This window comes from Treponema bryantii NK4A124 (genome assembly GCF_000421345.1).
GTDB classification, from domain to species: domain Bacteria; phylum Spirochaetota; class Spirochaetia; order Treponematales; family Treponemataceae; genus Treponema_D; species Treponema_D bryantii_B.
In genome coordinates this window covers 1-57,671 of sequence record NZ_ATWV01000001.1, presented here as the reverse complement: position 1 = coordinate 57,671, position 57,671 = coordinate 1, and the positions used below count along the sequence as shown (strand labels likewise).

The 57,671-nt window shown below is 39.3% G+C and carries 53 protein-coding genes and 2 tRNA genes (1 of these 55 running past the window's edge); 44 read left to right on the top strand and 11 right to left on the bottom strand.

Annotated elements, in window-relative coordinates:
• A protein-coding gene (locus tag G626_RS17065; protein ID WP_022930785.1) for a tetratricopeptide repeat protein crosses the window boundary here: on the top strand, positions 1-266 show its final stretch. 1,762 nt of this gene lie to the left of the window's left edge; the window shows 266 of its 2,028 coding nt (coding positions 1,763-2,028); its start codon lies beyond the left edge, outside the window; the stop codon is at positions 264-266.
• Positions 267-298: 32 nt separating this feature from the next.
• Here G626_RS17065 and mutL read toward each other — a convergent pair whose 3' ends face one another.
• From mutL to xseA, 3 genes are all read right to left on the bottom strand, one after another.
• A complete protein-coding gene (mutL, locus tag G626_RS0100270; protein WP_022930784.1) occupies positions 299-2,140 on the bottom strand; it encodes a DNA mismatch repair endonuclease MutL in 1,842 nt (613 codons plus the stop codon).
• On the bottom strand, positions 2,137-2,394 hold the full coding sequence (xseB, locus tag G626_RS0100265) for an exodeoxyribonuclease VII small subunit (RefSeq protein WP_022930783.1): 258 nt from the start codon (positions 2,392-2,394) through the stop codon (positions 2,137-2,139). The genes mutL and xseB overlap by 4 nt, the downstream gene beginning before the upstream one ends.
• Positions 2,395-2,527: 133 nt before the next feature.
• On the bottom strand, positions 2,528-3,739 hold the full coding sequence (gene xseA, locus G626_RS0100260; RefSeq protein WP_022930782.1) for an exodeoxyribonuclease VII large subunit: 1,212 nt from the start codon (positions 3,737-3,739) through the stop codon (positions 2,528-2,530).
• Positions 3,740-3,884: 145 nt separating this feature from the next.
• On the opposite strand from xseA, the gene G626_RS0100255 reads away from it, so the two are divergent.
• From G626_RS0100255 to G626_RS0100205, 11 genes are all read left to right on the top strand, one after another.
• Positions 3,885-5,411, top strand: a complete 1,527-nt coding sequence (locus G626_RS0100255) for a spiro-SPASM protein (protein WP_022930781.1) — start codon at positions 3,885-3,887, stop codon at positions 5,409-5,411.
• Positions 5,386-6,351 carry a hypothetical protein gene (locus G626_RS0100250; protein ID WP_022930780.1) on the top strand — a complete coding sequence of 322 codons (966 nt, stop codon included), beginning with the start codon at positions 5,386-5,388 and terminating at the stop codon, positions 6,349-6,351. The genes G626_RS0100255 and G626_RS0100250 overlap by 26 nt, the downstream gene beginning before the upstream one ends.
• Positions 6,335-8,803 carry a cytidylyltransferase domain-containing protein gene (locus G626_RS0100245; protein WP_231365036.1) on the top strand — a complete coding sequence of 823 codons (2,469 nt, stop codon included), beginning with the start codon at positions 6,335-6,337 and terminating at the stop codon, positions 8,801-8,803. Before G626_RS0100250 ends, G626_RS0100245 begins: the two co-directional genes overlap by 17 nt.
• Positions 8,804-8,849: 46 nt before the next feature.
• Positions 8,850-10,535 carry an ATP-grasp domain-containing protein gene (locus tag G626_RS0100240; protein WP_022930778.1) on the top strand — a complete coding sequence of 562 codons (1,686 nt, stop codon included), beginning with the start codon at positions 8,850-8,852 and terminating at the stop codon, positions 10,533-10,535.
• A 1-nt stretch (position 10,536) separates the two neighbouring features.
• Positions 10,537-11,568: an N-acetylmuramoyl-L-alanine amidase gene (locus tag G626_RS0100235; RefSeq protein WP_022930777.1), complete on the top strand. Its 1,032-nt coding sequence runs from the start codon at positions 10,537-10,539 to the stop codon at positions 11,566-11,568.
• Between the two features lie 20 nt (positions 11,569-11,588).
• Positions 11,589-12,044, top strand: a complete 456-nt coding sequence (locus tag G626_RS0100230) for a GerMN domain-containing protein (protein WP_196800443.1) — start codon at positions 11,589-11,591, stop codon at positions 12,042-12,044.
• An 83-nt stretch (positions 12,045-12,127) separates the two neighbouring features.
• Positions 12,128-13,216 carry a flagellar filament outer layer protein FlaA gene (locus G626_RS0100225; RefSeq protein WP_022930775.1) on the top strand — a complete coding sequence of 363 codons (1,089 nt, stop codon included), beginning with the start codon at positions 12,128-12,130 and terminating at the stop codon, positions 13,214-13,216.
• A 94-nt stretch (positions 13,217-13,310) separates the two neighbouring features.
• The gene (locus G626_RS0100220; protein WP_022930774.1) at positions 13,311-14,558 is read left to right on the top strand and encodes a tetratricopeptide repeat protein; all 1,248 of its coding nucleotides are present in this window, start codon (positions 13,311-13,313) and stop codon (positions 14,556-14,558) included.
• Positions 14,559-14,639: 81 nt separating this feature from the next.
• A tRNA-Glu gene (locus G626_RS0100215) sits at positions 14,640-14,711 on the top strand.
• 152 nt (positions 14,712-14,863) lie between these two features.
• Positions 14,864-16,996 (top strand): ATP-dependent DNA helicase, encoded by a 2,133-nt coding sequence (locus tag G626_RS14850; RefSeq protein ID WP_022930773.1) that lies wholly within the window; start codon positions 14,864-14,866, stop codon positions 16,994-16,996.
• A 50-nt stretch (positions 16,997-17,046) separates the two neighbouring features.
• Positions 17,047-17,808, top strand: a complete 762-nt coding sequence (locus tag G626_RS0100205; RefSeq protein ID WP_022930772.1) for a lysophospholipid acyltransferase family protein — start codon at positions 17,047-17,049, stop codon at positions 17,806-17,808.
• A gap of 124 nt (positions 17,809-17,932) precedes the next feature.
• On the opposite strand, the gene G626_RS18000 is transcribed toward G626_RS0100205, so the two are convergent.
• Entirely contained in the window at positions 17,933-18,106 is a 174-nt protein-coding gene (locus tag G626_RS18000) for a hypothetical protein (RefSeq protein WP_022930771.1), read from the bottom strand.
• A gap of 156 nt (positions 18,107-18,262) precedes the next feature.
• Between G626_RS18000 and rpsT the strand changes: the two genes are divergently transcribed.
• The 6 genes from rpsT to rpmE all read left to right on the top strand — a co-directional run bounded on the left by rpsT (position 18,263) and on the right by rpmE (position 23,419).
• Positions 18,263-18,538, top strand: coding sequence for a 30S ribosomal protein S20 (gene rpsT / locus G626_RS0100195; RefSeq protein ID WP_022930770.1), 276 nt, complete (start codon positions 18,263-18,265; stop codon positions 18,536-18,538).
• Between the two features lie 102 nt (positions 18,539-18,640).
• A complete protein-coding gene (locus tag G626_RS0100190; protein ID WP_022930769.1) occupies positions 18,641-18,946 on the top strand; it encodes an HU family DNA-binding protein in 306 nt (101 codons plus the stop codon).
• Positions 18,943-20,631, top strand: a complete 1,689-nt coding sequence (gene lnt, locus G626_RS14845; protein WP_022930768.1) for an apolipoprotein N-acyltransferase — start codon at positions 18,943-18,945, stop codon at positions 20,629-20,631. Before G626_RS0100190 ends, lnt begins: the two co-directional genes overlap by 4 nt.
• A gap of 14 nt (positions 20,632-20,645) precedes the next feature.
• Positions 20,646-21,077, top strand: coding sequence for a bactofilin family protein (locus tag G626_RS0100180; RefSeq protein ID WP_022930767.1), 432 nt, complete (start codon positions 20,646-20,648; stop codon positions 21,075-21,077).
• 179 nt (positions 21,078-21,256) lie between these two features.
• On the top strand, positions 21,257-23,032 hold the full coding sequence (rho, locus tag G626_RS0100175; protein ID WP_022930766.1) for a transcription termination factor Rho: 1,776 nt from the start codon (positions 21,257-21,259) through the stop codon (positions 23,030-23,032).
• A gap of 177 nt (positions 23,033-23,209) precedes the next feature.
• Entirely contained in the window at positions 23,210-23,419 is a 210-nt protein-coding gene (gene rpmE, locus G626_RS0100170; RefSeq protein WP_022930765.1) for a 50S ribosomal protein L31, read from the top strand.
• Positions 23,420-23,574: 155 nt separating this feature from the next.
• Here the strand turns inward: rpmE and G626_RS0100165 are convergent, their stop codons facing one another.
• Complete coding sequence (locus G626_RS0100165) at positions 23,575-24,735, bottom strand: class I SAM-dependent methyltransferase (RefSeq protein WP_022930764.1); 1,161 nt, start codon at positions 24,733-24,735, stop codon at positions 23,575-23,577.
• Between the two features lie 36 nt (positions 24,736-24,771).
• On the opposite strand from G626_RS0100165, the gene G626_RS0100160 reads away from it, so the two are divergent.
• The 11 genes from G626_RS0100160 (at position 24,772) to flgE (ending at position 37,760) form a co-directional block, all read left to right on the top strand.
• Complete coding sequence (locus G626_RS0100160; RefSeq protein ID WP_022930763.1) at positions 24,772-24,969, top strand: hypothetical protein; 198 nt, start codon at positions 24,772-24,774, stop codon at positions 24,967-24,969.
• Positions 24,966-25,961, top strand: a complete 996-nt coding sequence (locus G626_RS0100155) for a hypothetical protein (RefSeq protein WP_022930762.1) — start codon at positions 24,966-24,968, stop codon at positions 25,959-25,961. The genes G626_RS0100160 and G626_RS0100155 overlap by 4 nt, the downstream gene beginning before the upstream one ends.
• A gap of 197 nt (positions 25,962-26,158) precedes the next feature.
• Positions 26,159-27,826: a DEAD/DEAH box helicase gene (locus G626_RS0100150; protein WP_022930761.1), complete on the top strand. Its 1,668-nt coding sequence runs from the start codon at positions 26,159-26,161 to the stop codon at positions 27,824-27,826.
• Positions 27,827-27,838: 12 nt separating this feature from the next.
• Positions 27,839-29,491 carry an ABC-F family ATP-binding cassette domain-containing protein gene (locus tag G626_RS0100145; RefSeq protein ID WP_022930760.1) on the top strand — a complete coding sequence of 551 codons (1,653 nt, stop codon included), beginning with the start codon at positions 27,839-27,841 and terminating at the stop codon, positions 29,489-29,491.
• 119 nt (positions 29,492-29,610) lie between these two features.
• Positions 29,611-29,946 (top strand): GIY-YIG nuclease family protein, encoded by a 336-nt coding sequence (locus G626_RS0100140; RefSeq protein ID WP_022930759.1) that lies wholly within the window; start codon positions 29,611-29,613, stop codon positions 29,944-29,946.
• Positions 29,947-30,156: 210 nt separating this feature from the next.
• The gene (locus tag G626_RS0100135) at positions 30,157-32,187 is read left to right on the top strand and encodes an ATP-dependent helicase (RefSeq protein WP_414503149.1); all 2,031 of its coding nucleotides are present in this window, start codon (positions 30,157-30,159) and stop codon (positions 32,185-32,187) included.
• 206 nt (positions 32,188-32,393) lie between these two features.
• Positions 32,394-33,683 carry a hexokinase family protein gene (locus tag G626_RS0100130; RefSeq protein ID WP_022930757.1) on the top strand — a complete coding sequence of 430 codons (1,290 nt, stop codon included), beginning with the start codon at positions 32,394-32,396 and terminating at the stop codon, positions 33,681-33,683.
• A gap of 22 nt (positions 33,684-33,705) precedes the next feature.
• Positions 33,706-34,335, top strand: coding sequence for a periplasmic-type flagellar collar protein FlbB (locus G626_RS0100125; protein WP_022930756.1), 630 nt, complete (start codon positions 33,706-33,708; stop codon positions 34,333-34,335).
• A 45-nt stretch (positions 34,336-34,380) separates the two neighbouring features.
• Positions 34,381-35,778: a flagellar hook-length control protein FliK gene (locus G626_RS0100120; RefSeq protein WP_022930755.1), complete on the top strand. Its 1,398-nt coding sequence runs from the start codon at positions 34,381-34,383 to the stop codon at positions 35,776-35,778.
• 99 nt (positions 35,779-35,877) lie between these two features.
• Positions 35,878-36,342: a flagellar hook assembly protein FlgD gene (gene flgD / locus G626_RS0100115; protein ID WP_331270664.1), complete on the top strand. Its 465-nt coding sequence runs from the start codon at positions 35,878-35,880 to the stop codon at positions 36,340-36,342.
• 26 nt (positions 36,343-36,368) lie between these two features.
• Positions 36,369-37,760: a flagellar hook protein FlgE gene (gene flgE, locus G626_RS0100110; RefSeq protein WP_022930753.1), complete on the top strand. Its 1,392-nt coding sequence runs from the start codon at positions 36,369-36,371 to the stop codon at positions 37,758-37,760.
• A 71-nt stretch (positions 37,761-37,831) separates the two neighbouring features.
• On the opposite strand, the gene G626_RS17060 is transcribed toward flgE, so the two are convergent.
• Positions 37,832-38,737: an ankyrin repeat domain-containing protein gene (locus G626_RS17060; RefSeq protein WP_022930752.1), complete on the bottom strand. Its 906-nt coding sequence runs from the start codon at positions 38,735-38,737 to the stop codon at positions 37,832-37,834.
• A 111-nt stretch (positions 38,738-38,848) separates the two neighbouring features.
• Between G626_RS17060 and G626_RS14835 the strand changes: the two genes are divergently transcribed.
• Together G626_RS14835 and G626_RS0100095 are read left to right on the top strand one after the other, a co-directional pair.
• Positions 38,849-39,508, top strand: coding sequence for a hypothetical protein (locus tag G626_RS14835; protein ID WP_022930751.1), 660 nt, complete (start codon positions 38,849-38,851; stop codon positions 39,506-39,508).
• A 3-nt stretch (positions 39,509-39,511) separates the two neighbouring features.
• Entirely contained in the window at positions 39,512-40,210 is a 699-nt protein-coding gene (locus G626_RS0100095) for a hypothetical protein (RefSeq protein WP_022930750.1), read from the top strand.
• A 32-nt stretch (positions 40,211-40,242) separates the two neighbouring features.
• On the opposite strand, the gene G626_RS0100090 is transcribed toward G626_RS0100095, so the two are convergent.
• A tRNA-Phe gene (locus tag G626_RS0100090) sits at positions 40,243-40,315 on the bottom strand.
• Positions 40,316-40,460: 145 nt separating this feature from the next.
• On the opposite strand from G626_RS0100090, the gene G626_RS0100085 reads away from it, so the two are divergent.
• Genes G626_RS0100085 through G626_RS0100065 form a run of 5 tightly spaced genes read left to right on the top strand, consistent with a single transcriptional unit; the run spans position 40,461 to position 45,880 of the window.
• Positions 40,461-41,627 (top strand): UDP-N-acetylglucosamine--N-acetylmuramyl-(pentapeptide) pyrophosphoryl-undecaprenol N-acetylglucosamine transferase, encoded by a 1,167-nt coding sequence (locus G626_RS0100085; RefSeq protein WP_022930749.1) that lies wholly within the window; start codon positions 40,461-40,463, stop codon positions 41,625-41,627.
• Positions 41,624-42,106, top strand: coding sequence for a CvpA family protein (locus G626_RS0100080; RefSeq protein ID WP_022930748.1), 483 nt, complete (start codon positions 41,624-41,626; stop codon positions 42,104-42,106). Before G626_RS0100085 ends, G626_RS0100080 begins: the two co-directional genes overlap by 4 nt.
• Positions 42,099-43,325 (top strand): DNA polymerase III subunit gamma/tau, encoded by a 1,227-nt coding sequence (locus G626_RS0100075; RefSeq protein WP_022930747.1) that lies wholly within the window; start codon positions 42,099-42,101, stop codon positions 43,323-43,325. The genes G626_RS0100080 and G626_RS0100075 overlap by 8 nt, the downstream gene beginning before the upstream one ends.
• Entirely contained in the window at positions 43,310-44,539 is a 1,230-nt protein-coding gene (locus G626_RS0100070) for a two-component system sensor histidine kinase NtrB (RefSeq protein WP_022930746.1), read from the top strand. The genes G626_RS0100075 and G626_RS0100070 overlap by 16 nt, the downstream gene beginning before the upstream one ends.
• Complete coding sequence (locus tag G626_RS0100065) at positions 44,540-45,880, top strand: sigma-54-dependent transcriptional regulator (RefSeq protein WP_022930745.1); 1,341 nt, start codon at positions 44,540-44,542, stop codon at positions 45,878-45,880.
• 179 nt (positions 45,881-46,059) lie between these two features.
• Here the strand turns inward: G626_RS0100065 and G626_RS14830 are convergent, their stop codons facing one another.
• The 3 genes from G626_RS14830 to G626_RS0100050 all read right to left on the bottom strand — a co-directional run bounded on the left by G626_RS14830 (position 46,060) and on the right by G626_RS0100050 (position 50,094).
• A complete protein-coding gene (locus G626_RS14830; protein WP_022930744.1) occupies positions 46,060-46,539 on the bottom strand; it encodes a J domain-containing protein in 480 nt (159 codons plus the stop codon).
• 61 nt (positions 46,540-46,600) lie between these two features.
• Complete coding sequence (locus tag G626_RS0100055) at positions 46,601-47,893, bottom strand: glucose-1-phosphate adenylyltransferase (RefSeq protein ID WP_022930743.1); 1,293 nt, start codon at positions 47,891-47,893, stop codon at positions 46,601-46,603.
• Positions 47,894-48,027: 134 nt separating this feature from the next.
• Entirely contained in the window at positions 48,028-50,094 is a 2,067-nt protein-coding gene (locus tag G626_RS0100050; RefSeq protein ID WP_022930742.1) for a PP2C family protein-serine/threonine phosphatase, read from the bottom strand.
• Between the two features lie 167 nt (positions 50,095-50,261).
• On the opposite strand from G626_RS0100050, the gene flgF reads away from it, so the two are divergent.
• The 3 genes from flgF to G626_RS0100035 all read left to right on the top strand — a co-directional run bounded on the left by flgF (position 50,262) and on the right by G626_RS0100035 (position 52,466).
• Entirely contained in the window at positions 50,262-51,059 is a 798-nt protein-coding gene (gene flgF, locus G626_RS0100045; protein WP_022930741.1) for a flagellar basal-body rod protein FlgF, read from the top strand.
• 13 nt (positions 51,060-51,072) lie between these two features.
• Complete coding sequence (flgG, locus tag G626_RS0100040) at positions 51,073-51,867, top strand: flagellar basal-body rod protein FlgG (protein ID WP_022930740.1); 795 nt, start codon at positions 51,073-51,075, stop codon at positions 51,865-51,867.
• An 86-nt stretch (positions 51,868-51,953) separates the two neighbouring features.
• Complete coding sequence (locus G626_RS0100035; protein ID WP_022930739.1) at positions 51,954-52,466, top strand: rod-binding protein; 513 nt, start codon at positions 51,954-51,956, stop codon at positions 52,464-52,466.
• An 80-nt stretch (positions 52,467-52,546) separates the two neighbouring features.
• Here the strand turns inward: G626_RS0100035 and G626_RS0100030 are convergent, their stop codons facing one another.
• Positions 52,547-53,473, bottom strand: coding sequence for a hypothetical protein (locus G626_RS0100030; protein WP_022930738.1), 927 nt, complete (start codon positions 53,471-53,473; stop codon positions 52,547-52,549).
• Between the two features lie 137 nt (positions 53,474-53,610).
• On the opposite strand from G626_RS0100030, the gene G626_RS0100025 reads away from it, so the two are divergent.
• From G626_RS0100025 to G626_RS0100005, 5 genes are all read left to right on the top strand, one after another.
• Positions 53,611-54,192: a hypothetical protein gene (locus tag G626_RS0100025; RefSeq protein WP_022930737.1), complete on the top strand. Its 582-nt coding sequence runs from the start codon at positions 53,611-53,613 to the stop codon at positions 54,190-54,192.
• Positions 54,189-54,917: a hypothetical protein gene (locus G626_RS0100020; RefSeq protein ID WP_022930736.1), complete on the top strand. Its 729-nt coding sequence runs from the start codon at positions 54,189-54,191 to the stop codon at positions 54,915-54,917. Before G626_RS0100025 ends, G626_RS0100020 begins: the two co-directional genes overlap by 4 nt.
• A gap of 28 nt (positions 54,918-54,945) precedes the next feature.
• On the top strand, positions 54,946-56,631 hold the full coding sequence (locus G626_RS0100015) for a S1C family serine protease (protein ID WP_022930735.1): 1,686 nt from the start codon (positions 54,946-54,948) through the stop codon (positions 56,629-56,631).
• A gap of 40 nt (positions 56,632-56,671) precedes the next feature.
• Entirely contained in the window at positions 56,672-57,364 is a 693-nt protein-coding gene (locus G626_RS0100010; RefSeq protein WP_022930734.1) for an ECF transporter S component, read from the top strand.
• Positions 57,365-57,383: 19 nt separating this feature from the next.
• On the top strand, positions 57,384-57,671 hold a 288-nt coding region (locus G626_RS0100005), incomplete at its 3' end, for a transposase (RefSeq protein ID WP_022930733.1).

Sequence of the window (57,671 nt, the reverse complement as noted above, 5' to 3'; positions counted from 1 at the left end):
ATATAATACCGGATGATGAAGATGCTCTGCTGAACCTTGCAAATGCCCAGGTAAAGGGAGGAAAGCCTTCGGATGCAATTCAGAATTTCAGTAAAATTACATCTAAAAGTCCGTCTAATCTTGAAGCATTTGTCGGACTTGCAAAGGCTCAGTTCCAGACCGGTGATACACAGGGAGCCTATAAAAATCTTTTGTATGTCCGTAAGAAAAATCCTTCTTTCAGAAAAGCAGAAGTAGACAGTCTGATTGCCGTACTTGAAAATTAAATAAAAGACCTGGCTGTTTGTGGTTGAACGTGTCAGGTTCTTTTAACAAGCTCGAATAATTTTTCCCGGCTGATGACTGTATAAATAGGCCGGCCATGAGGGCAGTGAGGATCTTCCAGTGTAAAGGCTTCTTCTACAAGGCGGGCGGCTGTAATATCATCCAGAACATAACCGTCTTTTACTGCGGCTTTGCAGGCTGTCATGGCGGCAATTGAGCGGATGATTTCTTTAGGTTCAACCTGTTTTACAAAAAGTAAAGTCCTCAGTTCGTATTCTGTGCCGGTCCAGCGGTCTGGAATTGTTTTGATTTCCCAAAGTCCATCTGAAGTGTGTTCTGTTTCAAAACCGATTCTGCTTAATTCGTCTTTCAGTTTTTCAAGCTGTTTATCCTGAGTCTTTGATTCTGTTTTTATTTTATATGGGATAAGCAGAGTCTGTCTGGCAGAGTCGGCTTGTGAAGACATAAGTTTATCAAATAAAATTCGTTCGTGCGCTGCATGCTGGTCTATAATATAAAGACAGTTATTTTTTTCTGCAAGCAGGAAAGTCCCCAGACAGGGGCCTATGTAGCGTACTTTTGCTGGAGCTGCAGAAGTTGGAGATGCGGCGGAAAGTGCTGCTTCTGCCAGTGCCTTTGTGCTGCCTGTGCTTGTTGAGGAGGCTCTGGAATTCCAGCTTGCGCCTGAACTTGTGCCAGAGCCTGAGTAACTGCTGCCACCGCTTTTTATTCCAAGGTATTTAGAGCGGAAGTCAGAGAGGGCTTCTGCTTTTGTTTCTGATGTTTTGTAAGAAATATGTTTTTCGTAAACCGGTGCTGTAAAATCAAATTCCTGAGGCCGCTCTTCGTCAGCAGGCTTGTCTTCTGTAAAATTAGAATAAGTATACTGATGAAAAAAGTTTCTTATTGTTGAACTTAGACCATGGTGAAGGGCAGAAATATCAGAAAAACGGGCTTCTCTTTTTGCAGGGTGAATATTAAAATCAATAAGGTCCGGGCGAACCTGGGCAAAAACTGCAGCAACAGGATAAGTTCCATTAGGAAAAAATCCCTGGGCTCCATATTCAACAGCCTGAACAAGTGAATATTCCTGAATGCGGCGGCCGTTTGCGTAAATGAAAATTTCCTTTTTGTTAGTGCGGCTAACAGCAGGTTCTCCAATCACAACTGTAAAAGACCATTCCGGATTTTCTCCTCCGGATGAATTGCCAAACTCATAAAAAAGTTCCGGCCCTTCGCTGTAAGAGTTTGCCATTACAAAGCGGTCCTTCTGTGACTGTCCTGCAGGAAGGTCCAGTTTTGTTTCTCCATCTGCAACAAAACGAAAGGCGAGGTCGGGGCGGGCAAGTGCCTTTTCTATAAAGGTGTTGCGGCACATAATGCCTTCTGTAGCCGGTCGTTTTAAAAACTGACGGCGGGCAGGGAAGTTTTCAAAAAGCCCTTCTGCCTGCACGATTGTTCCTTTGAGGGCAGGAGCCGCTTCTATGATGTGATCTTCAGTTATGCTGGCCCTCATTTTATAGCCGCCACTCTGGATGGAAAGGCGGGAAACTGCTGCAATTGAAGCAAGAGCTTCACCGCGGAAACCAAGAGTTGAAAGATTCATAAGGTCAACTTCTGATTCAATTTTGCTTGTGGCGTGAGGGCGGGCACAATTGGTCAGGTCATCCTTTGTCATGCCTGTTCCGTCATCAATTATTCTGATTTTGTCTATGCCGCCGCCAGAGATTTCTACAGTAATACTTGTAGCTCCGGCGTCTATGGAATTATCCATAAGCTCCCGGATTATTGCGTTGGGGCGGTCAATTACTTCTCCGGCTGCAATTTTTCTTGCAACTTCGGGATTCAGAGTGCGGACAGGTCTTTCTTGGCTCATTTGCGGGTTCCGTTTACTTCGCCGTCATCGCTGAAAAGATCCATCTGAGGCGGATTGTCTTTTGTCATAGGATTCGGCTCGTTCATGAGAATCTGGATTTTTCCTTCAATTTCATCCAGCTGCTTTTCCATGCCGGATGCAAGCTTGATGCCTTCTTCGAAATCCTTAAGAGCATCTTCGAGCGAAATGTCGCTGCGTTTGATATCTGACGTAAGCTGTTCAAGCTTTGCTAAATTCTGTTCAAATGTATTCATATTCGTTTCCTCTTTATTCTACGAAATCTCAATATCTGGCGCCTGCGAGAACCCCGATACTAAAAAACGGGATGATGTTTTTTAGTATCGGAACCTCTCCGTCGCCATCCGTTTAATTTATAAAAATCAAATATCATTCAATTTGAACAACATTTGCAGTAATCTTTCCATGGGCCGGTGTTATGAAGAGTTTATCATCAACTGTCACCGTAGTGGCATCCCGTACGACTTTTCCATTTGCGTCGGTAACCATCGAATATCCGCGGTCGAAAATTGTCTGGGGGCTGGCGTTTTCCAGAACGGTGCGGCTCTGTGCTATGCGTACGCGAAGGTCCCGGATTTTGTCCTGAAGATTTTGAGGCAGAGCCTCGCGGGCAGCAGCGAATCGGTTTAGTAGCGGCTGCTGAATATTTCGGAAGCGTACCTCAAGACTTTCCGGATTAAACGATCTTACAAGAAGTCTTGTTTTCTCAGTTCTCTGTTTTATACTCTCGTAAAGGCTGCTTTTGTAATCAGCCAGGTCCTGTTTTATGTCGACCAGGAGAGGTACTGCCATTTCTGCGGCAGCAGATGGAGTTGGTGCCCGGCGGTCTGCAGAATAATCACACAAAGCCCAGTCAATTTCGTGTCCTACTGCACTAATGGTTGGAATGCGGGATGCAGCTACTGCTCGAACAACGCTTTCTTCACTGAATGGAAGCAGGTCTTCAAGGGAACCGCCGCCTCGTCCTACAATCAGGACATCACAAAGCTGGTAAAAGTTTGCAATTTCTATCATCTTGCAGATTGTCTGGGCGGCTCCTTCTCCCTGAACTATGGCAGGAAGAACTATGATATTCATACCGGGATTTCTTCGCTTTGTAACGTTCAGAATATCGCGGATTGCGGCACCCGTAGGACTTGTAACAACTCCGATTGTTCGCGGGAAGGGTGGAAGAGGCTTTTTTCGATTTTCATCAAAAAGTCCTTCAGCGGCAAGCTTTCTTTTTCGCTCTTCCAGCATTTGAAGTATGTTGCCGGCTCCTGCAATTTCCATTGTATTTACTATTATCTGGTAATTTCCCTGTGGGGCGTAAACAGAAAGACTTCCTGTACAGCGAACCTTGTCTCCGTCTTTTGGGCGGAAGTTCAGTCTCATAGCGGCACCACGGAAAATAACGGCCTTTATCTGTGCATTATTATCTTTAAGGGTAAAATAAATATGACCTGCAGCACTAGGTCTCCAGTTAGAAATTTCGCCTTCGATAGTAATTGTGCGGAAGGAGGTCTCTAAAATTTCTTTAATTAAGTCTGTAATCTGCGAAACGCTGAAAACTATATTTTGTGGCAAATCTGCTGCGTTCATTTTCCCCACCCCAAAGTGTCATTCCGAACTTGTTTCGGAATCTTTAATAAGAGATGCTGAAACAAGTTCAGCATGACAGTATTTCTATATTTTCAACTTACCTTATTTTATTAACTTATTCAATGAAATGCCGATAAAGAATTTGATGAAAACCATAGTAATTTTTTATGACGAAGACTCAAATTATTCAAAAGAAAAGGCTTTTAATGGAAAATCAGCCATAGAACTGACTGCAGAATGGGCTTCTTCCCTTAATTTGACCTCATATACAGTAAAATCTCAAACTTTATCAGACCTTTTAACAGATATGAAAAAGCTTTGCGACGAAAATCAGGCAGAGACTGTACTTTTTTCTTATAACGATCTTCCATATCTTAATAAAAATCTTGCTCAGAAGATTCTTGATTCTCAAATCGAATATAAATCAGAATATACCTTTGCAGACGGCTATCCTTATGGTTTTGCGCCGGAAGCCCTGAATGCCGGAACAATTGGAATTCTTGCAGAACTTTCTAAAACGACTCAGAAAGCCCTCGGAGATGCCCCTGTTTCCCGTGATGCAATCTATAATCTTATTAAAACTGATATTAATTCCTTTGATGTAGAAACAATTATTGCAGATTCAGACTGGCGCCTTTTGCGTTTAGCCTTCCATTGCGGTAAAAAAGACAATTATATGCAGTGTAAGGCTTTATTTGAAGCCGCTGTCGGCGCTGGAGCTGATGTCTCGACTTTAGCTGATGTAGAAAAGCTTTCAGAGCTTGCTTCTAAAAATCCGGCCTGCCTAAAAACTGTTCCAGGCTTCTATAATATTCAGATTTCGGATAGAGTAAACTTTAAATCAATTTATCTGCCAAAGCATGACTATTCTCAAAATACAATGCCTTACGAAAGGTGTGCAGCCCTTATAGAGCAGATTGCGGCTTTCAGTGAAAAGGCTGTAATCAGTCTTTCGGCCTTTGGTGAGCCTCTTTATCACCCTGATTTCTTAAAAATTGTTGAAAAAATCCTTTCCTACGAGGGACTTTCTGTATTTTTTGAAACAGATGGCCTTGCAGTTACACAGGATTTTGCTGAAAAACTTGCCCAGCTCGAAAAATCAGCTGCACCACGCACAAACGGCTGGCAAAAAATCATGGTTGCAGTCATTCTTGATGCCGCAAGTGAGCCAACTTATCAGAAGCTCCATAAAAACAGCCCGGTTTCAAGCTTCCAGACAGCAGTAAACGCTGTAGCACTTTTGCAGTCGGCTCTTCCCGGCAATGTTTATCCTCAGTTTGTCCGCATGAACGAAAATGAAGCAGAGCTCGAAGCCTTTTACCGCTACTGGAATGAAAAAAGTAATCCTTCGGGTGGAAATCTCATAATTCAGAAATATGATGATTTTGCGGGCCAGCTGCCTCCTTGCAAGCCGGCAGATTTGTCTCCTTTAGAACGAGACCCATGCTGGCACCTTCGCCGCGACTTTACAATTCTTGTAAACGGAGATGTGCCAGCCTGCCGTACCTGCTGGAATCAAAATATTACAGGAAATGTATTTAATCAGTCTCTGGAAGAAATCTGGCATAAAACAGACGACCTTCTTGAAAATCATATAAATAAAAACTATTGCTGCGCCGGAAAATGCGCTAATTGTGAGAAATGCGATGAATGGTATACCTTTAACTTTTAGTGAACATCAAATTAACAGAACAATTATCGGAGGACCAAAAACAATAGATCCAAAGGCCCTCAATATTTCTGTAATTCTCCTCAATAGCAGTGGCAGCCATTTTAAGCTTCATGTTTTTGAAAATCTTTTACAGTGTAATTTTCAGACAATTGTTTCTGTTGAACATGATTCAAGTAATTTTACAGATGATGTTTCAAAAAGATATCCGATGATAAAGTTTCTGGTTCCGCTTGAAAAAACTAACGATGGAGACCTTATTAATCTTGCAATGAGCGAAGTTGAGTCAGATTATGTGCTGGTCTTGCGTGACAGTCTAAATCTTCCGGCAAATTTTATTCCTCCTCATCTTGCAGAGCGTCTTACAGCAGATTCTCCATATTGTATAGTACCCCGTCTTTTCGATAATCAAAAAAATGCACTACCTTGTGCCTTCAGTCCTAGTGCAGAGCGCACACATTTTGTTATTGATTCTTCTTCTGAAATAGCAAACGGAAAGAAAACTCTCTTTCCATTTGATTATGTTGCTTTATATAATAGAAAAAAGTTTATTCAACTGGGTGGTTTTGACTGGACTATCAATTCGCCTTACTGGCAGAACCTTGATTTAGCCCTTCGTTCCTGGCTTTGGGGCGAGCAGACAGTACTTACTTCTCTTATGCAGTTTTCATATATCGATGAGCCACCTGTAAGCGATACAACCTATAATCTCGATTATCTACGCTACTATCTGAAAAATGAGCTTCCAAAAATCAAAATGGAACAGGGCTATATGAAGCGTTCTTCTTTCTTTGTGTTTTTAGGTCATTCTTCCTGTGGAATTATGGAAGCCCGCAGACAATATAATGCAGCAAAAATCTGGGTAGCGAAAAATAAATTCCGTTTCAAAATGGATTTAACCTCACTTGTACAGAACTGGAGCCGCAATGATGAAGACAAATAGAGCAGTTATAGTTCAATGCAGATTATCCTCTACAAGACTTCCCGGTAAAGCCTTGAAAGATCTTGGTGGAAAGCCCGTGCTTGCATGGGTTTTATCTTCTATGAAAAAGGTAAAGGCAGATTATTATTATGTAGCAACTGATGAAGAGTCTTATGAGCAGCTGCTTCCTGTATGCAGCCAGTATGGCTTTGAATGCTTTGCAGGTCCTCTGGATGATGTTCTTACCCGCTTTACCATGCTTCTTGAGACAATAAAGGCTAAAACTGTAATTCGTGCAACTGCTGATAATCCATTTTTGTTTTATGAGGCCGCAGAAGAATCTGCCGCTCTTTTTGAAGAAAAAAATACCGGCAAGGGAAGCTGCGATTATCTGACTTATTCCGGTCTGCCTCATGGCAGCGGGGTAGAAGTTTTTTCAGCTGATTCTTTGAAAAAGGCAGCAGGTGAAACAAATGACCCTTACGACCACGAGCATGTAGGTCCGGCCCTTTATAATCATAAAGATAAATATGTCTGCGACTTTGTGCCTTCCCCACGCCGTTACGCCTTTCCGGAACTCCGTACAACTATAGATACATATTCAGATTATCTTCGTGCACTTTCAATTATTAATTATATGAAGACAAAGGGCTACGAAGGTCCTTATTCAACAGAGCAGATTATTGAGGCTTGTAAATCAAATAACGTAAAGTATCCTGTTGTTCTTGTACCTTCAGTTGTAAAGGGACACGGAACAGGTCATTTACACCGCTGCCTTAATGCAGCAAAAGAATGCGGAGCTTTTGTATATATTCCGGAAGATAAAAGTCTTGCAGAAACAGATTCTATCGTTAAAGAATATATTGCTTCTGGCCTTGCAGAAAATCAGATTATCAGCTCTATTCCGGATGAAAGTTATTTGCCGGCAATCATTACAGATACCTTTGAACTGACAGAAAATCAGCTTAAGGAACTTTCTAAAAACAGAAGCCTTATTTCTATAGATGAAGGTTCAAAATATACTGACTACTGCGACTATCTTTTAGACATTATTCCTTCATATAAATCTGACCGCCCTGCAAATAAAAGTGATTCGGGTTTTATAACAAAGCCACAGAAGGTACGACCACAGCCAGATGCAGATCAGGAAAAGAAAATAGAAAAGATTTTGATTTGTCTTGGAGGGGAAGATCCTGCAAACCTGACAATTCCGGCTGCCAAAGCATTTATGAAAAAGTTTCCTGAGGCTAAGATTACAGCCATTATTTCAAATGAAGCAAGTCCATATATTGAGGAAGCAGGTGGGCCAAATATTGAATTTGTAAAGCCTATAGCAGGACTTAGAGAAAAGCTTTTTGAATATGATATTGTTGCCACCCATTATGGTCTCACAGCCTTTGAAGCAGTTTATGCCGGCTGCGGTGTAATTCTTCTGCCTACAACAAAACTTCATAAAAAACTTGCAGAAAAATATAACTTTGCCTTTGTCGGAGATAAGGTGATTTCTGATTCTGCACTTCAATCTGCACTCGATTCTGAAAATCTTTATGCCGGTAAGCTGATAAGTGATGATAAAAAATCACTTGGTGAATTTTTACGTCATCTTTCTGCAGGAAAGAAAATGTGTTGCCCTGTATGCGGAAGCTTTCCTTCAAAGCCGGATGAAGTTATTTCCCGTAATGAGACAAGAACATACCGCCGCTGTTCAAAATGCGGAATGGTCTATATGGCCTATACAACTATTGAAGATAAAAAATATCAGAAGGCTTATTTTTTTGAAGATTATAAAAAGCAGTATGGAAAAACTTACGAAGAAGATTTTGAATCCATAAAAGCCCAGGGAATGCGCCGTGTTAGTGTAATAAAATCTCTTGCCGGTGCCCGTGGTGAGACTCTTCTTGATATTGGTTGTGCTTATGGTCCATTTTTGTCTGCCGCTACTGACAATGGAATTAATGCTTTTGGAACTGATATTGCAGATGATGCAGTTGCTTATGTTCAGAATAAACTGAAACTGCCGGCTGTATGTTCTGCCTTCCCGGAAATTGATACTGCAGAAGAATTTGGAATTGCCCAGTTTGATATAGTTACAATGTGGTATGTTATAGAACACTTTAAGGATTTGGGCAGTGTACTTCGCAAGGTTTCTTCACTGGTAAAAAAAGGCGGTGTATTTGCTTTTTCAACACCAAGCGGAGAAGGTATTTCTGCAGTAAGCGATAAAGATCATTTTTATCAGATAAGTCCTACAGACCATTATACCATCTGGGAACCGGGCAGGGCAGATTCAATTCTTCGCCAGTTTGGATTTAAGGTTGAAAGAATTGTTTCTACAGGTCATCACCCCGAGCGTTTCCCTTCAATAAAAAAGAGTGGAGCAAAACCGGGTTCTCTAAAATGGATGCTGGTTGAAGCACAAAGCCATGCAAAAAGACTTGGCGATACAGTAGAAATTTACTGCAAGAAAATATAATCTAAATGTCATTATGCGGCTGGACCGGATAATATCAGGTGGGAAAATGAATATATTGATTTTAGGTGCAGGCCTTATGCAAAAGCCTGCAATCCTTAGTGCAAAAGAAGCAGGCTTTACCGTTCATGTAATTGATGCGGACGATAAAGCTGTTGCAATTCCTTATGCAGATACATTCCGTAAAATTGATTTAAAAGATAAAGAAGGCATTCTCGCATATGCAAAAGAATTAAAGGCCAGTCAGGGGGGGCTTGCAGCTGTATTTACAGCCGGTACAGATTTTTCTGCAAGTGTAAGTTATGTCTGCGAGGCTTTAGGCTTACCGGCTCACAGCCACCAGGCTGCCATCAACGCAAGCGTAAAAACTGTCATGCGACGATGCTTTGCAGACAAGGGAGTTCCTTCACCGGCTTTTATTCAGGTTAGTAAAGAAGATTTATGTAATGACGAGCCGCAGTCTAACAACTGTCATTGCGAGCCGCAGGCGAAGCAATCCATATTAAACAAAGTTTTATCACTTATGAACTTCCCGCTGGTAGTAAAACCCGTAGACAATATGGGTGCCCGCGGCTGCCGTATGGTTCGCAGCGAAGAAGAGTTTCTGCCGGCAGTTGAAATTGCAGTAAAGTGCAGCCGCACAGGCTATGCAATTGTCGAAGAATATATGGAAGGTCCGGAGTTTTCTATTGATGCCCTGGTTTATAACGGTACATTTACGGTTACAGGCTTTGCAATCCGCCATATAAAATATCCGCCATATTTTATTGAAATAGGCCACACAATGCCGGCTGAAATCGACAAAAAAATGCACGACGAACTCATTTCAGTTTTTGCCCTTGGAGCAAAGGCTCTTGGACTTACCTGTGGTGCAGCCAAGGCAGACATAAAATACACAAGTAAAGGCCCTATGATTGGTGAAATTGCAGGTCGTCTTTCGGGCGGCTATATGTCCGGCTGGACCTATCCTTATGCTTCAGATTTGAATCTTACAAAACAGGGAATTCTGATTGCTGCAGGCTGGGAACCGGAAGAACTCATAAAACGCCGCCAGAGAGTAGACTACACTCCAAGTCAGATATGCCGTGATGCAGAAAAACCATACGAGCTTTATGAAGTTCCATGTTTACGTACTTCTGCAGAACGTGCCTGGATGAGTATTCCAGGCAAAGTAAAATATATAGAAAATATTAAGGATTATTCAGACAGAGCTGTTTTTGATGTATTGCCGCGAGCTACCGTAAAGCTTGGAAGCGAAGTTGATTTTCCCCGCAATAATGTAGAAAAATGCGGAAATGTAATTGCCGTAAGTCACGACCGCGAGGCAGCCATTGCTGTTGCCCAGGATGCTGTAGCTGATGTTTTTATCACTCTTGAAGCAGATAACAAACGTACAGAAGATTTCCTTGCCGGTGCAGAACAAAAGGACGAAAAGGACTTTCCACCATCGGCCTTCGGAAAACTTCCGCCGTCACTTCTGGCAGAGATAAATGGAACAATTCCTCAAAATCAAAAAGCCTCAGATTTTATTCCAAAAGTTTTCCAGACTGCCGACTATATAAATATAAGAGACTGGAACTTTAATACAATTGCAGAAACTGCAGAAAAATTTGATATTTTGCGGCCAAAGCATCCTGAACTTGATGCAAAACGTTTCTGGTCTGCTCTTATGCGGGGCGGAATTCAGGCAGCAGTTTATGTTTCAGATACTGTAGAAAAACTGGGTGGAAAATAATATGAAGCTAAAGAAAATCATCAGCCTTATAAATATCCTTCTTTTTGCGGCAGGGCTTTTTGCCGCAAATGATATTGCCCTTCTTGAAAAAAGCAAAAATTCCGGGATGACAATTTACTGGGATTCACTTTCAGAAAGCGGAATTATCGAAAAGAACGGACATCAGCTTTCCTTCCGTAATGGAGAGCGCATGGTGCTGCTGGACAGCATAAGAATGATGATAACTGATGCGCCCGAGCTTCGTGATAATCAGCTTTATGTTTCTAAAAAATTCCTTGATGACAGTGAAGAATTTTTCAATCAGAAATCGGAACTTCCATTTAAAGTAGGGGCAATCCTCATTGATGCCGGTCACGGTGGAAAAGATCCCGGTGCCCTTAAAACTTATAAAATCAACGGTAAAAACGTAACAATTCAGGAAAAAGATATTACCCTCAAGGTTTCAAAAATGCTGGCAGAACGTCTTAAGGCGGCTTATCCTGGAAAGCAGATTATCCTTACCCGCAATACAGACAAGTTCCTTACTCTTGGAGAAAGAACTGATATTGCTAACGGCGTAAAGGTTGGCGAAAACGAAGCCGTACTATTTATTTCGGTTCACGTAAATTCTTCTCTTAATAAAACTTCTTCTGGTTATGAAGTATGGTATCTTTCTCCGGGCTATAGACGTAATGTTCTGGATAAATCTGCAGTTGATGGTGATGAAAATCTTTATACAGCCCTTAATGCCATGCTGGAAGAAGAGTATACAACCGAAAGCATTATGATTGCCAAGTTTATTATGGATGGCTTGCAGGCACAGATAGGTAAGGAATCAACAGCCCGCGGTATTAAAGCCGAAGAATGGTTTGTTGTGCGTAATTCAAACATGCCTAGTGTCCTTATAGAGCTTGGTTTTGTTTCCAATGAAAAAGAGGCTCTGCTTTTAAATGATGAAAGATACTTGAAAAAAGCTACCCTTGGAATATATAATGGAATTGCAGCGTTTATTACTCACTTTGAACGTTCTCAAGGATTTACTTCGATAAAATGACAGCTAAAGCTACAATTAATATGTTAAAAAATAAAAGCTTTCCTATCTTTATTATTTCTCTTTTAATTGCAGGTCTGCTTGTTTTTTCAATGTTCTGCTATATCGTAACAAAAGATACACACAGACGGACCTTCATTTTTCCTTCTGCAGAAGATGGAAAATATATCATCGAATACAGAAATCTTACAAATCATCCCCACCAGGGTGATATAAACTTATATATAGATGAAATACTGCTTGGTTCAACGGTAGAGCGAACAAAATGGCTTTTTACACCCGGAACAAGAGTTATTTCATGTTTTGAACGAGATCATGTGCTTTATGTAAATCTTTCAGCTGATTTATTACAGATGGGAGATGGAGTTATTGAAATCAGAGAGGGGATTGAGCTCCTCAAAAAAAATATAATTAAAAATTTTTCAAAAATTGATTCCGTTGAGATTTTTATCGAAGGAAAAACTGCTTTTGAAAAATAAAAAACATTGACAAAACGGTGTACTTATTAGATAATTAATTTAATACAAGGCTACATCGAATTAGTATAAAAAAGGAGCTTCAAATGAAGAAGACTTTTGGTTTAATTGCAGCTGCTATGCTGCTTGTTGGTGGCGTTGCTTTCGCTGATGAAGCTATGCTCATCGATTTTACTCTTCTGGATGCTGACTGTGTTGCTGACGACAATGGAAATCAGACACAGAACAGTCATACAGTTATGGACTACTCTGTAAGCGCTGGTGCAACTTTCACAGAAGATCAGAAAGATCTTATGAAAACTTCATTGGCACTTCCAGAATGGGAAGTTAAGTTGAACTCATCTGCAAAGACAGTTTCAAGCTTGGCTGACTCAACAGTTGTTGCCGCTCCTGTAAAAGGTGAAGCAGATGTCCCATTTGCTGGCAAAAACGTAATGGGTGTTCGCATCGTATTCCCTACATGGAACTCAAATGCAAATGCTCGCATTGAGCCACCGTTTGATATTCCTGCTTACGAACCATTGGCAACTGCTGATGAAAACGGTGAGCGTCAGGAACCAACAGACGAAGAAAAAGCAAGTGGAAAAACACTTTTCGAAGATGGTTATGGTGTTGTAAAGAACGTAGGAACTGTTAAGTCAATTTCTGTTACAACAATGGGTATGAACTATCCACACGGACTTTATGTTCTTATGGCAGATAATGACGGTGTTGAACGCCGCTACTTTATGGGATACCTTGGTTTCGACGGATGGAAAGAACTCCGCTGGAACAATCCACAGTATATTTCTGAAATTCGTAACCGCGAAATTCGTGTATATCCAATCTATCCACGCGGACTTCCATTTGTTAAGTTCACTGGATTCCAGATTACACGTGATGCTGCTCACATCGGTGGCGACTTCATCGGTTACTTCAAAGACGTAAAGGTTATTTACGACAAGGCACTTCTTACAAGCGACCGCGACATTGCTGATGAAGACCTCTGGGGAATCATTGGTAAGAAAGAAAAGGCTCGCCAGAATGCAGAAATGCAGAGATTCGGTAACAAACAGGTTAACCGCTATCTCGAGAAGGCTAAGCTCGCAACAGAAGATGAATTCACATCTAGCTTGAACTCTGAAGGTGGCTCTAACGCACAGAGCAACGGTGGTCAGGCAGCTGATGCAAAATAATCAACCTGAATAGTTGATTCCAACGCCCTGGAAGTTATTGGTAAATGGTAATTCCCAGGGCGTATTTTTTTTTAACTTCGATGGAAAATAATCTATGGAAACTGCGAATTTAATTTCAAAAAAACAGATACGCGAAATATACGAATCATATACAGATTATTTCAATGAAATAATGGGGAAGGTTATAGAACGTCTTCAGCAGAATATTAGACTTTCTGCTCAGCCTACCTATAAGAGCCGTGTTAAAAGCTTTGATTCTTATTTTAAGAAAATACTTCGCTTAAAACCTGAACAGATGGAAGAAACAAAATCTCTGATTTATCTGACAGATATGATGGGTATCAGGATGATTTGTGCCTTCCTGGAAGATATTAATCTTGGTGTTGAACAGATTAAAAAACTTTTTGAAATTAAAGAAGTTGAAGTAAAGGGTGCAGAAAAGAAATTTTCAGAATTCGGTTATGAATCTGTGCATGTTCTTGTAAAAATCCCGGATGAATTTAAGCCTGCTCTTACAGGCAAATACGAGGGGCTTGCTCCCATATCAGATGAAATTGTCTGCGAAATTCAGATTCGTACAATTTTACAGGATGCCTGGGCAGAGGTAGAACACGAGCTGATTTACAAAACTGAATTTAATCCTTTTGATATTCCGCTTCGCCGTAAGCTTGCTTCAATCAATGCATCGCTTACTCTTGCAGATATCACCTTCCAGGAAATCCGGGATTATCAGAATAAGCTTCAGAGAGAGCTCGATGAAAGAAGACGTTCTTTTTATAGTCTTGCAGATGGTTTCTTGAATGAAAAAACAGAAAAGAAAGAAGAGGATATTAACCGTGTAAGTCCTTTTGTTCAGGGAACTATAGACGATCTTCTTCTTAAGGCAATTGAAGCCCATAACGACGGACATCTTTCCGAGGCTGTTGATATTTACACACGAATTCTTGAGGCAGTGCCTGACTCGGACGGAAATGTCCTTGCTGTAATCCATAAGCATCGTGGTATGGCCTTTTTTGCAATGAACAAGCTGGAAGATGCTCTGGAAGACTTTCAGAAGAGTATAGATGCAGATCCAAAGGCTTTCCGTTCATATTATTATAAGGGAATTGTTTATTCTATTCTCAAAAAATATAAGGAAGCAGCAGAGTGTTATACTAAATCTCTGGCAATAAATGAATTTCAGGCTCATACAAACTTCCGTCGCGCTATGGCTTATTATGAACTTGGTGAATACGAGCAGTCTATGAACGACCTTGATGTTGCCCTCAAGCTTGGAATGAATCCGGATGAATGCAAGCCTTTACAGGAAAAACTTGTTAAAAAATTCGGTATGAATATGTAAAAAAATTTTAAAAATAAAGGTTTAAGCTATTGACGAAAAATGGCTGATCTGATATATTACTTAAAGTCAGAAATGACTTATGTCTCCTTCGTCTAGTGGTTAGGACATCGGGTTTTCATCCCGACAACAGCAGTTCAATTCTGCTAGGAGATGGTCGTACAAAATAAAAGAGCTCACCTTAGGTGAGCTTTTTTATTTTGTACTTACCGAGTTTTAACTTGCCCGCCAAAGGGCGTGCATTTTTTGCTTCGCAAAAAAACGTTAAAACTCGAGAAAATTAAAATATCATAATAAAATGGTGGGATGTGGAAGATTCTGAAGAAAAAGTTGAATATAAAAGTGTAGATGAACTCGAAGCTGGAAATTATATTTCTAACGGTGGTGCTTTATCTAAAATCTCAGATTCTTTCGAAGAGCGTCCTGTTCAGGTTGAACTTCTTCAAAATATTGTTCATGCCTTTAACGAAAATAAGATAGCGGTTTTTGAAGCAGGAACTGGTGTCGGTAAATCATATTCATATTTAATTCCTTCTGTTTTATGGGCCTTGATTAATCATGAACGTGTAATCATTTCTACAGGTACAATTAATCTCCAGCAGCAGTTGTGCGAAAAAGATATTCCTGCAGTAGAAAAAATTGTCGGTAAGAAATTCAAGTATGTTCTAATGAAGGGGCGTCAGAATTATATCTGCTTACGACGTCTAAATGATGCAGTTTCAATTCTTGATTTATTTGAAGGTGAATCTGATGAGCTAAAAAAAATAGCAGAATGGGCTCAGTCTTCACCAACTGGCAGCCGCAGTGATATGACATTTATGCCTTCTGAAAATGTATGGACAAAAATTAATTCAGAAAGTGATGCATGTATGGGAAAAAAATGCCCTTTTTTTGGCCAGTGTTTTGTAATGAAGGTTCGTAAAGAGGCCGCTACAGCAAACATTATTGTTGTAAATCATCACCTTTTATTTGCTGATATAGAATCTCGTCTTAGTGGGGCAGGCTACGAAGATGCGGCTGTATTACCACCATATCATCATATAGTTTTTGATGAAGCCCACGGAATTGAAAATGCGGCAACCAGCTTTTTCAGCGAGAGCGTAAACAGATTCAAGTTAAACAAGCTGATTAATCAGATGTACCGTAAAAGAAAAAATTCTGAGTACGGTCATTTATGCAGTCTGGCGGTACTTTCTTCAAATGAAGAAAAAGCTCAGGATGCTTTTGATCTTACAAATAAAATAAAACTCTCACTGACAAATGTAGAAATTGCAGCAAAAGACCTGCTTGCAAATGAATATACTAAGCGTCTTTACGAAGGCTCTGTTCGGGATTTTGGTCCCCTGCTTGTTGCAATAGGTGAGCTTAGTCGTTCACTTGGCAGCTTTACCGGAATGATCCGGGAAGTGATGGAAGGAATTGAAGAAGATGATAAGGATGCTCCATGTTACTGGGAATCAAAAGTAATCCTCAGACATCTTGAAAGTTATGTAATTTTATTAAAAAATTTTTCAGTCTGGGACGAAAAAAGAGATGATGTTTTCTGGATTCAAAAAAAACGTCTTCCGCCTGATATGATACGCGATGGTGCAGATCCTGATTATATCACTCTAACTCAAACTCCGCTTGATATTTCTCATCTTATGAATGACGGGGTTTTTGAACAGATGTCCAGTGTAATATGTACTTCTGCAACCTTAAAGACCGGACACGACTTTTCTTATTGGATGAGGAGAACCGGAGTTACATTTGCTGGTGAAGACAGAATTTTGAAAGGGGAGTATCCTTCTCCTTTTCCTTACAATAAAAATATGCTTTTCGCGGTACCAAATGATGCACCTACACCTGATAATATTCAGTTTCAGCAATGGGTTGAAATGGCTTTACCGCGGCTTATTCAGGCTGCGGCCGGAAGAACCCTGGTATTGTTTACTTCCTACGAGTCGCTTAAAAGTGCACACAGAACTACGGCTGCAAGTTTACGGAGCTTCACAGGCCGCATCATGAAGCAGGGCGATGATGATAACGGAAAACTGCTTGAGATTTTTAAGAAAGAAAAGGAAAGTGTTTTATTTGCTACTGATTCATTCTGGCAGGGAGTTGATATTCCGGGAGAATCGCTATCCCAGGTAATAATTGTAAAACTTCCTTTTACAGTACCTAATGATCCTGTTTTTGTTGCCCGGGCCGAGGCGATTGAAAAGCGCGGCGGTTCTTCTTTTATGGAATTAAGTGTTCCTGAGGCTGTAATAAAATTCAGACAGGGAATTGGCCGGCTTATCCGCCGTTCAGATGATAAAGGTGTAGTTGTTGTTCTCGATCGCCGTGTATATGAAAAGCGATATGGAAGTATTTTTATTACAAGTATGCCTGAATGTAAAAAAATGTATGAACCTCTTTCAGAAATATGCAGGAGAATAAATTCCTTTATTTTTGACTGAAAATAAAGTATAATCTTATACAAATATATAATAAATGATCTGGAGCTTTTATGTCTCATTTTCTGACTATTTTGTGCTTATTTTCAATGGTAATTCCCGCCAGCTTTGCAAATATTCTTGCGTATCCTGTAAGCAAAAAACTGAGTGTCAGAATTTCAGATTATATTGTTAGAGTTCTTGCACCAAGGCTTTTTGCAATTGTATATACTTACAGACACTTTCATTTCTGGGGTTATGATAATAAAAAGGATGAACTTCCGGAAAACTTTATAATTATTGCAAATCATCAGAGTCTTCTGGATATTCCTCTCTTTATGAACTTTTTACGCGATAAGTCTGTACGCTTTATTGCAAAGGATACTCTTGGACGTCATATACCGCTCGTATCCGAAATGCTGCGTGCTCAGGAACATTGTCTTGTTCCTCGCAAGGCAAAACCAATGGAAGCAATGCGTTATATTTCAGAATTTGGGAAAAAGGTAGTAGAGCGTAATCAGGTGCCTATTCTCTTTCCGGAAGGTTCACGCACACGTGACGGAAATGTTGGAAAGTTTTTTTCTGCAGGTTTCCGTCAGCTTACAGAATCTACAGGTCTGCCTGTAGTTGTATGTGCTCTTGATGGCGGCTGGCAGCTTAGAGATTTACGTAAGCTTATAACAAATCTTAAAAACGGCTGTTACAGAGTTAAGATTCTTAAAATTTATGAGCCGCCAAAAAGTAAGGAAGACTGCAATGCAATTCTTGAAGAATCGCGTATTTTAATGCAGCAGCAGATTGAATACTGGCGACAATTACCAGCAAATAAGAAATAAAAACGATGGTTGAGTAGGCGAAGCCGTATCGAAACCATAGTTAAATAAAAATACGGTGGTTTCGATATACCCTTCGGGCACTCAACCACCGTATTCACATAGTAGTAAAATCTAATACCTTGGATTATTTGAAATCCTTTGGTCTTCTTTCAACACGTTTGCATTTCTGGCATTCTGCCTGATTTCTAAGTCTGCCATTTTCAATCATTGTTTTCATTATGATTTCGCCACCACAGTCAGGGCAAATGAATTTTTGTGTTGCAACAGTTGTACGAGAGTTTTTACTAGCTCCAGCCATTATGTGCCTCCAATCGAATATTCGTATCAAATATAATAATGAGATAATGCGCTAGTGTCAATAATTCAAGTCCAAAAATTCAAAACTTTCATTGACACAAAATATGTAATTTGATACTATGAATGACAGTTAACTATATTTTTTGGGGGTCTCCAATTGGCAGGCAAAAAATCATCTGCAGAGAAAAGACACGCACAGAGCGAAGTTCGCAGACTTCATAATAAAGCAATCAAAAGCACTTGCAGAACTTATGCAAAGCAGTTTGTAGAAGCAGTTCAGGCTAAAGATCAGAAACTTGCTGAAGAAAAATACAAGCAGCTTCAGAAAGAACTCGACAGCGCTCGCAGCAAGGGTGTTTTGAAGAGAAATGCTGTGTCTCGCAAAAAGTCAAGAATGATGAATCTTTACAATGCTACATTCGCAGCAAAATAACATTTTTGATTAATGCTTATGAAAAACCAGTTGATTAAATCAACTGGTTTTTTTTATACTGAAAATGTATTCATAAATTGAAAAAGTCAGGAGAAATAGTAAATGTCTGAAATAAAGGTAACAAAAAGTGACCTGATAGATGCAGTTTATAAATCAACTGATATTGAAAAACAGAATATTCAAAAAGTAATAGACAGTTTTCTATTACATACAAGAGAATATCTTGAAAAGGGTAATACTATAGAATTACGTGGTTTTGGTACCTTTGAAGCAAGACTTAGAAAAGGCCGTTCTTCTGCTAGAAATCCAAAAACTGGCGAAACCTTTAAGGTAGAACCTCATTATGTTGCTGCTTTCCGTGCAGGTCAGATTCTGAAAGAGAAACTCTGGAATCTAAAGAAAAAATGAAAAAGAATACAAGTAATCTTCCTGCCTGTAAAACTATTCTTCCCAGAATTATTTTATTAATAATTGCCTGTCTTTTATTCTGGCTGGCAAGACCAAATATTTTTTTTGACGACGGCTGTAGTTTTCTTGCCTGGTTCAGTTATTTTCCTGTTTTATATTTGATTAAAAAAAGCAGCTTAGGAGAAGCTCTTATATATGGAGCTCTATACGGAGTAATAGCCTATGGGCTTACCGGATACTGGCTGCAGTCTTTTCATCCACTTGGTCTTATAATTCTCTGCACAGGTTATATGATAATCTGTGCTTTCTTCTTTCTGGTTTTAAAATGGGCAGATATAATAAGTATTAAAAACGGCTGGCTTTTACAGTTTTTTTGTATCTGTGCTTATGAATACCTTAAGACACTAGGCTTTTTTGGTATAAGCTATGGAGTTACAGCCTATACTCAGTGGAAGTTTATAAACCTTATACAAATCACCTCTCTTACTGGAGTATTTGGTTTAAATATGATAGTAATTTTTCCATCAGCCTTTTTATTCAGTTTGATTTACAAAAAACAGGAAAAACACAGATTACTGAATACTGTTGATTCAACAAGAAAGTCTCATATTTCTGCTTATGTAAAAAAAGAACAGGCTCTTGCAGTCACATCATTGAAATTGACTTATTTTTGCGGAGCAGTCTGGAGTTTTCTTTTCATTTCTTCAATCATTTATGGTTATTTGAGTATTCATCAGAATAATTACGATAAATACGTTACGGTAGCAGCCATTCAAAATAATGAAAGCCCATGGAAAAATGGAATAGAAGAATATTCAAAAAATGTAAAAAATCTGATTCAGTTAACGGAGGAAGCTCAGGCTCTTTCAAACGATATTGATTTTATAATATGGCCTGAAACAGCAGTCGCACCATCGATTGTGTATAATTATGATTATGGTACAGATGTCCGTCGCTTTATGCTGGTTTCTCAACTTTTAAACTTTTTTGATGAAAACAATGCAGTTTTCATAACGGGAAATGCACATCAGGTAGAATTTAAATCTGCAGAAAAAATTCAATACAACAGTGCTCTGGTTTTTGAATCGGGAAAAAATGTTCATCCGCCTGAGCCGGGTATTTATTCAAAAATCAAACTTGTGCCATTTACAGAAAGCTTTCCCATGAAACATATTTTTCCGCTTCTATATGTAAAGCTCCTTAATGGCAATACACATATGTGGGAAAAAGGTGATGAATATTCAGTATTTGATTACCGGGGATTAAAGTTTTCTACACCAATATGCTTCGAAGATACCTTCAGTACAATATGTCGTAAAATGGTATTGAATGGATCCAGATGCTTTTTTAATTTAAGTAATGATTCCTGGTCAAATAGCATTCCCTGTCAGAGACAGCATCTTGCAATGGCGGTTTTCCGATGTGTAGAAAATGGAGTTCCAGCTGTAAGAAGTACAGCAAGTGGTGTTACCTGTATAATTAATACAAATGGAGTAATTGAAAAAGCTGCTCCTGAATTCTGTCAGGCTTATATAATTGGGAAAGTACCGCTTATTTCCGGCAATAAGCTTACTTTGTTTACGAGAAGCGGTGATGCAGCCGGAATTGCAGCTGTGGTCATAAGTGCATTTATATTGCTTATACAATCGATTATTGTTATAATTAAAATAATTAGAAATAAATAATTACAGGTGAACTGATGGCTGAAAAAAACGAAATCGAAAAAAGAAATATTACAGTTTTTGGTGAAGAAACAGAATTTGATGGAGTTCTTGAATTCAGCGATCGTCTTGTAATTACTGGCAAATTCAGCGGAAAGATTAATGCACCTACAGGTGATCTTGAAATTGCAAAGAATTCAGTTTGTAAGGTTGATAAAATTGATGCAAATTCAATTATCGTTGCCGGTGGCAATGTTTCTGGTGATATGAATGCTGCAGAGCGTGTAGAAATCTGTTCTGGCAGTAAAGTAAATGGAAATATTACAACTGCAAGAATCAGGATTGCAAATAACGTTGAGTTCAGCGGTGATGTAAATATGCTTGATAAGGAACCTGATGTTGACTTGTTCTCTGTAGCATCTTCAGAATATAAGCAGGCTATGATTATTCACAGTGATGTTATAAAGTAGCCTAAAAATCAGCAAAAAAAAAGCCGACTTGACAGAAATTTAAAAAAGGATGATAATAAAACTATCGGGACATTTTCTATCTTGTCTGTCCCAAAAAATCAAATAAATCTGGTGTTTTTTAATTTTTTTATTATAAATAAAATCAAAATCTAATTACAATTTATCATGAGGATTTTTTAATGGCAGCATTAAGAAAACGTCGTACAACAGACGAAAACGCAGCACAGGAGCCTGCAGAAGAAGCACAGGCTACACTTGATTTTGGTTCTAATGAACCTGAAACACAAAACGAAGCGCCGGCTACAGAAGAGCATTCAGAAGCCCCGGCAGAAACAGCTTCCGAAACAGTTGAAGAAAGTTCTTCTGGTGAACAGAATGAAGAAGGGCAGGAAGCTGGAAAGGTTATCGTAAAGAAACGCCGTGTTGTAAAAAAGACAGAAGAAACAGAAGAAAATCAAGGGGCTGCTCAGGCACCTCAAACTCCGTCAGAAGAAAAGCACTTTAATAACAATAATAATTACCGTTATCAGAATAATCAGAACAGAAATAACTTTAATAGAAAAGGTCCTGGAATGCGTAAGCCTTATGGTCGTGGTTCTTATACACCTCCTAGTCCTGAGGTTGCAGAAATGATGGCTGCCGAGGCTGCCGCTGCTGCTGAGGAAAATGCAAATAAGCCACGACTTTTGATTAATGAACTTACAAAAGAATCTATGCCAGAACTTCGTGAGCGGGCAATTCAGTATGGCTTTACTGCCGACGATCTTGCTCCTATGAAAAAGCAGGATTTGATTTTTGTAATTCTTAAAGCTCATACAGAACACGGTGGAATTATTTTTGCAGAAGGTTCTCTTGAGATTTTGCCTGACGGTTATGGTTTCTTACGCAGCCCTCAGAACTCTTATCTTCCAGGTCCTGATGATATTTATATCAGCCCTAGTCAGATTCGTCTTTTCAATCTTAAAACAGGTGATACAGTTTACGGACAGACTCGTTCTCCAAAAGAAGGCGAGCGTTTCTTTGCTCTGCTTCGCATTGAAAAAATCAACTATGACGAACCTCGCGTAGCACAGACCCGCGTTCCTTTTGAGAATCTTACACCGCTTTATCCAAATGAAAAGCTTCGTCTTGAAACTGTTTCAACAGAAGTTTCAACACGTATCGTAGATCTCTTTGCACCAATTGGTAAAGGTCAGCGTCTTTTGATTGTTGCGCCTCCAAAAGCCGGTAAGACAATCCTTATGCAGAAAATTGCAAATGCAATCACAACAAACAACCCCGAAGTATATCTAATCGTTCTTTTGATTGATGAGCGTCCTGAGGAAGTTACAGAAATGGAACGCGCAATCAAGGGTGAAGTTATTTCTTCTACCTTTGATGAGCAGGCTACCCGCCACGTTCAGGTTGCAGAAATGGTACTTGAGAAGGCAAAGCGTCTTGTAGAGCATAAGCGTGATGTTGTAATCCTTCTTGACTCAATTACCCGTCTTGCCCGCGCTTACAACCAGACAGTTCAGACTTCTGGTAAAGTACTTTCTGGTGGTGTTGACTCTAACGCTCTCTTTAAGCCAAAACGCTTCTTTGGTGCTGCACGTAATGTAGAAGAGGGTGGTTCTCTTACAATCATTTCTACAGCCTTGATTGAAACCGGTTCCCGCATGGATGAAGTTATCTTTGAAGAGTTCAAGGGAACCGGTAACTCAGAAATCGACCTGGACCGCAAGCTTGCTGAACGCCGTCTCTTCCCGGCTATCAACATCAAAAAATCTGGTACCCGTAAAGAGGAACTTCTCCTTACAGAAACTGAGCTCCAGAAAATCTGGATTCTGCGCAAGGTTCTTAACCCGATGGAAGATGTCGATATTACAGAACTCATCCTCGACCGCATGAAGAAGAGCAAGACCAACGAGGCCTTCCTCGCAAGTATGAATGCAGGCACCGCGGGAATAGAATAAAGAATAACACAAGCAATATTGACTATATGTATTGTTTTTTTTATAATAATATAATCATTTTTATCTTGTGATATTATTTATGGAATTAGTTGACGGTAGCGGAATGATGGAAGTTCGTAATGAACAAGCCAGGGGCAGCCGGGCGTAATATCGGGCAAGAATATAGGAGTTATAACAATGAAAAAGGGAATTCACCCAGACTACCAGCTTACAAAAATTACCTGCGTTTGCGGTAATGTAATCGAAACACGTTCAACTGTAAAAGACATCCACGTTGAAATTTGTTCAGCTTGCCACCCATTCTATACTGGTAAGCAGAAGCTCGTTGATACTGCAGGTCGTATTGACCGCTTCAACAAGCGCTACGGAATTAAAGACAACAAGTAGTTTTATAAAAGACTTCCAGTTTGGACGTCTTTTTTATATGCTCTTACGTAAAAAAAATGCCTTGGCCAACGGGGATGATGTTGTCCAAGGCATTTTTTATTACTCCGAGCACATAAAAAAGAATCTCAGTTGAATAATAAAACTACTTATTATCTTTATTTTAACGTGAAGGTCCATACCTTGTGTGGTTTCTTACCTTCATAGTCTGCAGGAATTGTCTGCTCTGTAATTTCTTTCCAGGTGAACTCGGAGCCAGCTGCAGTTTTTGGAGGGATCTTACTGATATCAAACTTTATTCTTTCTGAGTTTGTAGAGAAGTAGAGCCTTCCGCTCGGTGCCAGAATATTCAGACAATCCTTTACCAGCTGAGGCCAGTCACGGTTAATATCAAGAACATCGCTTGTTGCCTTGCTGTTTGAAAAAGTTGGCGGGTCTAGAATAATCAAATCATAAAGCTCTTCAGCTGCAAGCTTTCCACCTTTTGCTGCAACTGCTTTTTCCTGTAAAAAGACCTGACAGTCTGCACGGGTAAAATCATATTTCTTTTTATCAGTAAAGCCATTTAATTTCATATTATCTTTTGCCCAGGCAAGATAAGTGTTCGATAAATCAACTGATTCAACATAGCTTGCGTTACCTTGGGCTGCATAAACAGAAAAACTTCCTGTATAACAGAATAGATTTAAAACTCTTTTTTTGCTGCAGTTGTCGCGAACTGTGGCTCGAAGAGGCCTGTGGTCAAAGAAGAGTCCTGTGTCCAGGTAGCTTGTAAGGTCCAGACGGAAGAGCTGGCCCTGTTCCAGTACGAGGCCTTCAACAGGAGATGCTGAAACAAGTTCAGCATGACAGGTTTTGTTGTACTGGTCGTCATCCTTGTGGCTCTTGTGTCCGCGGGATTTTTTGATTATGTGGCTTATATCAATTCCAAGTATGTCTGCGGCAGCTTTTGCCATTGCATCAAGCCATAAAGTTTCTTCTTCATCAGCTTTTTCGTAAGGACGTTCATATAAATAAAGTACGGCCCAGGTGCGTTCTTTAATTTCTTTTTCTATGACCGGGTCATTTGCAGAAAGTCTTTCATTCTGGGCTGACATAAAGCGAGCCGCTTCGAGGACTGAATCAACTCCATCCGGTAAAAACTCGTATAAATCAAGCGAAACCGGCACTTCTGGAATATCTCTGTCATATAATCTGTAGCAGCTTACGCGATTTTTGCGCATCTGCTTACGGAGCTCTTTATATTTTCTTCGTAATCGGTTTGAAAAAAGTTCTGCCTGATATGAAGTTTTGTTATCCATATTATTTGAATTATTCATATGGCGATTTTAACATATATCTGTTATAATTAAAATATGACTGCAACCGAAAAATATCTTGCCATGAATAACGAGTTTTGCAAACTGCGTGATGCCATATACGAAAGTAATGTCGTAGAAGCAGATGAAGATCCACAGATTCAAAAGACAGTTGAAGCTGCGCTTGGTATTTTGTGTCAGTATCTTGATTATTATAAGGACTTGAATAAAGTAAAGTCGAGGGAGAAAAAATGAAAAAAAATTTATCAGTTGTTCTTAGCATTCTTTTTGCTATCTGTCTCTTAGGCACACTTTTGCTTTCTGTTGTGCGCAATAACTTCAGTTATTCTAAGCTTGTAAAAATGGCAGGCGAGATGATGAAGCCTGTGTCTGTGGCACCAGTTGATGATGGACTTTTCCATCCGGGGGATATCCGCTATTCACTTGCTGCCTATGAAGAATATGGTGATTTTGGAGATTTTGATTTAAGCAGTATTGATTTGTCTTCAATTGACCTTACAAATATGGATGTTAATGAAATTGTTCAGTCTTATCTTGATGCTGCAGGAATTGAAGTTGAGCCAGAATTCATTGCAGAGGTTCTTGCTTCTCCAGAGGTTTCTCAATTTGTTGACCAGTATGTAGGTGAAATTGTTGACTATGTTACAGGAGCTTCTGAAGAACTTAATATTAACACAGATGATGTTTTAAACGTTATGAATAAGTCTCTTGATATGTATGAAGAGCATACCGGCGAAGTTATTGACAGATCTGGAATGAAGGAAGCTGTAGAAAGCAACGTTGCTGAAGCAAAGGCAAGTATTCAGGAAAGCCTTGATGTTGTAAAGGAAGAGAACTCAGAAAGTCTTGAAGCACTTAAACAGGTTGATTTCTTCCTTTCATTAAAGTTCTTCCTTATCTGTGCTGGCCTATGCCTTCTTCTTGCTTTGCTTATTCTTTTGATTAACCGTAATATTTTTGCATGGCTCAAATATGTATTTATGCCATGCTTTATCGATGGTTTGATTATTTTTATTGCAGCTTGCGTAGCAGGCGGTATTCTTCCTGGAATTATTAAGAATGCACTTGAAGTATATGCTCTTCCAAAGGGAATTTACGAGGGTATCTGGAGTCTTGTTTCTACAGTTCTTGGTCAGATGAAGATTTATGGCCTTGTAGCTGCTGTACTTGGAATTGGACTCTTTGTTCTCGGTGCAACTTTGGGTAAAAATAAAGCAGATAAATAAAAGCCGGGTTTTAGGGGGCGCAGCCTCCTAGGAGAGGGGGTAGGCCGCAACGAATGTGCGGCCGAGGGGGAGACTTCCCCCTTATTAAAAAAAACATTATAATTGTAGTCTCTTAATTTGAATGAATCCCGCGGCCTGTGTGTACGCGGGCAATTATATTTTTTACGCGGCCCTGTGTGGTTCGCAAAAGGAATCTTATGGATTTTACAGAATTTGGTCTTGATGAAAGACTTTTGAAGGGAATTGAAGCCGCCGGTTATGTGACTTGTACACCGGTTCAGGAACAGGTAATTAAGGCTTCTAAGGCAGCAGAAGGTGCAAAGGGCCCGGATTTGTATGTTCAGTCTCAGACTGGAACTGGAAAAACTTGTGCGTATCTCGTAGCAGTTATTGGCGAGATGATTAAGGCTGAAAATGCAGGCAAAAAGTGTTTGATTCTTGCTCCAACCCGTGAGCTTGCTGTTCAGATTGAAGAAGAAGCAAAGGTTCTTGTTGGTACAAGCGGACTTAAGGCTTTCTCTGTTTATGGCGGAGTTGGTTATGAAAAGCAGATTGCGGCTTTGAAGAAGGGTGTTGATATTGTTATTGGAACTCCTGGCCGTGTAATCGATTTGAACGAAGGCGGAAACCTTGACCTCAGTAATGCTCACTTCTGCGTAATTGATGAAGCTGACCGCATGTTTGATATGGGATTCTACGATGACCTGCGAAAGATTTTGAAAAAGCTTCCTGAAGCAGAAACTCGTCAGACAATGCTTTTCTCTGCAACTCTTAATACTTATGTTAAGAACCTTGCCTGGGAATATACCCGTGATCCTGTTGAAATTACAATTGAAGCAGAAAATATTACAGTAAGTGAAATTCAGCAGGAGCTTCTCCACGTTTCTTCTGATGAAAAAATGAAGCTTCTTGTTGGTATTTTGAAGCACGAAAATCCAGAATCAGCAATCATCTTCTGTAATACAAAACGTTCCTGTGAAGTTATTGCAAAGCGTCTTGTAATCAATGAGATCCAGGCTGAATTTATGATTGGCGACCTGCCACAGAGCAAACGTCTTGCTATTTTGAAGAAGTTTAAAGCGGGGGAAATTAAGATTCTCGTTGCAACTGATGTTGCTGCCCGTGGTATTGATGTTGATGATCTTGCACTGGTAATTAACTATGACCTTCCTGTTGAAGCTGAAAACTATGTTCACCGCATTGGCCGTACAGCCCGTGCCGGAAAATCCGGAAAGGCTTACACCTTCTGTTCTGAACAGGATGTTTACAACCTTCCTGCAATTGAGCGCTATATCGAAATGCAGATTCCTGCCACTGTTGCTTATCCTGAGCAGATGGAAGAAGACAAGTCTGCCGGTATGTATATTAAGACAGAAAACTGGCGTGGCGATGATGATTATGATAACCGCGGCGGTTACCGCAAAGGTAAGGACGGCGACATTCATAACAGACGTCGTGATGACAGAGGTGACAGACACGGACATGGTGGACACGACGGTCACGGAAAGAAAGGTGACGGATATAAGAAAGACGGTTACAAGAAAGACTATAAGAAGGGCGGAAAAGGCCATGATGACAAGCGAGGAAAGAAACCTTACATTGATCCTGCAAAACTTGAAGGTCTTTCTTACGAAGAGCGCATGAAGATGTATAAGGAAGCTTATGCTTCCGGAAGTGTATCTAAGGGTGCAAAAGACATCTACAAAAACGGCGGTTACAAAAAAGACAGCTATAAGAAGGGGTCTTACAAGAAGGGTGATTATAAGAAGAATGGAAAGAAGTCTTATAATCAGCCACAGGCTCAGAAGCCGGTTGAACAGAAGAAGAGCTTCTGGCAGAAGGTAAAGTCTTTCTTTGGACGTTAAGAGGGGAATTAAATGATTACAGTTAGTGATGTAAGCTTGTCCTTCAGCGAAAAACCGCTTTTTAAGGACGTTAATCTTAAATTTAACAAAGGAAACTGTTATGGAATTACTGGTGCTAACGGTGCCGGTAAGTCTACATTTTTGAAGCTGCTGAGCGGGGAACTTGAAAAGGATTCCGGCCAGATTTTTATGACTCCGGGCGAGCGTATGGCAGTTTTGAAGCAGGATCACTTTGCTTTTGACCAGTACTCTGTAAAAGAAACTGTTATGATGGGATACCCGAAGCTTTACGAGGTAAGCAAGGCCCGCGACGAAATCTATGCAAAATCAGATTTTACAGAAGAAGACGGAATTAAGTCTGCAGAGCTCGAGGCTGAGTTTGGTGAGCTTGGCGGTTATGAAGCAGAAAATGATATTGAACAGATGCTGAGCGGTCTTGGTTTGGAAGAAGAGTTCCACGACAAGATGATGAGCGAGCTTGATGAAGGTCAGAAGGTTCGTGTTTTACTGGCACAGGCTATTTATGGTAACCCTGATGCACTTCTTCTCGATGAGCCTACAAACGGTTTGGATATTGAATCAATTACCTGGCTTGAAAACTTTTTACTGGACTTTGAAAATACAGTAATTGTAGTTTCCCATGACCGTCACTTCTTGAACACAGTTTGTACTTACATCTGCGATATCGACTTTGGAAAGATTACTCAGTTCTCTGGTAACTACGACTTCTGGTATCAGATGACTCAGATTATGCAGCGCCAGGCTCATGAGCAGCAGAAGAAGACTGAAGATAAGATGAAGGACTTGAAAGAGTTCATCCTCCGCTTCTCTTCTAACGCTTCTAAGGCTAAGCAGGCAACATCACGTAAAAAGATTTATGACAAATTGGCCGACAGCCTCGAAGAGATTCCTGTTTCTACACGTAAATTCCCTTATGTAAACTTTAAGGCAGACCGCGAGATTGGAAACAACGTTCTTGAAATTAAAGGTTTGAACTATAAAGATGCTGATGGCAACGAGCTCTTAAAGAACTTCAGTCTTACAGTAAACCGCACCGACAAAATTGCCTTTGTTGGTATTGAGCATAATTCTGTTACTGCACTTTTTGATATTATTAACGGAGTTAAAAAGCCAGATAGCGGTGAGTACTTCTGGGGACAGACAACTTCGCAGACTTATCTTCCACGTGATAATTCAGACAGCTTCAATAACGACCTGAATATTACAGAATGGCTCAAGCAGTATTCTAAGGAGCAGGATGATGCTTATGTACGCGGCTTTCTTGGACGCATGCTCTTTAGCGGCGATGAATCTTTGAAAAAGGTTAAGGTTCTTTCCGGAGGAGAGAAGGTTCGCTGTATGCTTTCTAAGCTTATGCTCAGCGGTGCAAACTGTATTACAATGGATGACCCTACAAACCATCTGGACCTTGAAGCAATCCAGTCTCTCAACGAAGGTTTGATTTCTTTCCCTGGCGTTCTGCTTTTCAGCTCACATGACCACGAGTTCATTCAGTCTATCGCAAACCGCATTGTGGAAATAACTCCAAACGGAATTATCGACCGTATGATGAGTTTTGATGACTATATCAGTGACCCTCAGGTAAGCGAGCTCCGTAAGAAGCTTTACGAAGGTACAGGTAAGAAGATTAAGTATCGAGTTTAATTGTCATCTTCAATAAATAATAGAGTGTCATGCTCGGGCTGCATTGTGTGTCATCTTCGGGCTTGACCCGAAGATCTAGACATCACAGCGATTTCTAGATTCCCGGATCAAGTCCGGGAATGACAAAAAAACTTGTCTTTTTAAACTCTTATTATTACCTTCAAAGTATGCAGGAATATTTTGTTTACATCCTTGCCAACAATTCTCATTCAACTCTCTACGTCGGAATGACAAACGACTTAAAACGCCGGCTTTATGAACATCAAAACAAACTGGTTCCAGGCTTCACAGAAAAATACAATGTAAACAAACTTGTGTATTATGAAAAAACAACAGATGTAAAGGCTGCAATTCAAAGAGAGAAGAATCTCAAAAAATGGAACAGAGCCTGGAAATTGGAATTGATAGAGAAGAATAATCCAACGTTTAAGGATTTGAGTTTAGAGTGTGAATAAACTTTGATGTCATTGTCATGCTACAAAATAGTGTCATTGTCGGGCTGCATTATGTGTCATCTTCGGGCTTGACCCGAAGATCTAGATCGGACTGAGATTTATAGATTCCCGGGGCAAGCCCGGGAATGACACAGAATGTAAAGCACGGGAATGACACAAAAGTATTGACCCTATAATCTCTTCCGCGTAATATATAACCCTATGCTTGACCTGGAATCCCTGAAAAAAGAGCTTAATCCTCAGCAATATAGAGCCGTAACTACAACTGAAGGCGCAATTCTGATTATTGCCGGCGCCGGAAGTGGTAAAACCCGTGTAATTACATTCCGTATTGCCCACATGCTGGATAAGGGAATTCCACAAAGCTCAATTCTGGCCCTTACCTTTACAAACAAAGCTGCCAAAGAAATGGCAGACCGAATCAAAACCCTTACAGAAAAAAAGCTGCAGAATCTTACGGTTTCTACCTTCCACGCTTTTGGTGTAAAGATTCTTCGCCAGGATATAGACAAGCTTGGCTGGCGTGAAAACTTTTCTATTTATGATGAAACAGACCGTGTTGCCCTTATCAAGGAATGTGGCCGCGAGCTTAAGTTTTCTCCGGAAGCAATGGATATTTATACGATAGGAAATCTTATTTCAAATATCAAAACCGGCCGCAAAAACTGGGAAACTGCAAATGACATGTACCGCCCTCTTTACGAGCTTTATCAGGAAGGACTAAAACTCTATAATGCAGTTGATTTTGACGACCTGATTGTTCTGCCGATTAAACTCTTCCGCGAGTTTCCTGAGGTTCTTGCCCGCTATCGTGAGCGTTACAAGTACCTCATGGTAGATGAGTTTCAGGATACAAGCCATCAGCAGTATGAAATGATGCACCTGCTTGCAGATAAAAACGTAGCAGTTGTAGGTGACGATGACCAGTCAATTTATTCCTGGCGTGGTGCAGATTATCAGAATATCGTAAATTTTGAAAAGGACTTTGATGTAACTGAAATCCGCCTTGAACAGAATTACCGTTCAACAGGAACTATTCTCGAGGCTGCCAATGGTGTAATCAGCCATAACACAAACCGCAAGGACAAAAAACTCTGGAGCGGTAAAGGAGCTGGTAAACCGATAGAGCTTTTTATGCCATTAAACGAAAGTGATGAAGCTGACTTTATTTCAGAATCTATTCTTGGAATTGCAGTGGAAGAAAAGCGTAAGTATGATGACTTTGGCGTACTTATGCGGGCAAATACACAAAGCCGATATATTGAGGAAGCTTTCTTAAAAAATAACATACCTTACACAATGAGCGGTGGTACTTCCTTTTTTGAACGCAAAGAAATAAAAGATGTAATCTCTTACCTCCGTGTTATTTCAAACCATGATGATGATATAAATCTGCTTCGTATTATTAATACGCCTCGCCGCGGAATTGGACGTGCCGCAATCCAGCTGATGAATGACGCAGCTGAATTAAACGGTTGTACACTATGGAATGCAATTGATTATCTTATTCATGCAGAAGCCTCTCAGGCAAGTGATGTATTAAAGGAAGATTTACAGGCCTTTGTAGATATAATTGAAGGAAACCGACAGAAGCTTTTGAGTGGCCGAGGTCTCGCCGCAAAGGTTCGTCAGTTTGTTGATGATATTGATTACAAAAGTTACCTTGTTTCTGAATATCCGAAAAGTGAAAAGGCAGTAAGCTATAAATTAAAAAATATTGAAGAGTTTACTCAATTTATTGATACCTGGGAAAACGACCCGGACAATACTAATCCGAATCTCTACAGTTACTTAAACAGAATTACTCTTGCCAGTCATGACAATGGTGATGATGAAAGCAATAAAGGTAAAGTAAACCTCATGACAATACATGCTTCTAAGGGGCTGGAATTTCCGGTTGTTTTTATAGCGGGAGTTGAAGAAGGTCTTATTCCCCATGCCCGTTCCGTTGAAGAAAATAGTGGCGATGTAGAAGAAGAAAGAAGATTGTTTTACGTTGCAATTACAAGAGCCCGGGAAAAACTGATAATGACTTCCTGCCAGAAAAGGAAAAGACGCCAGTTCAAAAATGATGACACCTATTCAGGAAGTCCATTTGATTATATTGAAGTTACACCAAGCCGCTTCCTCGATGAAATACCTGCAAATCTTGTAGAATACCATGAGCCAAAGCAGCTCACCGAGGAAGAAACCGGAGCAATGTTCAGCGACTTTTTAAGTACACTGAAATCAAAAATGTAGAAAATCTATATAAACTAGATCTTCGGGGCAAGCCCGAAGATGACAAGCTACGTTATGTGTCATTCCCGGACTTGATCCGGGAATCTAGAATTTCTCTGTCTTGTCTAGATTGTCGGGTCAAGCCCGACAATGACATAAATTGCGTTTGCTTTTAACTAAAAATCCTTGTATAATATATGCAACAAAAAACATACAGGGAATAAAAAATGAATAATCAGGTAAGTGCTTTTCTTTCTGCACATAATTTTGTAAATCATGTTGATGTACTGAGTGTTGCTCAGGCAATTCTTTATGACATGAAAAAAGGCTTAAAGAAGAAAGGAGCAGATCAGGATATGATCCGTACCTTCTGTAATCCGCCGGAAAAATCAGCTAAAAATCAGAGTGTAATTGTAATTGATGCGGGTGGAACAAACTTCCGTTCCTGCCTGGTAACTTTTGATGCTGATGGGCAGGCACAGATTTCCGAAATGGAAAAGACCCGCATGCCTGGCGTAGAGCGCGAGCTTTCCCGCAAAGACTTTTTTGAACAGATTGCAAATAATCTGGAACATCTTAAAAATAAATCAGACAGAATTGGTTTCTGCTTCTCTTATCCAATGGAGATTCAGGAGGATGGAGACGGTATTCTTCTCGGCTTCTCAAAAGAAGTAAAGGCTCCTGAAGTTGTAGGCTCTAAGATTGGCGCCTGCCTCAAGGAAGCTCTCGCTGCCCACGGCTGGAACAGCATAAAGCGCATTACTCTTTGTAATGATACTGTTGCAGCTCTGCTTGCCGGTGCTGCCTGCGCTGAAGACGGCGACCGTTATTCTTCTAACATCGGCTTTATTCTTGGAACCGGTATGAATGCGGCTTATATTCAGCCTGACTGCGATTGCTGCAATATCAAAAAGCAGATTGTTGTATGCGAAAGCGGAAAATTCCTTCGCGTAAATCGTTCTGATTTTGATGTAGATTTTGATAAAACTACCGTAAAACCTGGAACCTTCTTCCTTGAAAAGCTCTGTTCTGGTGCTTATCTTGGACCAGTTTCATGGTTTGCCCTTAAGGCTGCAGCTAAAGACGGCTTGTTTACAGAAAAAACAGCATCTGCAATCAATGGTCTTGAAACTCTTACTCTCATTGAAATGGATAAGTTCCTTCATCATCCTTATAATAAAGACTGCGTACTCGGTAAAATTGCCTGCGAAGTTGCAAGTGATGAAGATGTAGATAAAATGTTCCAGATTCTGGATGCAATTGCGGAACGTTCTGCCCGCTATTCTGCTGCAATTCTTACTGCATGTGCTGTGAAAACTGGCGAAGGTAAGAATGCTGCAAAACCAATCTGCATTTTGTGTGATGGTACAACATTCTTTAAGACTTACAAGGTTCGTGAACGCGTTTACGGCTATCTTGATGAAGTACTTACACGCCAGCTTGGAATCTACTGGAATATTGTATCTTGTGATAATGATATTACTTTGGGTGCGGCAATAAGCGGCTTGATTGACTAAGGGGTAAAAACGAGGGGGAAATATGTCTTTCAAAAAGTCTTTAGGTAAGTCTTTTGTTCTATTAATTATAATTCTCATTCTTCTGGCAGGCGGACTTTTATGGTTCGACTACCTTGGTGTAGTTCACGTAAAATCTGTATTTTCACCTGCCTATAAGATTTTAAAGAAAGACCCTCAAACTTCTTCTACCGCTACACAGTCACGTCCCCTCGTGGCTAATCTTGATGAAGATAGACTCAGAAAGCAGCGCGAAGCTCTTGATATCTTCAAAGAAGAGCTTGATAAGCGCGAATCTGACATTCAGGCTGCAGAAAAGCAGAATGAAGAGGTAAGTGCAGAGCTTGCTGAGCGTGAAAAAAATCAGGAAGAGCGAGAAAAAACATTTAACCTGAAAGTAAAAAAATACGATGATAAGAATATAAACGTTGAACAGATTGCTAAAAATCTGAATGGCATGAGGCCTGAAGCAGCGGTTGGCATTCTTGTTGCGATGGATGATCAGACTGTTATTGACGTCCTTCGCAAAGTCGAAGAGATTGCTGCCGCAGAAGGTTCTTCGTCTATGGGTTCATACTGGCTTTCTTTAATGCCATCTGACCGGGCTGCAGAAATACAGCGGAAGATGCTGAGTAAACCAGAGTCCCTCGACTAACATTCAGAACTGGCAAATCTTCAACGCATTAAGGAGATTTGCCAAGTGTCATATCAGGCAATCACAGATATCATCGCTAATCAGTCTCAAGGACAAGATTTCCTCTTATCTGCTGCAGTAAAAGATTCTCCTCAACAGTCTTCGGTTTCTTTCGCCGACGTTCTTGCGTCATTTAATAAGGAAGAAAGTAAGGTAGAAGCACCGAAACAGCCTGAGTCTGCAAAGACTTCAGAGCCGGAAAAGACTGAAAAAACGGAGAAAGAAGCTGAAAATCAGGTTGAAAAGGCAAAAGAACCTGAAAAAACTTCAGAAAATGTAACAGAAAAGACGGATTCTAAAGATTCTGACAAAAAAATAGATGATAAAAACGAAAAGTCAGAAAAGTTCGCAGTAAAAGATGAAAAGAATCTTCAGGCAAAAGAAAAGCCGGAAGCTTCTTATACTGCAAAAAAAGCCGTTAAAGACGTAAAAGACTCAAAGAAAGACAAAAAACTTACAGAAAAAGATTTTTCGCGTCTTAATGAAATTGCAGAAAAAGCTGATTCAGAAAATGACCTTTCAAAATTTGCTGCTGCCAGCCAGAAGCTTTCTGAAAATGATGAAAAGCTTTCTGTTAAAACTGATGCTGAAAATGAATCTGAAATAAAAATTAATACAGATGCTTCTGCACAAATTGCAATGAAGGAAGTTTCTTCTTCTGGAGATAATTCAAAGGAAACATCTGAATTTGATTTTTCCGGTGGGGAAGAAAAGAGTAAAAAGCAGTTTGCTCTTGATAAGGATGGAAAAATCACAGTTGAAGATCTTCGAACAAAAGCAGCAGAAGAAACAGAGCCTGCAGAGTCTAAGAAATCAGCTATTAAAACCAGTGACATTAAACTAACTAACGATAGTACGGCTGTAATGAGCGTGGAACTTAATCCAAATGCCGAAGCAGATGTTCTTTCTTTGAACACTCAGACTGCTGCAAGTAATGGTTCTAACTTCCAGGCTATGCTTTCTAATCAGCTTAGTAATGTTGCACCGGAATTTGTAAAGGCTGGTAATCTCGTACTCAAAGATAATAATCAGGGAACAATTAATCTTATTCTGCATCCGGATGATCTTGGTAATGTAAAGATTCATTTGTCTCTTGATGGCAAGACCCTGAGTGGTCATATAACAGTTGCAACTAAAGAAGCTTTGCAGGTTTTCAAGGATAACGCAGAAACCTTGCGTGAAGCTTTCATAAAGAGCGGCTTTGATGCTGCAAGCTTCGATGTTGCAATGAATAACGGTGGTTCTTTCAATCAGAGCATGGGCTTTGAAGGACAGGACGAAACAAGAAACATGTTTGCAAAACGTGCTTATGGAGAATCGGCTGGGGGGCTTAGTGCCGAGCTTGATGATATCTTCGAAAATACTGTAGATATCTCAAATTATTCTGTAAACATCGTTGCGTAAACTGACGATAGTAAAAAAGATCAGGTCATTCCGAACTTGTTTCGGAATCTCTTGAAAAGATGCTGAAACAAGTTCAGCATGACGGACGTGTAAGGAGAAATGATGGAACTACTTAGCACACAAAACAGTATTAACACTCAGATGAGTGCGAGCGAAATGCTTATGGTTGAAAACGAAGTAAACAACTATAACAAAACGCTCGTTGTGGAAGGAAGAAAAACTTCCAATGTATTAGGAAAGGACGACTTTCTGAAGCTTTTAATTACCCAGCTTCAGAACCAGGATCCAACCAGCCCTATGGAAAATACAGAGTTTATTTCCCAGATGGCTCAGTTTTCTTCACTGGAACAGATGACAAATATGAGTTCGTCTTTTTCAAAAATGGCGGCCTACATTTCAAGTTCAGAGGCCACTGCAACTTTGGGTAAAACAGTAGAACTGGATATTGGTGATACCAACGTTCAGGGAATCGTGGAAGGGGCAACTCGCGGGGAAAATCCACAGATTCTTGTGAACGGAATGTATTACAGCATGGATAAAATTAGAGCGGTTTACGCTGATTAATCGGGTAGGAAGGAAGGAATTAGCATATGATGAGATCACTTTATTCTGGAGTTTCAGGACTTCAGAATCACCAGACACGAATGGACGTAATTGGTAACAACATTTCGAATGTAAACACAAACGGTTTTAAACGCGGACGTGTTAACTTCCAGGATATGATTAGTCAGCAGATGTCAGGTGCTGCAAAACCAACAGACGAACTTGGTGGTGTAAACCCTAAGGAAGTTGGACTTGGTATGACAGTTGCCTCAATTGATAACATCTTTACACAGGGTAACCTTCAGTCAACAGGTGTTTCAACTGATATCGCAATTCAGGGTAACGGCTTCTTCCTGCTTAAGAGTGGAGAAGAATCTTTCTATACTCGTAACGGTTCTTTTGGCCTTGACCGTGACGGTACACTTGTAAATCCTGCAAACGGTATGCGTGTACAGGGATGGATGGCAGAAGATGTAAACGGCCAGATGCTTGTATCTACAGCTGCAACTCCAGAAGACCTGATTATTCCAGTAGGTTCAAAAGATCCTGCTAAGGAAACAACAAACGTAAACTTTGCCTGCAACTTAAACAAGAACACACCTGAGATTGCTGAAGGTGCAAGTGCAGACGATATCTATAAAGGAACATGGGGAACTGAGCAGAAGATTTACGACAGCTTTGGTAATGAGCACATGCTTTCAGTTTCATTCCGCCGTGTAGTTGGAAATCCTAATCAGTGGGAAGCAACTGTTTTGATTGACCCTGATAACTCAGACTATACACAGACTCGTGTAGGCCTTGGAACAACAGACGGAGTAGGAAATACTTTCCTTGTAAACTTTGATAACTATGGTGCCCTTCAGTCTGTAACAGATACAGCTGGAAACGTAACAAATCCTGAAGGACAGATTGTAATTCAGACTTCTTTTGCAGTAGCTGAATCAAATCCAGATGCAGAAGGAAATCCTTACCGCCAGACTTTGAACATCAACCTTGGTACAATCGGAAGCTTTAAGGACACAATTACACAGTCTGCTTCTAAGTCTACAACAAAGGCTTTCTACCAGGATGGATACACAATGGGTTATCTTGATAACTTCAAGATTGACTCAAGCGGAATTATCACTGGAGTTTACTCTAATGGTACAAACCGTACAATCGGTCAGATTGCACTTGCAAGCTTTGCCAACGACCGCGGTCTTGAAAAAGCCGGTGACAATACTTACGTTGAATCAAACAACTCTGGTATGGCAAGAATCGGTGAATCTGGAGTTGCCGGAAAGGGTACTCTGATGGCCGGTGCTTTGGAAATGTCAAACGTTGATTTGTCTGAACAGATGACTGACATGATTGTAACCCAGCGTGGTTTCCAGTCTAATGCAAAGACAATTCAGACAGCAGATACACTGCTTGAAACTGTTTTGAGCTTGAAGCGATAAGCTGAATAAAATATTAAGTTAAGAAAATTTTAGCCCCGGACGGTAATCCATCAACCATCCGGGGCTTTTTTTTATGCCTTATGATAAGGTGTTAAGATATCTACAAGTCGTTGTTTTTTGAAGAGCACAGCGTAATTATAAGCACTCATTCCCATCATATCTTTAACATCAGGGTCGGCACCATTTTCTGCTAGAAGCTTAACTAAAGATTCTCGGTTTGCACCAACGGCAAGAATCAGGTTGTTCTGACCTTCCTTATTGATTGTATTGAGATCTGCACCCTTTGAAATGAGGTACTTTGTAATCTTTTCATTTCCACGCCATACTGCATCCATAACGGCAGTGTAGCCTCGGTCTTCAGAAACGGCATTTAATTCAGCACCAAGTTCATAAATCATCTGGACAAATTCGAAATTATCATTACGGCAGGCGATATTTAGCATTGGAGTTCCAAGATCATCACGTGAATTTATGCTCATACCGGCTGCAAGGAATTCATGTACAACTTCTGGTTTATTTTTTGCGATATAAGTACCAAAGCAGTCTGAAGTGTAGGGTATACCACGGTCCAGAAGTTTTTTCTTGGCAAGTCGCATGCTTGCTTCATCAGAAATTTTGTTATATTTAGTCTGCAGCTTGTCAAATAAATCTTCTGCAGATTTACAGGCAATTGCAAAATCTTTGCCAAAAAGATTATTTTCATAAATTAATTTAATGTTTGTAAACACCGGAATATTAGAAGCTGCAAAAAATCCAAAGACGGTAGAAAGGCCTGCACCTAATGAAGATGAAATTCCAGCTTCGTCATTTGCCAAGAGAATACATGCTGCCAGTTCGGAAAGATTTTTTTTGTTGTGTTTAAGACTTTCAAGGGAAAGAGAGTCAGATAATATCTTATCTTTTTTATTACTTGTAGTTAAAAATGTATTACATTGATTTTCTAAATCATTATTATCAGTTAAAATCAGCCATTTCATAGTTCTATTATTATAGGGCACGATAAGACATAATACAAGATAAAAAAATGATTATAAATTAATTTCTTTTTTTCTTTTACATTCGCACTTTTATAAATTATAATAGAAGAAATGAGTGCATCAGCAGATTTAACAAACAATATTAATTCCTCAGAAATAGCTGATTATATTCAAAGAAAATGCAGTTATGTTTATACGCTGCAAAGTCCCAGTCCTGAAAATAAAGAAAAAGTAAAAACTATTGTTTTAGAATATCTCAAAGCTATAAATCTTGAAAAATATTACAATCTATTATGTCTATGTCTCGAAGAAATAATGTCGAATTCAATTAAAGCAAATATTAAACGTGCTTTCTTTATGTCAAATAATCTTGATATTAATAATCCTGAAGATTACAAAAAGGGTATGGAATATTTTAAGGAAAATGGATTATCAAAAATAAAAGATGGTACTTTTGTAGAAAAAATTAATAAAATGGGGCTTTATGTAAAACTGTACTTTAATCTGGATAATAATTGTTTTACAATTACAGCAAAAAATAATTCTGTAATGTCAAAAGAGGAAATAGAGAGAGTTAATAAAAAATTAAAACTTTCAGAAAATAAATCTCCGGAAGAGTTGTTTATGAATTCAATTGATCAGACAGAAGGAGCTGGACTTGGCATAATAATGATTAAAAAAATACTGAGTCAGCTAAGTTCTGCAGAAGATTGTTTTTCAATAAAAGCAACTGATACTGAGACTATAACTGAATTAAAAATACAAGTTTAAAAAATGAAAAAAATTATTTTACCAATACTCGTGCTTTTTATAATCAATGCTTTATTTGCTATTGATACCAGAATTACTCATTCCTACAGTTCAGATTATAGTCTGTTTCCGGAAAATAAGTTAAAAGATTTTTACATAAAATCACAGTTGAAATCTTTTCCTGTAAATTATTCTGTGCAGTCTGTTTTATCAATTCCAAAATCTGAGGCTAACGGTTTTTCCTGCGATCAGATTCTTTCAAAACTGGATCAAATGGGTGGTCTGGAAAAAGATTGTAATGGTGTTAGTTATATTGATGGAAATACAAATGAAAGAAAAGCTCTCTTTAAAAAATCTGATTTTAAGGTAGACGAAAATAATAAAAATAAGGGCGAATTGTATGTTAAGGACAAGGCTGCAGGCGGCCTTTATTTTGATGTTTCAATGAATAAATATATTGACAACGAAACATATTATGTAGTATCCGGAATTTTAAACAGGTCACCTACTAATTTTTTTGTTCGGGGAATTAAAAAAGATGAAGCTTCTATTTTTGTTTTGATGCAGGAATCAGATACAGATATAAATGTTTATGCAGTTATCCAGAGTTCTTACAGCCCTGCTAATCACAGATTCTTAAAATCTTTTGTAGAGACCTCGGTTGAAGTCAGGGTAATTGAAATTGAAAACTGGTTCTACAGAATGTTGTGTTTTGGGAAATAAAAAAAAGGCTTCTCACTTTCGTAAGAAGCCTTTGCCACAGGTTGGAATCGAACCAACGACATACGGATTTTCAGTCCGGCGCTCTACCAACTGAGCTACTGCGGCGTTGATGTATATTAATATATCTGAAAGAGCCTTTTGTGTCAATATCATAAATGGCAATTTTTGAAAAAAAATAAAAAATAAATCACTGTGAAATACTATTAAGCGCTATTTAAAGTTTTAGATAACTGTGTTAAAATGACACAGTATGAAATTAAATAAAAATCTGATTTGCTTTACAGGCGGCGGTACTGCAGGCCATATATATCCGGGGCTGGCAGTTGCAGATGAATTAAAGACACTTGCTGCTTCAAATAATAAAGAATTAAAAATTTTTTGGATTGGCTGTTCCAAAGGAATGGACAAAAATATTGTGGAAAAGGCTCTTGGTCCAGATGGAAAGCCTACTGCAGATAAATTTTATGGCATTCCTTCCGGAAAGCTCCGCAGATATCTTTCATTAAAAAATCTTACAGATTTATTTAGAATTGCCGGGGGCTTTTTTTCGGCTTTTCATATTTTACGCAAAGTAAAACCGGCTCTGCTGTTTTCTAAGGGTGGATTTGTAAGCGTTCCTCCTTGTTTTGCTGCCCATCTTTTAGGTATTCCGGTTTATACTCATGAATGTGATTTTACCTTAGGTCTTGCTAACAGATTGAATTTTAAATCGGCAGATTATATGTTTGTTTCTTATGAAGAAACAAAAAACAAATTGCCGTCTGCAGATCAAAAGCGTGTTATTGTAACTGGAAATCCGGTTCGTCCTGTTTTTTATAAGACTGAGGCAAAACGTGGTCTTGATTTTCTTGGCCTGGGGGAGAAGGAAAATCGAAAACCTCTGCTTCTTGTCCTCGGTGGCAGTTCTGGAGCTCGTCAGGTAAATCAGCTTGTTTTTGATAATATCGATTTTCTTTGCCAGAATTTTATAGTAGTACATCAGACCGGCTTGTTGAATGCAGATGATAATCGTTCTGCTGAACTTGCAAAAAAGTATCCGGAAGAATATAAGCCTTATAATTTTATTTATGAACAGATGCCGGATGTTCTTTCTGCTGCAGACCTGATTTTGAGCCGGGCAGGGGCAAACTCAATCTGGGAAGCGGCTGTTCTTCTTAAGCCGATGGTACTTGTTCCTTTATGCGGAAGCGGAACCAGAGGAGACCAGGTAGATAATGCAGAGTTTTTCAAAAGCCGTGGTGCTGCGGAAGTTTTACTTGGTGCCGAAGCAGACAGCCAGCATTTAAAAGCTGCACTTAGTAAAATGTTGGATGCAGAAAGCAGAAGTAATTATTCAGAGGCTCTGAAAAAACTTACAGGAGAGCAGCCGTCTGCTGAAAAAATTGCATCAATTCTTTTTGAGAGAGGAATAAAATGAGTTTTGTAACAATAGACTGGATTTTCAGTATCATTATTTTAATTTTTGCAGTTTCGGGATTAATCAAAGGTTTTATTGATAATGTCTTTGGAAAGATTGCTTTTGTTGCGGGAATTCTTTTAGCTTATCTTTTTTATAAGGACCTTGCGACTAGTCTTTTAAAAGATATAAAAATACCGGTTGCTGCTAACATTATTTCTTTTTTGCTGATTTTCGTAGTCACTTTTCTTGTAATAAAAATCATTCAGATGATAGTTGCAAAGGTTTTTGAGTGGAGCATTCTCAAAAGTCTGGACCGTACTCTTGGTTTTATTTTTGGAATTGTTGAAGGTATCGCAGTTGTGTGTCTTATTGTTTTCCTCCTTACAGCACAGCCATTTTTCAATACCCAAACCTTATTCGAGGAAAGTTTTTATTTCAACCTCATTCAAAGCATTTTTAACAGTGATGTAAAAAAGGAGATTGGAAATCATGTATGAGAATCTTGTAAATCAGGCAGCAGGAAAATTACTTGCAGCTGATATAAAACACAACAGACTTCCCGGGGCTGTATTGTTTGCAGGTCCGGAAGCAAGCGGAAAACTAACAGCAGCTCTTGAAACAGCAAGAATTCTTTCCTGTCATCAAACTCCTCAGGGAAAGTGGCTTTGCGAATGTCCTTCCTGTTTACAGCATAAGGCCTTAGTTTGTTCTAACCTGATGTTGATGGGGCCTCGTGATTGTTCTCTCGAAATTTCTGCTGCGGCAAAAACTTTTACCGAAGCTCATTTTATAAATGCAAAATATATTGATGCCGCAAGATACTTATTTTTAAGAAGCGTTCGTAAACTTACCTTACGTTTTAACGGAATACTCTGGGAAGGAGATTCAAACCTTAATAAGATTGGAAGTATCATTGAAGAAATTAATGAAAGTCTTGAACAGCTGGATTTTCCCCGCGATCTTCCAGATAACGGAACTGTAAAAAAACTCTGTGAAGATATTTCAAAGCTTTGTACCAAGCTTGAAGATGATTTTCTTTATGATTCTATTCCAATTAATCAGGTTAGAAACATGGAAGCCTGGGCTCATATAAAATCAGAAGAAGGGCGTAAAACTGTTATTATTGAGAATGCAGACCGTATGCAGACCAGCGTAAGAAATGCTCTGCTTAAAATTCTTGAAGAGCCACCTGAGGATGTTGTTTTTATCCTGCTTACCTCAAAGCGTAACGCAATTATGCAGACAATTCTTTCCCGTGTAAGAACTTATAATTTTACAGACAGAAGTCTTGAAGAGCAGAGGGAAGTTATTACCCGGGTTTTCCATAATGATGATTTTGCAGGTAACCTCAACGATTATCTTCTTACATATCTTCCTGTAACTCCTTCAGAAATAAAGAATCAGGCACGGATTTTTTATAATTCAGTTGCCAGCAGGCAGATTTGTAATATAGATGAAATTGTAAAAAAATGTGAGAAGTTTTATCCGAGAATTGAGCTTAGACTTTTCCTTTCAAACATTGCACTTTTTATGAAGCCAATGCTGAACAGTCAGGCGGGTAGTGAGGCGGCTGCTAAGGCCATGCAACTTCTCAGAAATTGCAGCGATAACATTACCTTATATAATCAGTCTCCTGTTAGTGCACTGGAAATTTTAATGCGTGATATGTTTGCTTTAAATAACAGCTTTGGAGGTGTCTTTTGCGCGGCTATGTAAAACGTGTACAACAGAAGGCAGAAAAGCTTTCCAAGGAACAGGTTCTTGCCTTATTGGAAGATATAGTTGATGAAAATGAAAGCCTCTATTCTGTTCTGGAATCTCTTTCTACGGGACTTTTAATTATCAATGATGATTTTCAACTTTTGCGCTATAACCAGATTGCAGAAAGCTGGCTTCCATTTTCAGAAAGACTTGAAGATATTTTAGGAAGTGAAAATCCTATCTGGGAATATATTGAAGATGAAGATATTTCTGCTTTCTTAAAGCGATGCCTTGAAAAAAATATAACCAACTCTTCAGAAGATTTTTCTACAGTGACAAGTGGTGGCACCGTGCGCTTTCTTACAGTAACAATTGCTCCTCTAATTAACGAGGGGGAATTGAACGGAAAGATGATCCTTGTTCGCGATATTACAGAAAAGAAAAATCAGGATATCCTTTTGCACAGAATGGAAAACCTTGCAAACCTCACAAATCTTGCAGCAGGAATGGCTCACGAAATTAAAAATCCTCTTGGTGCAATTAGTATTCATATTCAGCTTATACAAAAGGCTTTGGAAAAGGCCCGCGAAAACAGCGGTGTACTGCCGGCCAAAAAGTTTGTTGAAGATCATATTGATGTTGTAAATGAAGAAATTGACCATCTTAATAAACTTGTAATGGATTTTCTACTTGCTGTTCGTCCGGTAAAGGCTCAGCTTGAACTTAAAGAACCTGATAAATTAATTGATGGTCTTATTTCTTTCTTTAAGCCTGAATTTAACCGCGAAGGAATTGAAGTTATTTTTAAACCTTCCGAAAGTGGAAAAAGAATTCTTCTTGATGAAAAACTTTTTCGCGATGTAATCATGAATATTTCCCAAAACTCCCTTGCGGCTTTGAAGTCAAAATATAATGGCGGCGGCGAAACCGCAATGGAAAGAGGGGCAAAGTTCTGTATTTCAAATTCTATTCGTGATAACAAATTTATTATCACAATAGCAGACAATGGCTGCGGCATGTCTGAAGAAAGTCTTTCAAAAATCTTTGAACCTTATTATACGACAAAGGCAAACGGAACCGGACTTGGCATGACAATGGTCTACAAAATCATAAAAGAATTTTCAGGTGAAATTATTGTTGATTCCAAGGAAGGTCAGGGAACTGCTTTTACAATCACCTTCCCGATTCCACAAAAGGATGTAAAATTACTGAGCTCGGAGGAACGCTAAATGGTTATCTTAACTATTGATGATGAAGAGAATATCCGTAACGGACTTGCAGATAATTTTGAACTTGAAGGCTATGAAGTAAAGCAGGCTGCCAGTGGAGAGGAAGGTTTAAAGCTGATTGCTGAAGGTGGAATTGACCTTGTAATTACAGACCTCCGCATGGACGGAATCAGTGGCAGTGAAGTTGTAAAAAAAGTTACCAGTGAGTATCCTGGAATTCCGATTATTGTTTTGACCGGTCACGGAAGTATTGATGATGCGACTGCAGCATTGAAGGCCGGTGCTTTTGATTTTTTAACGAAGCCTCTTGATCTGGACCACTTAAATAAAATTGTAAAAAATGCCCTGCAGGGAAAAATTCTTGCAGAAGAAAATCGCCAGCTCCAGGCTAAGCTTTTAAAATCTCAAAATGGCGATGAGATGGTTGGTAAGAGTGATTCTCTGAGCCGCGTACGTCAGATGATTTCTAAAGCAGCTCCAAGCAGGGCCAGCGTTTTGATTACCGGTGAGAGTGGTGTTGGTAAGGAACTTGTAGCCAAGGCTGTACATGAACAGTCTGACAGGGCTAAAGGGCCTTTTGTGGTTGTGCATTGTGCTGCTTTGAGTGAGACCTTAATTGAAAGTGAACTCTTTGGTTTTGAAAAAGGGGCCTTTACCGGCGCTGAAAATTTACATAAGGGACGCTTTGAACTGGCTGATGGCGGAACAATTTTTCTTGATGAAATTGGTGAAGTAAATCTTGCGACCCAGGTAAAGCTGCTCCGGGTTTTACAGGAACATAAGTTTGAAAGAGTAGGTGGAGAAAAATCTATAGAGGTTGATGTCCGGGTTGTTGCGGCTACAAACAGAAATCTTGAAGAAGAAGTTAAGGCCGGTAAGTTCCGTGAGGATTTGTTTTATCGCCTGAATGTTGTTCGCATTGAGATGCCAAGTCTGCGTGAACGCATGGATGATATACCTCTTTTAATGCACGCTTTTTTACGAGAGTTCAATATTGAGAACAAGAAAAACATCCGTGGATTTGACAAGGCTTCTAAAGCTGCCATGATAAAATATAACTGGCCGGGAAATATCCGTGAATTGAAAAATGCCGTTGAAAGTGCTGTTGTAATGTGTACTGGTGATGAAATTAAAATGGAAGATTTACCTAGAGCTTTGAGAAGTCAGGGGGAGGAAAAGGTAATTACTATTCCAATCGGCATTACAATGGACGAGGCTGAGAAGATTATCATTCAGGAAAACCTGGCAGCGAATAAAGGGAATAAATCCAGAACAGCTGATATACTGGGAATTGGTAGAAAGACCCTGCATAGGAAACTTGAAGAACTGCAAATAGAATAGATTGCCACGTCGCATTCGCTCCTCGCAATGACGAGGAGCGTTTTTTTTATTGTCATTCCCGTGCTTGACACGGGAATCTAAGAATCACAATCCTTTCTAGATTGTCGGGGCAAGCCCGACAATGACAATAATTATTACTGTATAATAATTAATACAGTATGATATTTTACACATGTATATTATTTTATACCAAAGTACTGACAGAGGATTTTATACGCTTCTGTAATATCATCTATAGTTTTTTGTCTACTATTTTCTACATCTTGAGAAGTGTGTATAGTATTTTGCGTATCCGGATGGTTTTCTTTCAGCAGTTTGTGATACTGCTTTTTAATATCTTTTGCTGTAAAAGGGTACGCTATATCTAGTGTACCAAGCGCTTTTTGTATATGAGACGGAAATTGCATATTATATGTATATTTATGCAATTTTATTACTTCCCCGGTTGCAAAAGCGGTTTTTGAGTTTTTTTTAGCTGATTTCTTGTTATTTTCGGTAGATTTTTGAGTATTTTTAATAAAATCAGAAGAGGAATCGGTAGTTTCGACAGGCTCAACCACCGATTCCTCTTCTGATTCGTGTTTATTATCTTGTGGAATTTTGCCTGATTCTAACGCTTCATTGAGCATTTCGCCCAGCTTGTCGTACATATCAGGCATAATTACTCCGATTGCGGGTGGTTTCGATACGGCCTTTGGCCTACTCAACCACCGTAATTCATTAGATCTCTGTTCCAGAAGAAATTACTGCACCCTTGCGGATTACGATAATTCCATCTGCACTGTAGAAGCTGCCGTGATCGCCGTCTTCGTATTTCTTTCCGCTTACGCCGATTTTACAGTTATCACCGATTCTTGCATTTTTATCGATGATTGTGTTGGCAATCTTGCAGTTTTTACCGATTCCTGTGCATGGTTTTCCGGCCTTCTTGTTAGCTTCTTTTTCTTCTTCTGTGTCGTAATAGTCTGCACCCATCATAATTACGCCGTCAAATTCGGTTCCTTCGTTGATGATTGAGCGTACACCGACAACAGATTTGTTGAATTTTGCATCTGTAATGATACAGCCTTCAGAAATAAGCGATGCGTTGATATCAGCCTTGTTGATTTTTGATGGTGGCAGGTTGCGCATGTGGGTATAAATTGGCTGAGTTTCACCAAAGAAGTCAAAGGTTGGGTAAGGCTCACAAAGGGCAATGTTTGCATCATAGAAGCTGCGGATAGTTCCGATGTCTTCCCAGTAGCCGTCGAATACATAAGAGCTGATTTTCTTCTTGCCGATTGCAAGTGGAAGGATTTCCTTACCAAAATCAGTATATTTTTCGTTTTCGCCGCCGAGCATTTCTTCCATTGTGTCGGCATTGAAGATGTAAATACCCATAGAAGCAAGGTATTCCTTTTCCGGAGGAAGGCTTCCGCGTGCTTCCTTAGGAATCTTCCAGTCGTCAATGTTCAAATCTGGCTTTGGCTTTTCCATAAAAGCTTTTACATGATTCTGGTCATCAATCTGCATGATACCAAAACCTGAAGCGTCGTGGCGGTTTACGGCAGTTGTAGCGATTGTGATTTCTGCTCCAGACTTGATGTGGGCATCCATAAAGGCACGAAGATCCATCTTGTAAAGCTGGTCGCCGGAAAGAATGATATAGTGAGTTGGTTTCTGAGTCTTAAAGTGAATAAAGTTCTTGCGAACAGCATCTGCAGTACCTTCATACCAGCCTGAATGCTCAAGAGTCTGCTCTGCAGCAAGAATTTCTACGAATCCGCCTGAGAAACGGTCGAAATTGTAGGTATTTGAAATGTGAAGGTGAAGTGACGCAGAGTTGAACTGAGTCAAAAGATAAATCTTTTTATAACCTGAGTTGATACAGTTAGAAATAGGAATATCAACGATTCTGTATTTACCACCGAAAGAAACGGCTGGTTTTGAACGCTCTTTTGTAAGTGGATAAAGACGGGTACCCTTACCACCGCCGAGAATGATTGAAAGAACTCTTGGTTCAGTATTTGCCATAGAAAAACTCCTTTTGATGATGCAAAAAATTTATATTTTAATATTATAATTATAAGTCTGAAACAGCCGTTTTGCAAATTATTTCGGTTTACACAAGGCTTCGGCTGTGGAGTTTCCGGGCACCCGCTTAAATTTTACGGATTGTACTGCAGAACAATAACAGTTAAATCATCCTTAATAATAGTTCCTTCAGTAAATCTGTTGAAGCGGTTGATTACATAATCAAGTTTACTTCTGGCGCTTCCAATTCCGGCATCTTCAAAGGCCTGGGCAATACGCTCTTCTGTAAACTGTTCTCCGTCTTTATTTACAGATTCATTTAGACAGTCTGTATACATTATGATGCTGTCGCCTTTCTGAACGTTGAACTTAAGAGCCTTATATTCCTGTTCAATATCTCCAACTCCTATAAGGCCATTGTTTTTATCTTCGCCTTTTAACTGAATTGGATAACATTTTCCATTCTTTGCAGTTCTTATGAAAACCTTAGGATGTCCGGCGTTTATAAATTCAATCTTATTGTCATTTATACGTAAAAGTGCACCTGTAAGGTAGTTTTCAATATCACCCTTATCTTCAGAAATCTGTCTGTCAATTGCAGACATTACCTTTTGCAAAGGAAGTTTTACTCCTTCCCGGAATTTTCTGTCGATTACGGTTTTCGCAAGCATAGTTACAAGACCGGATGCAATACCGTGGCCGGAAACATCAAAAAGACCGACCCCCTGCAGTTCTTCTCCGTTATGAAAAATATCATATAAATCGCCTGAAACACCTGCTGCAGGCTTAAACTTGTAAACAATATCCCATTTCTTAAAGTTTGGAAGAGATGGATTAAAGAAACTGTTCTGAACATTTACGGCCAGCTTCATGTCGCGGTCTGCTTTAATTTTAGCTGCTGTAAGCTGATTGTTTGTGATTTCAAGCTGATTATTTGCCTCTGAAAGCTTAGAGTTTGATTCAGATAGTTCTTTTGTACGCTCTTCAACCTTAATTTCAAGAGTTCTGTTTAATTCTTCTACCTGGCGGCGTGAGTTAACAAAGCGGTTTGCCAGAATGAAAAGGAGACTTACAATTACAAGCTGCCATCCGATTGAAGTGATATATGGGAAGCTGTAAATCTTAAGAATATTGTGAACAATTATATCAATAAGGAAGGTTCCGAGAAGAGGCGAGAAGCCAAAAAGAAGAGTTATTGCATCCTTCTGCTTTTTGATAAGAGCTCTTACAATCACAAAAATCATGTAAAGCATTGTTGGAATAAGCATCATAAAGGTCCAGCGCATAGCACGCAGAATCTGATAATCCGGGGCAAAAAGAATAATTACAACCGGAATAATCATAAAAGTAAGTCGGATTCCCCTGACAATTTTGTTTTCTTCAAAGCTAACGAAGCTGATTACGAAGGAAGTAACCATAAAAGCAATAAAGAATGGCAGAGAATTAGAGAAAATCTTCTGGAAGGCAAGGAAGGAAATATGACTTCCAAAGTTGAATGGCAATTCTCCGTAGAAGAAAACCGAAAGATATAGGGCAGAAAGCAGGTTTATCATTCCAAACATAAGGTTTTCTTTTTCTGTGCGGTTTTTGAAGTAAAGCATAAGGTGATAAGCGGCAATAACAATCATCAGGAAGGCAAAAACAAGGTTGATTTTGCTGTTCCAGAAGGCTTCGTGTGAGGCTGCCCGTTTGGCTGTGCTTACACTGCCGATAAATGGATTTGAAACGATTGAACCTTCTCCGTCTACAAAGATTTTTACAAGAAGTTCATTATCCTCTGCGTTTAATATTTCCTGAGGAATTGTATAAAATCGTGCTGTGTTCCAGGCACTGAACTCGTGGTCTGGGAACTGTCCTTCACCTCCGATGAAAGCTCCGTTTACATAAGTTTCATCTGCAATTGCAATTCGGCCAAGATAGGCACCAAGATTCTGATTTTTTAGCTGGTCTGGAAGAGCAAATGTCTTTTTGAGCCATATGTAACCGTATTGCCTTGGTAAAAGTGTTTCCAGATTTGCAAGCTTTGAATTATCAAAAGAATTAAAAGACTCGGCTGAAGGAAGGTCTGTATCATTTTTACTTAAAGCATAGGTCCAGCCTTTTGTAAGATCAATTTTTGCTTCTGGATTTTTGCTTTTGCAGGAAGCAAGTGATAAAAGAACAATAAAAAGAATTGAAAAAATAAATTTGTTTTGGTGCATATTTGCCTCTAAAAATAAAGGGGTGATAGAAGTACGATTAATATGATAGAATTACTATCATTAATATAACATACTATAATAATTATGGCAATTTTTTTTCTAAATTATTTTTTTCAAACTCCGATGATTTATTTAGATGTAAATAAATTCTTCGGAGGTTAAAAAATATGATTCGTGGCTGGTATACCGGAGCTTCCGGTATGAATGCGCAGCAGAACAGACTTGATGCAATTGCAAACAATCTTGCAAATGTTGATACGACTGGCTACAAACGCGATGTAGTTGCAAGCAAGTCTTTTCCGGAACTGCTGCTTCGCCGTACAAATCTTGACGGCGTTTATCACACTACAGAAGGTTCTGCTGATGCGGCACCTGTAATCGGTAAGCTTGGTCTTGGTGTTGAAACAAATGAAAACTATATTGATTTCAGCCAGGGCTCTTTCAAAATCACAAATACAAAGACAGACACAGCTCTCAGTGGCGAGGGCTTTTATGTAATAGACACTCCGCTTGGCGAGCGCTATACCCGTAACGGAAACTTCTTTATTGGCAAGGAAGGCATTCTTGAAACTAAGGACGGATATCCTGTTCTTGGAGAAAAGGGCTACATTTACGTTGAAGATGACAAGTTCATGGTAAATGAAGACGGCATTCTTGCCCGCGAAGACAACGGCGAAGAAATTGACCGTTTTAAGGTGGTTCGTTTTGATAATGAGCGCTACCTGAAAAAGATGGGCGAAAGCTTTTACGCAACAAATGACATTGCGGGCCCGGCTCACATTGCAGAAGGTAATGAGCGTCCACGTTTCCTTCAGGGCTACACAGAAACAAGCAATGTAAATGTTGTAAACGAGATGGTTCAGATGATTGAAGTAAACCGCGCTTACGAAGCAAATCAGAAAACAATTCAGTCTGAAGATTCTATGATGAGCACACTCTGGCAGAAAGTGGCTGTGCTTCAGTAGGAGGAGTAAGTAAATGGTAAGGTCTTTATGGACAGCAGCTACCGGAATGAACGGTCAGCAGGCAAATATAGATGCAATTTCGAACAACCTTTCGAATGTAAATACAACCGGCTACAAGCAGCAGCGTGTTGAGTTTGAGGACCTGGTTTATCAGAACCTTAAGCTTGCAGGAACTCCAGCAACAGAAGACACTGTAACACCTGTTGGCATTCAGCAGGGAACCGGTGTTAAGGTTGGAGCTACACAGCGCATTATGAACCAGGGCTCTTTGCAGAACACTGGTGTTGATACAGACGTTGCTATCGTAGGTGAAGGTTTCTTCCGCGTTCAGAAATACGACGGAAGCTATGCTTACACCCGAGACGGTTCTTTTAAGGTTGATTCTGCAGGTCAGTTAGTTACAAATAACGGACTTCGTGTAATCCCTGAAATTATCCTGCCGGAAGGCTATGATGTTTCTACTTTGAACGTTACTCAGACAGGTCTTGTAAGCGTAAAAATCAACGGTGAAAATGATCCTGTTGAAGTTGGTCAGCTTGAGCTTTACAGATTCCCTAATGCTGTAGGTCTTCAGGCAGAAGGCGACAACCTCTTTAAGGTAACAGCCGCAAGTGGTGAAGCAATTGCCGGCCGCCCGGGCTATGAAGGCTTTGGTGATGTTCGCCACAAGTTCCTCGAAATGTCGAACGTTTCGGTTGTGAACGAAATGGTTCAGATGATTGTTGCGCAGAGAGCGTATGAGTTTAACTCAAAGGCAATTCAGACTTCGGACACAATGCTGAGTACTGCGGTAAACTTGAAGCGATAGAATAGATTCCCGGGTCAAGCCCGGGAATGACAAAAATTGTAAGTGTCATTGTCGGGCTTGACCCGACAATCTAGCAGGTGGGAAAAATGAACGTTGGATTAATATCAAATACATATAGCGGAATTACTGGTGGTCAGGGAGCATTGCAGTCTGCACGTACAAACGCAGATAAGGCAAAGTTTGCAGAACTCCTCGAGCGATTTCAGTCTCAGAATGAAGGCCGCGGAACAATTTCTTCAGACCAGATTGCAGAAAGCGGCCGTCTCAACGGTGAATATACAACTGGCTTTGCCGGTACTTTCACAACAGATGCAGACAAGGCTGCCCGTCCGACTGGTGCCGCCGCAAATCAGGCAAACATCCACGTTCAGCCAAAAACAATTGACAAAACTTCTGAGCTCTATCAGAAATCTATGGAGCTGGAAAATTATTTTGTAAAGCAGATGCTCTCAGAAATGAGAAAAACAGTTCATCGCAGTGGAGATACAGACTTCGCACGTCAGACTTACGAAGATATGCTTTATGATGAGTATTCAACTGCAATGACAAAAAATGCAGGCTTCGGCCTCGCAGACCAGATTTATTTGAGTCTGGTATAACTCGGAAAATAACAGAGCCTCTCTGATATTTGTTTACATCTATTCCCCTGGCGTCGTTGGCGTTCAGGGGATTTCTTTTTTTAGTTTCCAACTCTTACCATCTGAAGGTAAGCCTGCTTTGCAATATCAGGTTTTACTTTTTTATCCGGAATAAACTTGTCCGGCTTTCCAGTATCTTCATCAACAGGGAATTTTGAATAATATGCAATACCGCCGTTTGTCCATACATAGAAAGGCTTTTTATCATTGTTCATACCAAGGTAACCGTAACTTGTGCACATTTCCCACTTTCCGGCAACACCCTGATAATTGGCGGCGTATTCTTCTGCTTCGGCAGAATTTTCAAAAGTGATTTCAGAAGGATCAACAAGAATCCAGACCTGTTTTGCATATCTTTTAACAGTGAACTTCTTTTTTGTATCATATTTTGAAGGTTCTTCAGCACTAGCATTCTGATTTGCATTTGCACTAAGGAAGGCTGCGGCAAGTCTTGCATAATCAGCCTGTTCAGAATTGCTTGTATAGTTATCAATATCATCCTGACTGAAATTTGAAGAAGCATCTGTGAATACTGCAGTAAGTTCAGTCATATGATTTTTTATAACAGCCTGATCCTCTTCTGCTACCTTGCTGCGGATTTCTGCCATTGGATCTCTTCCAAGTTTCTTTAAAAGTAAGGCTGTCTGCGGATCACTTGCAAAAGTTGAATCATAATATTCAACTGCATATCCGTAACAGATAACTTTAACTTTTTCAAAAGAATTCTTGCCAGAAATTCCCTGTTTGTTTAAGATTTTTGATGCCTGCGAATCTGCGGCTTCTGCCTGCATTACGCTGTTGGGATCCTGCATATCAATTCCAAGCTTATCCATTTCTACATAAATACTTTCGTAATTTTTGCAGAATGCATCAACATCTTTGTCTGTTAATCCTGTTGCTTTTGCTTCCTGTGCAAAAAGAGAAAATGTCAGACCTAATAAAGTAATTAAAACTAAAAGTTTTTTCATTTGGCTCTCCTAAAAAAATTGATTATAAAAGTATAACACAGAATATTTATGGGGGAAAGAAATATAAAATATTATTATTTGATAATATAATCTTTTTCTTCTATACTTTAATAATCTTAAAGAAGAGGAGATAAAAAATGAAATCCCTAAAAAAGTTTATTGCATTGCCATTTGTATTTGCAATAAGTTTCACTCTTTTTGCAGCTGCACCAAAGGTAGACTATGCAGCACTAAGTGAAAAGTTTACTCCAGAAAATTCTGTTGTAATGATATTCTTTCAGCAAAATGATTTTGACATGTATCAGATGAATCCTGAATACGCTCAGAATGTAATCAGCTTAAAACAGTCTGAAGGATGTACTACTCCAATGGAGCCTGGTTCAAATTATCTTATTTTTGTAAAAGATGTGGCAGGCAATACAAACTGGCTTGGAACACCAAGTATTGTGAGTTCATTACCACTTCCATATTTAAATTACAGTAAAAGCACTTTTTACAGCGGAAGCCGTATAACAGTTCCTACAAAGCCGGGACTTTATCTTCAGTTCTTTGCAATTGAAAATGATGAAAAATCTCAAAATGCAACTTTAGAAGATTATAAAAAGAGTAAGATTGCTCGAAACTTTATTCTTTCCCGTCTTAAGAAAACGGCAAAGCTTTATGCGGGAACTGCCTGGGAACCTCTTATTAATGAACATGTTGAGGAGTGGTCAAAATGAAAAACAGAATAATCATATTTACAATTATATTATTTGCAGCAAACCTTGCATTTGCAAAACCAAAGTTTATTGAAGAACCTAAAAAGAACGAAGTAACACTTGTAGGTCGTATTACTTTTAAAACTGATATGGATAGAGATTGGCTTATGGGTGCCGTAGGTCTTTCTGAAGATCTTCGTAATTATCAGGATATTTATGTAATGCCTTTTGCATCAGCATATTCAAAGGTTGTTGAAGAAGGTGAAAGTGTATGGCTAAAAGGTAATGATAAGGCTAAAGATATCTTAAAATTTGAAGAACAGGCCTGGGGCGTAAACGGTGGTTATTTCTTCGTAAAATATGAACTTGGAAAAGAAAGAACTGTTTATTTGAATTCTGCTACCGTATTTATTGGTGCTTCTTATCTGCTGCCGGTTCTTCTTCCATTAAATTTAAAAATCACTGTTCCTGAAGATGAAAAATTCCTTTATATTGGAGATTATACTTTTAATGCAAAGGGCTTTGCCTTTGAACTTACAGCTTCTGTAACTGATGAATTTGAAGCAGCTCAGTTAGCCTTAAATAGTGTAACAAAAAAGGAATATCAGCTTAGTCGCGCTAATCCGGAAAGATTATCTGCAAAAGAAATTGAAAAAGTTCAGTTTGCATATGAGTCACCGACAACTGATTTTAAGAAATGGTATAAATTATTTAAAGATCTTCCAACAATCGATGAGGTTGAATAAATTTAATAGTAAAAAAAGGAAGCTGATAATGAAGAAACTGTTTGTAGCCGTTCTGGCTTTTTGTTGGGCTGCTCTTTTAAGTGCCCAGGTTAAAAATTATGTGTGCGTAGTGCGCGAACAATACTATCCTTCTCATATAGAATTTCTAGAAGAATTGCGAGATTCACTTAAAAAACGCGGTTATTCTACTTACTCTGAATATGTAGACAGCTATCTTAAAGGAGGCTTTGGTTCAGGTTTTCTTTATGTTGATAAGGATGGAAAAAACTATATCGTTACAAACAGACATGTTGTCAGTCAGGCTGCTTCTGCATCTGTAGAGTTTGAAAATGCAGATGGCAGCCTTACTAAGTACGAAGGACTTAAAGTACTTATAACAGATGATGATATTGACCTAGCAGTTCTTTCTTTTGAGGGAGATGCAAAGCCTTTTAAAAATGGTCTTTCCCTTTATGCCGGCACTCTAACTGATGGTCAGGATGTTGTTTCTGCAGGCTTCCCGGGACTCGGTGGGGACCCTGTATGGCAGTTTGGAAAGGGAAGTATTACAAATGCCAGTGCACGTATAAAGGATATGATAGATCCTTCAATTTCTACAGTAATTCAGCATTCAGCTCAGGTTGATGCAGGAAACTCTGGTGGGCCTTTGCTTATAGAGTCAAAGGCGGCAAATGGCGGTTATGCTGTAGCCGGTATCAATACCTGGAAGGCTGTAGGCCGTGAATCTACTAATTTTGCAATTCCTGCTGCATTAATTACAAGGCTCATTGACAATTCAAACAAAGCTCTTGATGATAACGAATTAAAAGCAGAAAGAGAGGCAAAACTAAAGGCCGCATTAAGTGATTCTTCAAATGATTATACTTCAATCGTAAAATTTGTTTCTTATAGTTATGCTTCAGAAGAGGGAGAGGATTATTTTGATGATATTCTTCGCCATGCTCCAACAAAGGTTCGTGACCGTGTATTAACAGAGTTTGCATATAATCCTATTGAAGGCTTGAGATATGCAGTTGCCTATAATCTTTTTAACGATTTTTCTGGAGAAGATTCAACAGATGAAAATCTTTCAAAAATAATCTGGCAGAAAGAGCATGGCCTTTATAGAATTGCTTCTACTTCAGATTCAAAAAAAGATAAAAACAAAAGTAAATCAAAATCATCTTCAAAGTCAAAAAAGAATTCTTCCAAAGGAATTCCCGAAATCAGCTGGGAAGGTTTTGAAAGTCCTTATTTACTTGCTGTAGGTGCCGGCGCAATTATTCCATTAGAGGCTGAGGTTGATGGAAAGCCAATTGATTCAAAGGCTGGATTTAATCTTGCTTTATCAGTTTTCCCGGGTGCTTTGGGAATGTTTGGTGCTCAAGTAGAATATCAGCGTATATCTTTTGGAAATGTAGACGCTAATGCATTTGGTGTTGGCGGAGTTATAAAGCTTCCATTAAATTTTAATATGTTCTGTATTTCTCCAAAAGCAGGTGCCGGCATTAAACTTGGTTTTGATGAGCCAAAGGTGAGACAGTTTTATTGGGAAGCAGGGGTTGAAGCAGTATTTGATTTTGGAATCAATTATTTGCGCCCGGGAATTGAAATTGCCTACAGAACTACAAGTAATACATTCACTTATTTCGATGCTTATTCTTATGAACCGGACTTTACAGTAAAAAGCTCTAACCTTCTGGTAAGACTTGTGGCAGGAATATCATTTGATTAAAATTGTATAAAAGGCTTCGATGTGCTAAAATCATTTTACGATGAAAAATGATTTTAGCCCTTTGTCTCAAAATTTTCGCGGTGAAAAAATACAGTTAAATCAAATTATAAAATATCCTCTTCTTTTTCAAATCATAATTGGCCTAGTTTGTGCCCTGCTGAACCTTGCCCTGTGCAGCATTCAGGATTATTATCCGATTCCACTTTTTATGGATACAGTCTTTACGGTAACTGCTTCTTTGTTTGGAGCTGTCAGCGGCCTTATTGCGGCTTTTTTATTTCATCTTTTTTCAATGTTTGTACATTCAAATCCGCCGTCAGATTTAACCTGGTCAATCTGTAGTCTTACAGTAGTTTTAGTTATTTGTCTTTATCTTAGAAAAAGAAATATAAAGCAGACTAAATTAGATTTCTTTGATGTTCTTCTGCTTCTGATAATCATAGCAATCATAATAAGCATAGAAGGGGCTATTATTTTTACAATTTTGCGAGCCTTAGTTGAATACCGTGAAACTGCCCAGGTGAGAACTTTTTACCTTTATCTTTTGCGTTTTGATATTCCGGTTTTTCTTTCGGCTTTTATTCCCCGTATTCCTGTAAATCTTCTAGATAAGGGAATCTGTGTAACGCTTGGGCTTTTTATTTATAAAGGGCTTTGTAAAATCAAGTGGCTTCAGACTCTTGAAAGCCACCCACAGTTGAAGTGCACCCCAAAAGTTAGACATAAAGTTTAATTTTGGAGGTGCATTTTTTATGTCCAAATACACAGAAGCTTTTAAGATGTCAGTTATAAAAAAACATCTTGAAGAAGAAATACCTGTAAGGCAATTATCAAGAGATTTAGAAATTAATATCAGTTTGATAAAATTATGGGTAAAGAAATACAACACGAACGGATTCATTAATAAAAAATCAAAAACTACAGTTTTTAGTTCAGAATTCAAGCTAAAAGTATTAAACTATCAACAAGAATATAGTCTATCTGACAGAGAGACAGCAATAAAATTTGGAATAGCTGAACATGGAACTGTAGGTGCCTGG

Excerpts from the sequence above, each read along its gene's own strand:
- G626_RS0100125 (WP_022930756.1), top strand. The coding sequence starts at position 33,706 with ATGTCTTTCAAAAAGTCTTTAGGTAAGTCTTTTGTTCTATTAATTATA.
- G626_RS0100155 (WP_022930762.1), top strand. The coding sequence starts at position 24,966 with ATGAAAAAAAATTTATCAGTTGTTCTTAGCATTCTTTTTGCTATCTGT.
- G626_RS0100255 (WP_022930781.1), top strand. The coding sequence starts at position 3,885 with ATGAAAACCATAGTAATTTTTTATGACGAAGACTCAAATTATTCAAAA.
- G626_RS0100050 (WP_022930742.1), bottom strand. The coding sequence starts at position 50,094 with ATGCACCAAAACAAATTTATTTTTTCAATTCTTTTTATTGTTCTTTTA.
- G626_RS0100035 (WP_022930739.1), top strand. The coding sequence starts at position 51,954 with ATGAACGTTGGATTAATATCAAATACATATAGCGGAATTACTGGTGGT.
- G626_RS0100150 (WP_022930761.1), top strand. The coding sequence starts at position 26,159 with ATGGATTTTACAGAATTTGGTCTTGATGAAAGACTTTTGAAGGGAATT.
- lnt (WP_022930768.1), top strand. The coding sequence starts at position 18,943 with ATGAAAAAGAATACAAGTAATCTTCCTGCCTGTAAAACTATTCTTCCC.
- G626_RS0100245 (WP_231365036.1), top strand. The coding sequence starts at position 6,335 with ATGATGAAGACAAATAGAGCAGTTATAGTTCAATGCAGATTATCCTCT.
- G626_RS0100010 (WP_022930734.1), top strand. The coding sequence starts at position 56,672 with ATGAAAAATGATTTTAGCCCTTTGTCTCAAAATTTTCGCGGTGAAAAA.
- G626_RS0100015 (WP_022930735.1), top strand. The coding sequence starts at position 54,946 with ATGAAGAAACTGTTTGTAGCCGTTCTGGCTTTTTGTTGGGCTGCTCTT.
- rpmE (WP_022930765.1), top strand. The coding sequence starts at position 23,210 with ATGAAAAAGGGAATTCACCCAGACTACCAGCTTACAAAAATTACCTGC.
- G626_RS0100165 (WP_022930764.1), bottom strand. The coding sequence starts at position 24,735 with ATGAATAATTCAAATAATATGGATAACAAAACTTCATATCAGGCAGAA.
- G626_RS0100230 (WP_196800443.1), top strand. The coding sequence starts at position 11,589 with ATGTTAAAAAATAAAAGCTTTCCTATCTTTATTATTTCTCTTTTAATT.
- G626_RS14835 (WP_022930751.1), top strand. The coding sequence starts at position 38,849 with ATGAGTGCATCAGCAGATTTAACAAACAATATTAATTCCTCAGAAATA.
- G626_RS0100030 (WP_022930738.1), bottom strand. The coding sequence starts at position 53,473 with ATGAAAAAACTTTTAGTTTTAATTACTTTATTAGGTCTGACATTTTCT.
- rho (WP_022930766.1), top strand. The coding sequence starts at position 21,257 with ATGGCAGCATTAAGAAAACGTCGTACAACAGACGAAAACGCAGCACAG.
- G626_RS0100140 (WP_022930759.1), top strand. The coding sequence starts at position 29,611 with ATGACAAAAAAACTTGTCTTTTTAAACTCTTATTATTACCTTCAAAGT.
- G626_RS0100205 (WP_022930772.1), top strand. The coding sequence starts at position 17,047 with ATGTCTCATTTTCTGACTATTTTGTGCTTATTTTCAATGGTAATTCCC.
- flgE (WP_022930753.1), top strand. The coding sequence starts at position 36,369 with ATGATGAGATCACTTTATTCTGGAGTTTCAGGACTTCAGAATCACCAG.
- xseA (WP_022930782.1), bottom strand. The coding sequence starts at position 3,739 with ATGAACGCAGCAGATTTGCCACAAAATATAGTTTTCAGCGTTTCGCAG.
- G626_RS0100250 (WP_022930780.1), top strand. The coding sequence starts at position 5,386 with ATGAATGGTATACCTTTAACTTTTAGTGAACATCAAATTAACAGAACA.
- G626_RS0100180 (WP_022930767.1), top strand. The coding sequence starts at position 20,646 with ATGGCTGAAAAAAACGAAATCGAAAAAAGAAATATTACAGTTTTTGGT.
- G626_RS0100160 (WP_022930763.1), top strand. The coding sequence starts at position 24,772 with ATGACTGCAACCGAAAAATATCTTGCCATGAATAACGAGTTTTGCAAA.
- G626_RS0100190 (WP_022930769.1), top strand. The coding sequence starts at position 18,641 with ATGTCTGAAATAAAGGTAACAAAAAGTGACCTGATAGATGCAGTTTAT.
- flgD (WP_331270664.1), top strand. The coding sequence starts at position 35,878 with ATGATGGAACTACTTAGCACACAAAACAGTATTAACACTCAGATGAGT.
- G626_RS14830 (WP_022930744.1), bottom strand. The coding sequence starts at position 46,539 with ATGCCTGATATGTACGACAAGCTGGGCGAAATGCTCAATGAAGCGTTA.
- G626_RS0100145 (WP_022930760.1), top strand. The coding sequence starts at position 27,839 with ATGATTACAGTTAGTGATGTAAGCTTGTCCTTCAGCGAAAAACCGCTT.
- G626_RS0100055 (WP_022930743.1), bottom strand. The coding sequence starts at position 47,893 with ATGGCAAATACTGAACCAAGAGTTCTTTCAATCATTCTCGGCGGTGGT.
- G626_RS18000 (WP_022930771.1), bottom strand. The coding sequence starts at position 18,106 with ATGGCTGGAGCTAGTAAAAACTCTCGTACAACTGTTGCAACACAAAAA.
- G626_RS0100065 (WP_022930745.1), top strand. The coding sequence starts at position 44,540 with ATGGTTATCTTAACTATTGATGATGAAGAGAATATCCGTAACGGACTT.
- G626_RS0100225 (WP_022930775.1), top strand. The coding sequence starts at position 12,128 with ATGAAGAAGACTTTTGGTTTAATTGCAGCTGCTATGCTGCTTGTTGGT.
- G626_RS0100235 (WP_022930777.1), top strand. The coding sequence starts at position 10,537 with ATGAAGCTAAAGAAAATCATCAGCCTTATAAATATCCTTCTTTTTGCG.
- G626_RS0100020 (WP_022930736.1), top strand. The coding sequence starts at position 54,189 with ATGAAAAACAGAATAATCATATTTACAATTATATTATTTGCAGCAAAC.
- G626_RS0100075 (WP_022930747.1), top strand. The coding sequence starts at position 42,099 with ATGTATGAGAATCTTGTAAATCAGGCAGCAGGAAAATTACTTGCAGCT.
- flgG (WP_022930740.1), top strand. The coding sequence starts at position 51,073 with ATGGTAAGGTCTTTATGGACAGCAGCTACCGGAATGAACGGTCAGCAG.
- xseB (WP_022930783.1), bottom strand. The coding sequence starts at position 2,394 with ATGAATACATTTGAACAGAATTTAGCAAAGCTTGAACAGCTTACGTCA.
- G626_RS0100025 (WP_022930737.1), top strand. The coding sequence starts at position 53,611 with ATGAAATCCCTAAAAAAGTTTATTGCATTGCCATTTGTATTTGCAATA.
- G626_RS0100240 (WP_022930778.1), top strand. The coding sequence starts at position 8,850 with ATGAATATATTGATTTTAGGTGCAGGCCTTATGCAAAAGCCTGCAATC.
- G626_RS0100085 (WP_022930749.1), top strand. The coding sequence starts at position 40,461 with ATGAAATTAAATAAAAATCTGATTTGCTTTACAGGCGGCGGTACTGCA.
- G626_RS0100130 (WP_022930757.1), top strand. The coding sequence starts at position 32,394 with ATGAATAATCAGGTAAGTGCTTTTCTTTCTGCACATAATTTTGTAAAT.
- G626_RS0100095 (WP_022930750.1), top strand. The coding sequence starts at position 39,512 with ATGAAAAAAATTATTTTACCAATACTCGTGCTTTTTATAATCAATGCT.
- G626_RS0100080 (WP_022930748.1), top strand. The coding sequence starts at position 41,624 with ATGAGTTTTGTAACAATAGACTGGATTTTCAGTATCATTATTTTAATT.
- flgF (WP_022930741.1), top strand. The coding sequence starts at position 50,262 with ATGATTCGTGGCTGGTATACCGGAGCTTCCGGTATGAATGCGCAGCAG.
- mutL (WP_022930784.1), bottom strand. The coding sequence starts at position 2,140 with ATGAGCCAAGAAAGACCTGTCCGCACTCTGAATCCCGAAGTTGCAAGA.
- G626_RS0100220 (WP_022930774.1), top strand. The coding sequence starts at position 13,311 with ATGGAAACTGCGAATTTAATTTCAAAAAAACAGATACGCGAAATATAC.
- G626_RS17060 (WP_022930752.1), bottom strand. The coding sequence starts at position 38,737 with ATGAAATGGCTGATTTTAACTGATAATAATGATTTAGAAAATCAATGT.